Here is a 57,671-nt window from a genome sequence, read left to right on the forward strand (position 1 = left end):
GGGGCCGGCGGCGGGCCCCGCGCGCCCCCCCGCCCCCCGGCCGGTGTGTCAGGTGATGGTCAGGCTGTCGAGGTTCGCCCCGTTGGCGCCCGTGGTGCTCGCCCGGACCGCGACCTGGCTGCCGGCGGGCAGGGCGGCGGTGAACGAGGTGGTGCCCCAGGTGTCCCAGGACCCGGTCGGGTTGAACGCCAGCGCGCTGTTCACGGTGCCGCCGTTGACCGAGATGGCGAGGGGGCGGTTGGCGCCGCCGCCGTTGGCGTACCGGAATGTCAGCGTCCTGGTGCCCGCGGTGGGGACGTTGACGGTCCACTGGACGTAGGCGCCGCTGGCCGCGGTGTCGGCGAAGTCGACGAAGCCCGTTCCGGTGTAGTCGGGGTGGCGGGTGTCGATGACGGCGCCGCTGAGCACGGCCCGTTCCGCCTGGTACACGGTGCCGCCGGTGGCGGCCGGGAAGGGCGATCCGCTCGGCTCGACCGTGGCGGCCACGCCGCCGCCGACGACGGTGGGGATGGACGGGGTGACGACGGTCAGGATCTTCCTGGCGGCGTCCCACACGGTGCCGCCGCCGCTGGTGATGGCGGTCGCCTCGCTGGTGTAGGACGGCAGGGTGGCGCCGCCGTTGACCCGCATGCCGATGGCGGCGGCGAGCCCGTGGACCCGCACGACGTACCGGCGCGTGGCGGGTGCGCCGGTGTAGGTGCCCTGCGGGTGCCTGATCGTGGTCCGGGTCGCGGCGTCGGTCCAGGTCAGGGTCGTGACGCTCTTGGCGCCGGCGACGCGGTAAGACTCGGTGACGCCGTCGTCCTCCACCAGGTTGAAGCTGCCGTCGGCGCCGGCGTAGACCTCCAGCTCCAGCTGCTGCTTGTTCAGGAAGGCGGTGCTCTGCGCGTACTGGTACCGGGGCAGGATCGCGCCGGCCTTGACGAACAGGATGATCTCGCCGGTAGAGGTGACGTAGGGCAGGTCGACGGCGTCCGTGCCGACGTGCTTGATGTCGGCCCAGAAGTTGTACCAGGTGCTTCCCGCCGGCAACCAGACGTTCTGGGTGCCCCCGCCGTCCTGCGTCAACGGCGCGACCAGCAGCGACGGCCCCCACAGGTACTGCAGGTCGTGGGTGTATGCGGCGGCCCGGTTCTGGTAGTCGATGACCATGGCGCGGGCCATCGGCATGCCCGTGGCGGCGGCCTCGTGGGCGATGCTGTAGATGTACGGCAGGAGGGTGTACCGCAGCTCGCCGTACTTGCGGAAGTCGGCCTGGATGGTCGCGTTCTGGTCGAGTGGCCAGCGGGAGGCGATCGCGCCCTGGGAGGTGGTGCTGGCCCCGCTGTGCGGGCGCCAGATCGGTGACAGGCTCGACCAGGCGGCCGGCCAGTTGCGGTAGAACGGCTCGGAGATCAGGCCACCGGCGCCGCCGTGGAAACCGCCGCCGTCGATGTTGGCAAACGGGAAGCCGCCCAGCCCGCCGACCAGCATGCCCCTGATCTGCTGGCGCATCTCGTCGTAGGTGGAGGCGATGTCGCCGGTCCAGTAGTGGCCGTAGCGCTGCTGCCCGGCCGACGCGCCTCGGCTCCAGGTCCACGGGCGCTTGGCGACGCCGACGTGACCGGCGGTCTGCGGGTCCCAGCCCTCCTCGCCGACGCCCTTGTGCAGGTAGAAGAAGTACGCGTTGCGCAGCTCCGACCATTTCTTGCCGCCGGCGCTGTCGGCGTTGAACGGGATGGGGCCCAGCTCGTCCACCTCGTCGAGCCACAGGCCGTCGCCGGGGTAGTGCAGGGCCGGGTTGAGGGCCTTGGACCAGAAGACGCTCCACACCCAGACGCGGGTGGCGGGGTTGCTCCAGTCGGGCACCGAGCCGCTGTCGGCCACCCCGGTGAGGTCGGCGGCCTTGAAGCTGTAGCCGGGCGGTGGCCCGCCCACCCAGCCGGCCATGAGGTTGGAGTTGTTGCGGTTGTAGTCCAGGGTCATCGTCACGCCGTTGGCCGCGGCCCACGCCTGGTAGCCGGCCGGGTCGGGCCACCGCACGGAGCTGAACTCGAACCACGACCCGCCCCACGCGCCGGTGCCGGCCCGCCAGCGGTTGTCGTTGACGTGGTGGTCGAACGGGAACCCGGCGTTGCGATGCTGGGTGATCTTCGTCCGCCACCAGTTCTGGTCGCTGACATCGGGAAAGCCCTTGTCGGACATGTGCAGGCCGAAGATGGACAGCTGCGGCAGGCGTGGACGTCCGGTCAGCTGGGTGTACCGGTCGAGGAGCTTCGCGAACTCGGGGCCGTTGATGAGGAAGTAGTCCAGCTGCGGCCGGGCACCGGCGGTGCCGTGGTCATCGGCGGAGAACGCGTAGTCGCGGGCGGTGCCGTTGGCGAAGGCGAAGGTGGTGTCGAAGGTCGTGTTGACGAAGACGCCGTAGCCCTTGGTGGACAGGTAGAGCGGCACGATCGCGGGTGCCTGGTCGCCGCGGGCGGCACCGTAGTTGTGCGACACGACGTCACCGGTACGGTCGAGCTTGGGTGAGCGCCCGTACAGGCCGTGCCCCGCCTTGACGAAGTGCTCGTCGGCGGGTGGCGGGACGAAGGCCTCGGTGACGACGCTGTTGTTGGTGCCGCCCCAGGTGATGCTGCGGGTCGCGTCCTCCTTGGCGAGCAGCGCGCCGGTGCCGCGGTGGTAGAACTCCAGCCGCAGCGGGTTCTTCTGCAGCACGATCCGGATGCCGTCCGCCGCGCCGGTGACGGCGGTCAGGGTGGTGCCGTCGTCGGTGACGCTGAGGCTGCCGCCCATGCCCGCGTGGTTGGCGGGGACGACCATCTCGTACCGCGTGTCGGCGAAGAACGTCTCGCCACTGCGGATCGCGCGGACCCGGACGATCTGGTTGCCGTACGCGGTGATCCTCAACCGCTGGCCCGTGTTGCTGGTGACGGTGACGCTGCGGGCGTCCGTGACGTGGCCGGCGTAGTTGCCCAGTTGTTCCCCGACTGCCGCGTCGGCCCGGGACGGCGCGCCGGCGACGGCCCCGATCGACAGCCCGGCGGCCACGCCGAGCACGTTTCTTCTCTTCATCGCATCGACTCTCCTCGACAGGTGCGGGCGAATCCGTTGCGCTGGTGGCGGTGTCTGATGCGCAACAGAGCGCGCGGCGATTTGGGTCTCCAGGCGGGTTGGCGGTTGGAGCGCCTGGAAACGGTTCCCACAGTGGGCCGCCCGAATCAGTTTTGTCAATACCTTGCAATAGGCCGGTTTCGTATCGACGGATCTCGTGCTACGGTCGGCGAACTGACAAGATCTGGAACCGGTTCCAGCGGCCGTGACGCGATGAGGAGCCGCCGATGGCAGCGACGATCAAGGATGTCGCCCGGCTGGCCGGGGTCTCCCAGTCGTCGGTGTCCCGCGCGCTCGCCGCGCCGGACCAGGTGCGCGCCGAAACCCGCGCGCGGGTCGAGCGGGCCGTCGCGCAGCTCGGCTATGAGCCGAACCGGATCGCCCGGGGTCTGAGCACCGGCCGCACCGGCACCATCGGCTTCCTGGTGCCCGACATCGCCAACCCGCTCTTCGCCGGCATCGTCAAGACCGCCCAGCGCCGGGCCCGCGACTTCGGCCTCGCGGTGCTCCTGGCCGACTCCGACGAAGACCCCGCCACCGAGCTGGACCTCATCCGGACGCTGACGAAACAGGTCGACGGCTTCGTGCTGTGCGCGCCCCGCGCCGGCGACGACGACCTTCGCTCCGTGTGCGGCGACCTGCCGGTGGTCCTGCTCAACCGCCGGGTCGGCCAGCTGCCGTCGATCATCTTCGACAACGCCGACGGCATCCGCCAGGCCCTGGCCCACCTCGCCGCGCTCGGCCACCGCCGCGTCGCCTACGTCGCCGGCCCGCGCACCTCATGGGTCAACCGGGAGCGGCTCCGCGCCGTGCGGACCGTCGCGGCCGGCCTGGACCTCGAGGTGGTCGAGGCCGGCAACGTGTCGCCCGACTTCGAGGGCGGCGTCGCCGTCGCCGACCTGGTCCTGGCCACCGCCGTCACCTCCGTCATCGCCTACAACGACATGATCGGGCTGGGCCTCGTCAGCCAGTTCCGTGCCCGGGGCGTCACCGTGCCCGGCGACATCAGCATCGTCGGCTTCGACGACATCCCGGCCTCGGCCCTCGTCAGCCCCGCGCTGACGACCGTCAGCCAGCCGAAGGACCAGTGCGGCCGGGCGGGCATCGACCTGCTCGCCGACCTGCTCAACGAGCGGGAGCGCCCGGGCAGCGCCCGCACGTCCCTGCCGACCCGCCTGATCGTGCGCGCCTCCACCGGCCCCGCCCCGCGCCCATAAGGCGTAGCCACCGGGCGTTCAGCCGCCCGGCGGGGGTGGCCAGGCGAGAGCCCGCAGCGCCGCCGGGCCGCCGTTGACCACGTCCCGGTCGTGGCTGTGCCGGCGGTCGGGGTCGCCGGGCTGGTACTGCCAGAGCGCGAACGTGCTCCACCCGGCGGGCAGCGCCGGGCTCTTCGCGGTGTACCCGGCGATGTCGAGAGGGTAGCCGCCGAACGACGTGTCGTTGCCGGTGCACGGGTTCCACCAGTGGGTGTTCGTGTAGATCATCGGTTTGCGGCCGATGCCGGCCTCGATGCGGCCGATGAACGCGCGGATCCAGGCGCGCAGCTGGGCGGGGGTGAGGTCGTAGCAGTCGTCGGTGCGCACGCCGGCGTACGGCCACTCCAGGTCGACGAACGGCACCAGCGTTCGCGCGTCGCGGGTGAAGCGGGCGTGCCGCAGGAAGTGTTCGGCCTGGCCGACGGGGTCGCCACGGTCCGGGCGGGCGTACACGTAGGCGCCCACATACCGCCCGGCCCGGCGCGCCGCCGCGTAGTCCGTGGCGAAGTGCGGGTTGACATACGTGCCACCCTCGGTGGCCTTGATGTAGACGAACTCGCTGCCGGCGGCGACCTCGGTCGGCCAGTGGATGCCGAACCGCCGGTGGTCGTGACTGGACACGTCGATCCCGCCGACCGGGAACCCCGCTGGACGTCCCGCCTCGATCGAGGCGACGGCCTCGAGCACCGGTGGTTCGACGGGCGGCGCCATCGCCGGCAGTACCGCGGACGCCACCCCCCACACGGGTGTCGTCACCATCAGCAACCCGAACGCCACCGCACGTCGCTGCCCGGGCGTGAGGCCGATGGCGACCTGCCGCACCCGCCGTGCCACCGTCATCAGGCCTGCGGCGACGTCACGGGCCCGCCGCCACGCCGTCACCGCAGACCTCGCCACCGCTCCAGTGTGCCTGCCCGCTGCACACTCGGCACGCCTCGCGGCTGGTGACCGGTGTCCGTCCGTCGTGCTGCTACCGCGCTCCTACCGCTCCCGGACGGTGTAGGTCAGGTGCGTCACCTTCGGGGAGTGCTCCGCGCGGACCTGCTCCAGGGCTACCCGGCCGGCGTCCACGCCCTCGAACAGGCGGACCCCGGAGCCGAACAGCACGGGCGACAGCGCGATCGAGAACTCGTCGATCAGGCCGGCGTTCACGTACTGCAGGATCGTCGCGCCGCCACCCGCGACGCGGACGTCCCGGTCGCCGGCGGCCTCGCGGGCCTGGTCGAGCGCGGCCTCGATGCCGTCGTTGACGAAATGGAACGTCGTGCCGCCGGGCCGCTCCCACGGGTCACGCTTCTCGTGCGTCACGACGAACACCGGCGTGTGGAACGGCGCCTCCTGCGGCCACGCGTGCTCGCCGGCGTCGAACATGCGCTTGCCCATCACGCTCGCGCCGGTGCGCAGATACGTCTCCCGCAGGATGTCGTTGTCGCGCCCTTCCTCGCCGCCCTCGCCGAACTTCAGGTTCTCCCGGAAGAACCGCTGCGGGAAGACCCACTGCTGCAGCTCCATCCACTGCGGCCCCATCAGGTCGTCAAGGGATCCGGGCGCGACGAACCCGTCCAGCGACATCGACACGCTGAAGAACACCTTGGCGGCCATCAGCCCTCAGTTCCTTCCGAATTGACCTTCCGGACGTTCTCGGTGACGTAGGCAGCCAGGTTGCCCAGCGTCTGCTGGCCGCCCTCGACCGCGTGGTACTTCTCGACCGCCTCGTCGCGCAGTTCCCTGGTGGGGAACACCGTGCGCATCTCGATCCGGGTCGCCGCCCCGTCGGGCGCGAACGTCAGGACCGACTCGAAGGTGTTCGGGTCGCCGCTGGACTCGCCGTGCAGCAGCGCGATCCGCTCCGGCGGGGCGATCTCGGTCCAGGAGATCCACTCCTGGTAGTCCGTCCCGTCCGGCCCGTGCATCACGAAGTCCCAGGCTCCGCCGACGCGGAACTCGAAGGACCGTGTGGTAGTGGTGAACCCCTCCGGTCCCCACCACCGCGACAGGTGCCGCACCTCGGTGAACGCCTCGAACACCAGCTCCGGTGGGGCGTCGATGACCCGGGAGATGACGATCTCGCGGTCGGCCGTCGTGCTCATCAGCTACTTCTCCTGCCTTGCCTGCTTGAGGTCCTGCACATACGCGTCCAGCCGGTCGAAGCTCTCGTTCCAGAACTGCTCGAACCCGCCGGCCCACTCGTGGACCGGCCGCAGCCCGCGGGCGTCAAGGCCGTAAAGGCGCTGCTTGCCCGCCCTGCGGTCCCGCACCAGCCCGACCTCCCGGAGCACCCGCAGGTGCTTGGACGCCCCCGGCTGGCTCATCCCCAGCTCCTGAGCCAACTCGGTCACCGGCCGCTCACCCGCCCGCAGCAGCACCAGGATCTCCCGCCGCTGCGGCTCCGCGATCGCGTTGAAGACGTCCGACGTCGTCGCTGCTCGTGCCATGACCGCCATCATATTCCGATAACGGTATGCGTCAAGCCGGAGCGCGATCCCGCCCAGCTGGACGGTGTGCGTTTACAACTGGGGAACCACTCGCAGGACGGTGCCGGTCGCGGTGTCGATGATCACCAGGAGGCCGCCGCCCCGGGCGTACCTCGGGTCGCTCAGCAGGACCTCCGCCGCCGGCTCGCGGGTGAGCACCTCGGCGTCCGGCAAGGACTCGCGACCCAGCTCGGACGCGGCCGCCCGGGCAACGGCGATGAGCTGCGCATCCGTCACCAGATCAGCGTAGTGGCGAGCTCCGCTACGTGCGGGCCTTGAACGTGACCTCCGCGAGGCTCACCAGGCCGTCGCCCTGGTCGGCCGGCGGGTACACGTCGACGATCAGCAGCTGGACGAAGGTCGCGCCGCGGGCCTTCAGGTCGAACGTCTGCGGGCCGGCCGTGTCGGTCAGGTCGAGCTGCCGGCAGCTGCCGTCGGCGAGGCGCAGGTCGATGATCCGCGGGCGGGCCTGCGACGTCCGCCGGTCGTTGTCGGCGGGCAGCCCGGCCCGGATGACGACCTGGTCGAGGTCCGACGGCTTGCGGAAGGCGATCACCAGCGCCGGCGCGCCGCCCGGCCGCTGGCACGGTGGGCCGGCCGCCGGTGCCGGCTGCCACGGGGTGCCCCACGCCCGGCTGGTGTTGCCGTCCGTGGCGAACCGGACCTCGAACCCCGGCGGGTCGGCCGTCTTCGGTTCGGTGCCGACGGACTCGACGGCGACCTCGCCGTACCGGTGCGGGAGCACGCGGTCGGCCTGCTGCTTCGCCTTGGTCCGCAGGTCGGGGCTCCAGGGGCCGAACTGCGACACCCCGATGCCGACCGCGGCGAGCACGAAGGTCAGGCGGACGAACTGCGCCCGGGCCGAGACCGCCGCGTCGTAGACCCACCGCGCGCCGCCGTTCGCCTGCAGCATCGCCTGCTTGAAGCTGCGGTCGGTGCCGAATGCGTCGCGGATTCTGCGGTACCAGGGGCGGCGCTCCGCCTGCTCGTCCTGCGCCGGCGGGGCCGGCGGAACCAGCGACGCGCCGCAGCGGCAGAACCTGCGGCCGTCGGGCACCCCGTGACCGCAGCGCGGGCACACGGTCCCGCCGGAGCCGGACGGCGCGAAGTCGCTCGGCGCGGCCCAGGTCGACGGGGCGGCCGGGCCGGTCTCCTGCGGCAGCACCGCACCGACGTCGGCGCCCGACGGCGCCGGCTGCCGCCCCCACGGTGAGGTCCGGGTCGGCTGGGACACCCGCCGGACGGTGAACGGCTCGGCCGAGCGGCGGACCGTGCCGAACCCGCCGGTCCGCGGCGGCGGCGCCCACGGGTTGGGCTCGGGCGCCGGCGCGGACCGGTCAGCGGCGGCCCCCGCCACCGATGGTTCCGACCGGCCGGTGGCCTCCGCCGGCGAGACCGGCGACACCGGCGAGACCGGCGATACCGTTGGCGTGGGCGGTGGGGTGGCCGGCTCGCGCCGGGACCGGGCCCAGCCCAGGTAGGCGCGGCAGGTCGCGCAGTGCAGCGCGTCGTCGGCGTTCTCCCGGTGGCACCGCGGGCACTCGATCATCCGGTCACCTCCCACGGCGGCCGGACCTGCGGGTCACGGGCGATCTCCTCGTCCAGCGCGTCGGGGTCGGCGACCCCGCCCAGCTCGTCCGGGTCGGCGAACCCGGCGAGGAACGCCTCGGCGTCGACCGGCCGGCCGGCGGCGTCCACGATGGACAGATCGACGGCCGGCCCGGTGACGGCGCCGATCATCGAACCGGCGGCGACCGGACCCTCCCGGACCACGGGCCGCACGCCATGGAAGCCGTACTCGAGACCCGCCGCCGTCCGCAGCCGCAGCACCGCGTCGCCGGGCGGCGAGGAGATCGTCCCGGCCTCGACGGCGTGCACAGCTGCGCCCGGCGCCGTGTCGAACCGGACCAGACCGTCCGCGGCGGGCAACGCGACCGGTACCCCGGCGAACGGGTGGAAGTGGGTCCCGGCGAGCGGCCGGGGCGCGGCCGGCACAGCCGCCGGGTGGGACGGCACCACCGGTCGCGGACGTGGCCGGACGGCCGCCGGTGCGCCGGGCGCGAGGAGGGCGGCCAGGTCGTCCGCGTCGTCGGTCGGATCAGTCGTCACCGCTCCGCGTCGCCTCGCTCCTCGATCGTCAGACGGAAATGCACCTGGAGTGGCGTTGCGGCCGTACCGTGGACACCGCACGCCGGATAGAAGGATATCGTTCGCAAGGTCGCGTTGGGGAGCGCGGCTGGACCGTGGGGGAACCGGGACTTGATCGATCCGCTGAGCACGGCCGCGCAGGCGCCCCGGCTCGTCCGGGCCAGGGTGCGGGCGCCGCAGCCGCAGGGTCTGCGCCGGCGCCGGCTCGTCCAGCCGCTCGTCGGCCCGGCCGCGCCGCAGCTGACCCTGATCGTCGCGCCCGCCGGCGCCGGCAAGTCCACGCTGCTCGGGCACGTCGCCGAGGCGGCCGGTGGTCCGGTCGCCTGGCTCACCCTCCGGCCCGACGACGGCGGTCCCGGCCCGGTCCTCGCCCAGCTGCGGGCCGCGTTCGCCGGCGCCGTCCCCGGCCTCGCCGAGCAGTGGCCGACCGCCGACGCGGCCCTCGCCGACCTGGACGCGCTGCTCACGGTGCCGGTGCTGCTCGTCATCGACGACCTGCACAGCGCCCGCGAGCCGGTGCTGCGGGTCGCGGTGGAGCCGTTCATCGAGTATCAGCCGGACCTGCTGCGCATCGCCCTCGGCTCGCGCTGCACGCCCGACCTCGACGTGACCCGGCGCCGGCTGGCCGGTTCGATGGTCGAGCTGGACGCCGACGCGCTGCGGTTCCGCACCTGGGAGGTCGACGAGCTGTTCCGCGGCTGCCACGCGGTCGTGCTCCGGCCGCGCGAGGTGACCGAGCTGACCCGGCGGACCGCGGGCTGGGCCGCCGGATTGCAGCTGTTCCACCTGGCGACCCGCCGCCAGCCGGCCTCGACCCGCGCCGAGCTGCTCGCCGGGCAGCGGGCCGGTTCCCGGCTGACGCAGGAGTACCTGACCCGGCACGTCCTCGACCGGGTCGGCGACGACGTGCGGGACTTCCTCGTCGCCACGAGTGTGCTCGACGAGCTGACCGCCCGCCGCTGCGACCAGTTGCTCGGCCGCGACGACTCGGCGGCCCGCCTGGTCGAGCTGGAGCGCAACGGGCTGTTCACGTTCGCCGAGATCGACGGGCAGGTGTTCCGCTACCACGACGTGCTCCGCGCGCACCTGCTCGACGAGCTCGCCGTCCGGCACGGCCGCCGGCACGCCCGCGACCTGCACCGCCGCGCCGGTCAGCTGCTGGAGGCGGAGGGAGCGTTGACCGCGGCCGTCCGCGCGTACTGCCGGGCCGAGTCGTGGCAGGACGTCCGCCGGCTGCTCGCGACCGGTGGCCCGACCCTCGCCAGCGCCCCCGGCCCGTGGGTCGACCTGCTGCCCGAGTCGATCCGCGACCAGGACCCGTGGGTGCTGCTCGCCCTCGGCCGGCGGCTGCTCGCCGAGGGTGCCCTGGAGCGGGCGGCCGAGATGTACCAGCGGGCCGTCGACGGTCTCGGGCCGGTCAGCGGCGCCCGGGCCGAGACGGAGCTGCGCCGGCTGCGGGCCTGGATGCGCCCGGCGCCCGGGGTGGTCAGCGACTGGGCGTCCGTCGCCCGTGGCCTGCTCAGCGACCCGCGCCGGCACCTGCCCGCGGTGCCGGCGGACGGCACGGCGACGGCCGGGCTGCTGCAGGCCGCTGGGCAGCTGCTGGCGGGTGAGTTGACCGCCGCCCGCGCGACGCTCGCCGCCCTGGACGAGCACGGCCCGCTCACCCCCGCCGTGCAGGTCGGTGCGCTGCTCGGGGAGGCGATCGCGGCGGTGCTGTCCGGCGCGTCCGACGCCGAGTCCCTCGTGTACGAGCAGCTCACCGCCGCGACGAAACGCCTCGACATGCCCCTGGCGACGAGGCTCGCGCACGGGCTGCAGGCGATCGCCGCCGCGGACCTCGACACGGTGCGCTACATCGAGGGCGAGTGCCGGCAGGCCGAGGATCCGTGGGGCGGCGCGGTGCTGCGGCTGCTCGCCGAGGTCGCCGCGCTCGGGCTGGTCGGTGCCGGCGACGCCCGGGTGGCCGCCCTCGCCGAGCTTGCCGGACGCTTCGACGCCCTCGCCGCGCCGGCCCTCGCCGCCTGGGCAGCAGCGGCCGGTGCGGCGGCCGGGGCCATCGCCGGGCAGCCGCCGGACCGGGACCGCCTCGCCGCCATCGAGGTCGCCGCCAGGGCGCTGGGTCCGTTGCCGTACGCGCTGACCCTGCTCGCCACCGACCCGACCGGCGGCGCCGGCGAACCGGCGGGCGGGGCGGCGCGCGCCAGGGAACTGGCCGTGCGGATCGCGGAGCAGTGCGGCGCCGGCGCCCTCGTGGCGGCGATCGCCGACCGGCTGTCGGGACCCGCTGACGTCGGCGCCCGCGGCGGCGGTCTGCAAGGTGGGTTGCGGGTGCGGTGCTTCGGCGCGTTCCGGGTCGAGGCAGACGGCGCCGAGCTGGACCTCGCCGCGCTGCGCCCGCGCCACCAGGAGCTCTTGCGGCTGCTCGCGTTGAACGCGAACCGGACCGTGCACCGGGAGCAGATCGTCGAGTGGCTGTGGCCGGGCCGGGCCGCCGAACGGGGTCTGCACAGCCTGCAGGTGGCCGTGAGTGACCTGCGCAAGCTCCTCGAACCGGACACCCAGCGCGGGGACTGGGCCCGGCTGCGCCGCGAGCACGCCGGGTACCGCCTCGTGCTCGACGCCGACGAGGACTGCGACGTCCGCGGCATCGACGACCAGCTCCGGCAGGCCCGGCGCGCCGCGCAGCAGGGCGACCCGGGCGCCGCCGTCGCCGCCCTGGACGTGGCCCTGGCGCTGCACACCGGCGAGCTGCTGCCCGACGACGGGGCGGCTGACTGGGTGGTGCCGGAGCGGGACCGGCTGCACGGCGACCTCGCCGACGCCTGCGACGTTGTGGCCGGGGCTCTGGCCGGTGCGGGCGGGCACGCCGAGGCTGCCCGGCTGGCGCGTCTCGGCCTGGTGCACGACCGGTACCGCGACGGCCTGTGGCGCCGCCTGATCGCCTCGTTGCAGGAGTCCGGCAACCCGGCGGAGGCGACGACGGCGGAGGCGGCGTACCGCACGATGCTGGCGGAACTCGCCGTCTGAGGCGTGGGTCAGGCGTACGTGATGACGTGCGGCACCTGGGCCGGTTTGGCGGCGGCGACGATCCGGTCGAGCACGTCCCGGTCGATCGCGGGGTCGGCGCGGACCCGCACGGTGAGCGCGGTCGCCGGCGCGCCCGGCAGCGGGCCGTTCGGGCGGGTGGAGAACGCCACCCCGCCGGTGTCGGTGACCTCCGGCTCTTCCCCGGTGTACGCGCAGACGGCGGCGGCCACCCCGCGCAGCGTGCCCCGCCACAGCACCGCCTCGACCGCCTTCGTCAGGTGCGCCCGCAGCCGGTCGGCGGGCCAGCGCTCGTCGACCGGGACCCCGAGCCAGCCGCTCAGCCAGCGCAGGAAGTCCTCCGGTGCGTACCGCGGGTCGAGGTAGGCGTCGAGGTGGTCGAGGGTGGCGAAGACCGGGGCGAGGACGTCGTCGAACGCGGCGACGAACTCGCTCGTGAACCGGCTGCCGAAGAACGCCGGCGGCAGGCCCGTCGCCAGCGGATGCGGCGAGTCAAGCCCCGGCACCCCGGCCCTCATGCGGCCACCTCCGACGGGGTGGCGACGATGTCGTGCTCGACGCTGAACACCAGGTGCGTCGCCTCCAGGTCGATCCGGTCGCCAGCGGGGGAGAGCTCCTTCGTCAGCGGGTTGGCCCGGAACAGCACCGCCTCCTCGACGAAGTCGACGCCGGGCACCCGGCCGAGCACCGCGTACACCTCGCCGACCTGCACCGGCCGGCCGAACGGCCAGCCGTCGCCGCGCGGGCCGCCGGTCAGCGGGTTGAAGTAGCCGTACAGCGCGGTCGCCGCGGCCTGCTCGACCCGCTCGGGGGCGGCGTCGGGCCGGGTGCGCAGCCGCACGTCGAAGCGGATGCCGACGTAGCTGGGCGGTTCGACGCTGACCCGCACGCCGACCATCCGCCGCTCCTCCAGGGCCGCGACGACCCTGTCCCGCACCGACTCCGGCAGGCGCAGCCGGCCCAGCGCGATCCGGCCGTCGGGGCTCGGCGCGTCCGGCACGACGAGCACCCGCAGACCGTCCGCCGCCGCGCCGCCCGCCGGCACACACCGCACCCTGGCCAACGACGGTGCCGCCTGCCGGGTCAGGTACTCGTAGTCCTCCGCCGTCACCGCCCGGTTGCGGGAGCGCAGCTCGATCGGCCCGCGCAGCTTCGCCTCCTCGACCGTCTCGCCGTCCACCCCGCCGGTCGCCGCGAGCCGGTTGTACACCGTCGCCACGTACGGGATCGACGAGCGCAACACACCCACCATCCGGGGCGCCACGTTGCCGCGGGCGCCGCCGCCCGTCCAGTACCGGCGGACCCGCAGCACGGCGCCCTTCGGCGGGACGGCACCGTAGCGGCGCAGCGTCCCGTCGGCGCTGCGCACCACCGGCCCGAAGGTCAGCTCGCCGGTCGTCGGCTCGACCGCGAAGTGCCGGTCCTCGGCCGTGCTCTCGGCGAACGTGTCGACCCGCGCCCACTCCTGCCACTCGGCCGGGTCGACCGAAGCGCCATCGAGGACCTCCAGCACGACCTGGTCGTCCGGCATCCGCAGCACCGGCGGGTGCAGCACGGCGAAGGTCTGCCCCGAGGTCCCGTCGGACACCCCGACCACCTCGGCCGCTACCGGGTCCGCGTTCACCGCAGCGACGTCCCCGCCGATGGTGGCCGCGGTGCACGAGACGATCAGCGGCGAGGAGCGGTACGGGCGCCGCCCCGTCGCCTCGACGACCGTGCAGCGCAGCCAGGCGGCGGTCGCGGTGCCGACGCTGGTGATCGTGTGCCCGGCCGGCACGTGCACCTCGACCCCGCCGGAGACGTTGAGCCCCTTCGTGTCGTCGCGTTCGAGGGTGCACTCGCTCCATTCGGTGCCAGTCCACGCCTCCCAGCGCAGCGGCGGCGCGCTCGGGTCGATGCCGTGCCCGCCGATGCGGCAGACGAACTGCAGCAGCACGATGGCGCCGGGCGCCGGCCGGTCGAGCCCGACGTACAGCGCGTCGCCGACCTGCGGGCGCTCGGCGAAAGCGGGGAACGGCGCCCCGACGCCCATCGCCGCGGTCCGGTCGGCGAACCCGCCGTCGGCCGGCAACGTCGCCACGATCCGCGACACCGCCGGCACGATGACGAGCTCGTCGGTGGTGGCGAAGGAGATCGCCGGCTGGCCCGGGGTGCGCAGCGTCGACACGACACTGCCGGCCGGCACGCGCACCGGCACCGGCTGGTGCGACGACAGCCGGAACGACATCTCCACCCGCGCCGCCGCCGGCTCGAACAGCGTCACCCCGAGCAGTTCGAGGAACTTGACGTAGTTGCGGTCCGGGACGCGGTTCAGCCGGTACAGCAGCTGATCGGTCATCCACGCGAACGTCTCGACCAGCGTCACGCCGGGGTCGGACACGTTGTGGTTCGTCCACGTCGGACAGCGCCGCTGGATGTGGTGCTTGGCCTCGTCGACGAGCTGCTGGAAGGTGCGGTCGTCGAGGTTCGGCGCGGGCAGGTTCACGGACGGCCCCCTGGGTGCGCGGGGTGCTCGGGGTGCTCGGGAATCACGTAGAACGGGAACACCAGGTTGCGCCGGTCGTTGGTGGAACGCACCGTGTACCGCACGTCGATCCACAGCGTCGACGGCTCCTGCGGGTCGGCGGTGACGGCGACGTCGTCGACGACGACCCGCGGCTCCCAGCGCACCAGCGAGGTGACCACCTCGGCGGCGATCAGCGCGGCCGTGGAGGCGTTCGCCGGCGCGAACACGAACTCCTGCAGCCGGCAGCCGAACTCGGGGCGCATCGGCCGCTCGCCCGGCGCCGTGGCGAGCACCAGGTACATCGCCTGCTCCAGCTCGTCCGGCCCGGAGACGACGGCGATCGCACCGGTCGGGTCCGTGCCCACCGGCCAGCTCCAGCCGGTGCCGACGAAACTGTTGTCCCGCATCTTCACAGTCCTATCTGGACGGTCGCGGCCGAACCGGTGACCTGCGCCGGGACGTTGCCGCAGCCGGTGACGAGGCAGCCGGAATAGGCCGCCGGCCTGCCTTCGAACCGCACTGTCGCGCTGCCGGTCACGACCTTGCCCTGCTGGGCGTTCGGCAGCAGGAACGGGTCGCTGGCGTGCAGGCCCGGGTGCGGCGGCTGGTTGAGCCCGCCGCTGTCCTGCACCGCGGCCGCCCGCCCGTTGATCTGGACACTGGTGGCCAGCCCGGTCGTCAGCGGCGCGGTGAACGGCAGCGGCGCCGGTGCCGGCATCGGCGCCCCGGACGGGCTGGGCACCTGGTGCAGCACGCACTGCCCGACGATCTGGTCGTTCGCCACCACGGCGGCCGCGCCCATGGATGCTCCTCAGTTCAGTTTGATGGTGGTGCCGGTGACGACCACGTCGCCGGAGCCGCCGTCGAGGGTGAGTCCCCGGCCGGCGCTGACCGTGCCCTTGCCGTCGCCGTGCAGGGTGAAGTCCTTGTCGGCGGTGACCTTCGCGTTGCCCTTGGCGTGGATCTCAACGTCGCCCTCGGCCTCGATCCGCAGCGCCTTGTTCGCCGCGTCAAGCACCAGGGTGACCTTTTTGCCCGCCGCGTTGATCGCGATCGACTCCGTCCCGTCGGTGTCGGTGAACAGCACCTCGTGGCCCTTGCGGCTGCGGAACGCGCGGACGTTCACCACGCCCGCGCCGGTGTCGACCGCCTCGACCGGTGGCGGGTCGACCCCGTTGTAGAGGCCGCCGAGCACGTACGGGCGGCGGGTGTCGCCCTGTTCGAAGCCGACGAGCACCTCGTCGTCGACCTCCGGCAGCAGGACGAGCCCACGGTCGGCGCCGGCGCCGAGCTGCAGCACCCGCACCCAGTCCGACTCGTAGTCGTCGGACAGCCACGGCAGCCGCAGCTTCACCCGGCCCCGCGCGTCCGGGTCGGCGACGTTGGTGACGATCCCGACGACCAGACCCGCCACCGGCTGCCCGCCGGGCCGCCGGTCCTCGCCGGTGACCAGGCCGAGCAGGGACCGGTCGTGCCGGCCGCTGACGGTGAAGCTGGTGCGGTACCCCCGGTGGTCCCACATGTGCCGGGCCCGGGAGACGGTCACCTTGCCGTCGAACCGGCCGCCGGTGCGCCCCAGGCTCACCGCGGCGCCGGCGACGATCCGCGGGTCACCGCGGGCCACGCCCTCGGCGTGCACGAACGTGCTGGCGAGCCGTTCGGCCTGGGCGGCGGCAACCGCGTCGCACTCGGCCTGGTCGGTCAGCGGCAGGTCCACGGTGACGTGCCGGGAGGTGCCGAACCGTCCGGCGGTCGTGTCCGGCTCGTCGGCGAGCTTCGCCGAGCGGGTGCGGGCCGGCGCGGTCGCGACGAGGGCCCGCTTGTGCTCCGGGTCCCAGCCGCGCACCTCCACCTCGGCGACCTGCTGCGCGGCGCTCACCCGGGCGCTGAGCTGCTCCAGGTTGCCGCCGGGCACCAGCGCCAGCCGGTCCGTGCCCTGGTAGTCGCCGGGTTCCGGGGCGCCGTCCGCCTCCGCCGACTGCATGAAGTCCAGGGCGCCGCCGACGACGCGGACCGTGAAGTCGATCTCCCGGGCCCGGCGGGTCAGCAACTGCCAGTGGGTCTCGTTGACCTGGGCGAGGTGGTCGTGCACGACCGACGTCGGGGTGATCGTGCCGACCTTCAGGCCGGCGGCGCGGGCCAGCTGGGTCGCCAGGTCCGAGTCGGCGACGTTCTGATACGTCGTGGTGTGCACCCCGTTGTACAGCCCGTACGAGCCGTCGTAGGCGACCAGGGTGGTGAACGCGCCACGGTCGTCGTACTCGAAGCCCAGGTGGTACACGAGACCCTCGAACACCGCCTCGCCGACCTGCTCGCCGGTCCGGCCGGCCGACACCTCGACGGTGGCGTGCAGGTCGATGCCGCTGCGGCGCAGCAGGTCCCGGGCCGGGTCGTCGAACACCACGCGGCAGGAGTCGGGGCCGCCCTCGTCGCTGTCGACGGTCACCTGCCGCACGCACGCCTGCACCGCGGCCTCCAGCTGCCGCCCGTCGACGCTGATGATGGGCCGGGCCCCGAACGTCCGGCCGTTGCCCGGCATCATCGCAGCTCCGTCGGGTCGGGCAGGAGCAGCTCGCGGCCGGCCGGCACCCGCAGCGGGTTGTCGATGCCGTTGGCGCGGGCGATGTCCCGCCAGCGGGCCGCGTCGCCGTACACCGCGAACGCCACCGACTGCAGCGCCTCCCCGCTGCGCAGCAGGTGGCTGCGGCGGGACCGGTCGCTGCCGGACGTCGGGTTCGTCCGGGCCGGCGGGGTCGCCGTCGACTCCAGGGTCAGGCTGACCGACGCGCGGATCGGCCGGCCGTCCCGGGCGAACAGCTCGTAGGTGACGTCGACCTGTTTCAGGTGCCCGCGGAACGTGTGGGCGCCGTTGATGGTCAGCTGCCCCCAGGTGAACTGCAGCTCCGGCGGGCTGGGCGCGTGCTCGCCCGGGTCGTCGTCCGGCCCGGTCCAGCGCAGCAGTCGCTCCACTTCGGACAGTACGCTGCCGGCCGGCTGTTTCTCGACCGCGTCGAGCAGGATCTGCAGCCGCAGCTGGGTGGCCTGGGTGCCGCGGAACTGGGCGGGCGGGTCACCGCCGCCGCCCTGCGTCGGCTCCCGCCGGAACTCCGCCTGCCGGCTGAAGCTGATCGTGGTCGGGTTGAAGTGGAAGTCCACCCGGGACAGCGGGTTGCGGACCTCCTGCAGGAAGGACTTCGCCTTGGGCAGCTCCATGACGTCAGCCCAGCTGCCCGTTGTGCGCGAACTCGAACGCCTCGATGGCGACCTTCGCGGTCTCCGTGGAGAAGCTCGGCCCGGTGTACTTCACCGGCCACACCCCGACGAACGTCCACTCCGCGACCGGCTCGCCGTTGTCGTTGAACGCGACGACGGTGGCCGTGTGCCGGCGGGTGCCGATGCCCTTGGCGAGGAGGTGGAACCAGGCGCCGAGGGCCTTGGACTGCAGGTCGACGGGGCGGCTGAGCTTGATGTTGCCGAACTTCAGCCGGCCCGGAAGCTGGTGGACGAAGCCGTTCTCGCCGCCCTCCTGGTAGGTCTTCACCTCGTATTCGGCGGTGAGCCCGTCCAGCGCGGTGAACGAGCCGAGGTCCTGCCCGTCGATGGTGACGTTGAACCGCAGGGTGTTGGCCGGGTTGCCCATGTCGTCGTGCCTCCTATCGGTCGGCCAGGATGCCGCGGCGTTCGCGTTCCAGGAGCAGGTTGCTGCGGAGCCGGCGCTCGATCCGGTCGTACAGCTCGTCGGCCATGGCCGCGAGGTCGACCGGCCGGTCCACTGTGGACGACTGTGCGGCCGGGGTGGCGTCGTCGGGTGGCGGGTCGAAGACCACGCTGCCGTCGGGGTCCCGACGGGCGATCCCGCCGGCGACCGCGACTTCGCCCGGGTCCTGCTGCTCCGGTACCGCTGCCGCCCGCGCGACGTGCACGTCCACTGTGGACGCCGAAGGGGGCGCCGGTGACCGGTGCACGGGTAGTCCGAGGCCGGCGGGCGCGGCCGGCCCGGCGGTGCGACCGGTCGGACCACCGGCGGTCGGATCGGCGGTCCGGGCGAGGACCCTGCCGGTCGTGTCGGTGCCTCCGACGTCCGGGATGTGGGCCGGGGCGATCGTCGCCGCGGGGGCCGGCTCGGACGGACTGGTGGTGGTCGCGGTCGCGGTCGCGGTCGCGGTCGCGGTCCGGGCGAGGGTGACCGGGATCGTCGGGCCTGTCGCGACGGGGCGGGTGCCTGTCGGCGTGGCAACTGGCGGGTCGTCGTCTGCCGGGTGTTCCGCGGCCGGCCGGCCGGAGTCCGGGGCGGCCGCGGGCCGGTGTGCGGTGCCGGCGGGGGAGCGGGACACCGGCACGTCCGACCGGGTGAGCGGGGCGGCGCCGGGACGGGCGGGAGCCGGCGCTGGGGTGTCCTCGCCGGCCGGCGGCGCGACGGCCAGCCGGCGGACCGGCACCGACGGCGGCACGGATCCGGAGGACCGCGAGGGCGGCGCGTCGAGGTCATCGGCCTTCGAGGAAGCGTCGGGCGTCTCTGGTGCGTCGGGTGCGGGCGGCGCAATGGCCCGCGACAGGGCCGCAGGCCCGGACATCGGAGCGGGTCCAGATGGCGCAGCACGTCCCGACCGCGCAGGAGGTCCAGACAGCGCATCAGGTCCGCCCAGCACATCAGATCCCGACGGCGCGGCAGGTTCCTGCGTCGCATCAGGTCGGGGCGGCGCCAGAAACGTCGGCAGGTGCCCTGGACCGGGGGCAGCGGACCGGGAAACGGGGTGGCCGGGTCCGGACACCGGCCGGCCGAGGCCGAGCCGTGGGGGCTGGATGCCGGCCACCGGCTGCGGACCGGTCGGCATGAAGGTCCCGCCGGTCGGCTCAACGTCCGGCTGAGTGCCACGGGCGGGCGCAGGCCACGCGGTGGCATCCACGGACGCCTGCCGGTGCACCGCCGCCGTGTCGGAACCGCCGGACGATCGGCTCGCCGCCGCCTCGGCACCGGCAGCTGCAGACCCCGCAGTGTGCCCACGGGATCCTTCCGTGTGCCCACCCGACTCGCTGAGCGGCAGCCCGGCAGGCACATCCGCCGCCGGCGTCGGCAGGTCGGTCGTCGGAATCGGTTGTGCGGACCGGTGCACCATTGCCGGCAACGACCGCGGCGCGGGCAGCGCCGGCAGGCCCACCGGAGGCTCGGCAGCGGGCGGTCCGGCCACCACGTCCCCCGAGGAACCAGGCGCTCGCAAGGAACCTTGAGCCGCTGTGTCCGGTGCGGGTCTGTCCGGTGCGGCGGTCCGTTCGATCCCGAACGCCGAGCGCAGCCGTCCGCCGATACCGGCCGGACGCCCCGCCGGCGCGCCAGGATCCGCGGGCGCTTCGGCGGCACGGGCGGAGGTGAGCGGGCTCGGGCCGGCCGGGGCCTTGGTGTGCCGGACCGAGACCGTCGCCAGGCCCGACACGACCCCGCCGACGTCGGCGGACACCTGGTGGCCGAGCGGCTGCAGCGCGGTCGGCGCCGCGGACCGGCTCACCAGCCCGCGGGCGAACCCGCCGGGGTCGGTGCCGGTCGGCGCGGCGCGCACGGTCGTGGCGAGCGGCGGCAGGGTCGCCCAGGCCGGCTGTCCAGGCCGCTGCGGTGCCGCGGCCGGCGTGGCTGCCGGTACCGACGCCGACGGGCCGGCCGGCGACCGGCCGAACCGCTCCCGCAGCCTGGCGAACATCGACTCACTCCTCGTTCAGCAGCCGCCGTGCGGCGGCCAGGAAATGCTGGCGGTCCCGGTGCTCCAGGTCGAGGATGTCGTCCATCGACCAGTGCAGGGCGGCGGCGACGTACGCGACCTCGTCGAGCAGCTGGGCGGTCGCGTACGTCACGATTCCCCCGCCGCACCACCTGCCACGTCGACCGAGAAGTCGTGCCGGCAGGCGGGGCAGACGACCGCGGCCCGGGTGTGCCCCTCCTGGTTGATCCGGCGGTACAGGTCCTGCAGGAACGCCAGGTCCGGGGTGAACAGCCCCTCGATGACGGCCGGGGTCACCGACGGCACGGTGCCGAGCTGGGTCGTGGTCCGCGACAGCAGGAGCACGGTGAGGTACGCCTCGTTGTCCCGGACCCGCGGGTCGCGCAGCGGCGCGATCTCGTCCCTGGCGCGGGCCATCCGCATCGTGCCGTGCTTGTGCACCTGGCCGTCGTCGTCGACGTACCCGACCGGCAGCTCGAACGCGAACTCGGTGCGCAACCCGGTCTCAGCAACGGTGGACATGGCCTACGCGACCTCGAGACCCTCGTGGACCAGCGTGATCTCCTCGAGGATGATCTCGCTGCCGCCCGCCTGGAGGCTGCCGATGCTCACCTTCGACGGCCACGCGTTGATGATGTTGAACCGGGCCTTCTCGCCCCGCTCGTAGTCGTAGAGGACCACCGAGGCGTTGCGGCGGGCGCTGTCGATCTTCCCGTCCTGCACCTCCTTGATCCAGGCCCAGAACGCGGGGTTGTCGGTCTTGCCGCGCTTGAGCGTGATGTCGCCCCACTTGCGGGCTCCGGGCAGCTTCTTGATCACCGGGATGCCCTTCGCCTTGTTCTCCCGGTGCTCGATCACCTGGATCTCGGCGCTGAGCCCGGTGACCTCTTTGAACTGGGCGATCGTGACCCGGTCGATCTCGATCTGAAAGGCGTAGTTGCCGATTGCGTCTTCACCGATGGCCATAGCAGCCGTCCTCCTACTCGTCGACTCCGCCACCGCTGGGCAGCTGAGCGATCCGGAACACCACGAACTCGGCCGGCTTGACCGGCGCTATGCCCACCTCGATGACCACGTAGCCGGCTTCGATCGACTCCGGGGTGTTGGTCTCCTCGTCGCACTTCACGTAGTACGCCTGCGCCGGCGTCGCACCGAACAGCGCGCCGTCGCGCCACAGCCCGAGCAGGAACGCCGACACGGTGCGCTTGATGCGCTGCCAGAGGTCGTAGTCGTTGGGCTCGAAGACCACCCATTGGGTACCGGCGAGGATCGACGACTCGACGTAGTTGAACAGCCGGCGCACGTTGACGTAGCGCCAGGCGCTGTCGGCGGACAGGGTGCGGGCGCCCCAGACCAGGATGCCGCGGCCCGGGAACGCCCGGATGACGTTGATGCCGGCCGGGTTCAGGTCGTCGTGCTCGCGCCGGTTGATGTGCACCTCGAGGTCGGTGGCGCCGGCGACGACCTCGTTGGCGGGTGCCTTGTGCACGCCGCGGGTGTCGTCGTTGCGGCCCCAGATGCCGGCGATCGCGCCGCTGGGCGGCATCAGCCGGCTCTCCCGCAGCGACGGGTCGTAGAACGTGCACCAGGGCCAGTAGACCGTCGCGTATGCCGAGTTGAACCGGGCCTCGTCGCGGACCCACTCGACGACGTCCTGCGCGCTCATGCCCTTCGGCGCGTCCAGGATCGCCATCCGGTTCTTCATCGTCTCGCAGTGGGTGACGAGCGCGTTCTGGACCGCCTTCACGCCGTCGAGGCCGATGTGCCCGCTCTCGTAGGCGGCCATCAGGTCCGGCACGACGACCATCGTCGCGTCCTCGACCGCGGTCAGCGCCTCGAACCCGGAGCGGGCGATCTCGTTGCCGAGGTAGTCGGCGGGGGTCAGGCGTACCGGCAGCACGTCGCCGCCGCGCAGCACGACCTCGCCGGTGCTGGGTGTGCGTTCGGCGACCGGGACGGCGGTGATCTCGGTCGCCCGGACCAGCTCGGAGCGCTGCAGCTCGGTGACGAGGTCGCGGCGGCCCTTGCGGGGGCTCACCTCATACCGCTCGACCTTCGCGCCCTGGCGGACCTCGACGGTGTAGTTGCCGTCGGCCGGCTCGGCGTCGCCGTCCTTGGCGGGTTCGGCGGGTGCCTGTGCGCCGCCGGAGCGTTCGACCCGCACGCTGATGCCGGCACCGGCGGCGCCGGGCTCGACCGCCTCCAGCTGGTACACGGCCTGGCCGGCGCGCACGGCGCTGGTCAGTTCGGCGCTGGCGCGCTGCGGTTCGGCGGCGGCGTCCTCGCCGACCCGCACGACGTAGCAGGCGCCGCCCTGGTTGTTGAAGTACTGGTACACCGCGTGCGGCAGGTACGCGCCGTCGACCCACTCGCCGAAGGTCTTGACGAACTGGCCCCAGTTCACGATTTTGACCGGCTTGTTGTACGGGCCGTCCTTCGTGATGCCGACGAACGCGGCGACGGCGGTGCCGACGCCCTCGATCGGGCGTGAACCGGCCTGCACCTCTTCGATGTACACGCCGGGGGAACGGTAGTTGGGCATGTCACTCCTCCATCAGGCCGTCGGTTCACAGGGTCCCGGCCGTGGGGGCGCTCGCGAAACGGCGGACGCCTGGCCGAACGCGCACCAACGCTGCCCTTTCGCGCAACCGGGGGTCAGTCGCCGCCGGCGAGCGAGCGCAGGAGGTCGCCGAGCTTGCGCATCGCCTGGGTCTTCATCGTGTGCATGCGCTCCGGGACCGGGGCGTAGTTGCTCGGGTTGTCGGCGCCGCCGTGGCGCAGTTCGACGATGTGGTCGACCCGCCACACACCCCAGATGGGGTCGGCCGGCCACAGCACCAGGCCGGCCCGGTGCTCCTGTGAGGTGGCACCGGTCGCCGGGTCCAGCCACACCGCGTCGCCGGCCGCCACCGCGCCGGCCTCACTGCCCGCGCGCTTGGTGACCTCTCTGAGGTGGTCCGCGACCAGCTGCGCCGCCTTCTCGGGCACCCCGCTGGGCATGGCGTCCAGGAACTCGGCGCGCATCAGGTCCGTGCCGGCGACGGCGCCCGGGTCCTCGCTGCGCGGCGAGGCGCCGATCTCGAGGGTGTCCTGCGCGAGGTACTTCTCGCCTACCAGCTCCATGAACGTGTCCCACGGGGGATAGCCGGCGAGGGCGCCGTCGTGCAGGGCCTCCAGCAGCGCCGCCTGCGCTTCCGGCCGCTCGGACAGCACGACGCCGACGGTCTCGTCGCGGACCGGGGACCGCCCGCTCTCCAGGGACTCCAGCATGCTGTCCACGGTGTCCTGGATCAGCACCGGGTCGCCGGTGGCGACGACCTCGTCGAGCGCGGCGGTGAGCTTGCGGGCGGTGTCGCCCTGACCCGGCCGGCGTCTCAGGGCGGCCAGCTCCTCCCGCACGCCGGCGACGGCCTCGTCGAGGTTGCCCGCCGGTACCGCCTCCGGCTCGTCGTGCACGCTCAGGCCGTGCTCGGCCAGGTCGGCCTCGTCGACCGCCGCGTGCCGGCCGGGTTCGTCGGTGGCGGCCCGCCGGCCCGGCGACTCGACCGACGGCTCGAACGGTGCGGGCGCGACCTCAGGGGCACCCGCCGTCCCCGGTGCGGCCGGTGCCGGGCGGCCTCTGCGTGCGCCGGGGAACCCGTCCGGGATCGGCCCGAGGTCGACACCGAACCGGTCCCGGTAGAAGTCGTGGTAGTCCTCGATGGTGGCGAAGCGGTGCGTCTCCCGCCCGCCGGCGTTGCCCGGCAGGTCGATGAGGTACGGCTCGGCGACCCCGGGCTCGTAACCGAAGTGCGTCACGTCGGGCCCGGTGGGGGTTTCCACCCGGATGTCCGAGGTGAACGGCTTGCCCTGCCGCTGCGCCTCGTACGCGATGATGCCGAAGTCCGCGCCCGCGCCCGACGGGAAGTAGGCGCCCTCGACGGTGTGCCCGAGCGTCGGGTCCACCGGGTGGCTGTGCGCGTCGAGGACCCAGTTGCCCTGGCCCTGCAGCTCGGGCGGGACGAGCGAGTTCGGGTCGGCGAGGTTCAGCGGCACGTGGTCCTCCGCGCCCTGCACCACGACGTGCTGGCCGGTCGCGTCGTTGCGCAGCAGCGCCGCCTCGCGGGTCGGCGAGTCGCGCAGGAACCCCTCGAAGAAGTCCCGGTTGGCGGCCGGGTCGAAGGCCTCGGCGCCGTCGAGCATGCCGCTGGACGCCTCCGGCAGGTCGATGAGCGGGATGTCGGCGTCCGCCCTCGCCTCCATCCGGGCCATCGCCGCCGCGGTCTCGGCCTCGGTGATGTTGAACGCGAGCCCGCGGTCGACGGCCGCGCCCCGGGCGCCCTCGGCGAGGCTGCCGATGACCCGTTCGGCGAACTTGCTCGACATCGCCGCGTTGATGCCGATGTTCAGCAGCAGGCCGCGGTCCCAGCTGCCCCAGCTCCACGTGCCCGGGTCCCACAGGCTCACGCCGGGCCCTTGCAGGATGTTCTGCACCACCCCGAGGCTGGTGCCGACGACGACCTGCGCGACCCGGTTGACGACGACCTGGGTGGCGGTCGCCCGGACCGCGCCGCTGAGCACCTGGCGGCCCAGGACACCCGCGGTCGTGCCCGCGCCGACCGCGCCGCCGATTGCGCCGAACGCCGCGCCGATGAGCATCTCCTGGCCCAGCCGCCCCCAGTCGACGGGCCCCTGGCGCTTGCCGGTCAGGTGTTCGGTCGCCGTCGTCGCGGCCACCGATGCGGCGCCTGCCAGGGCCCCGGCGAGGATGAGCGCGCCGATGCCGGTACCGCAGATCGCCACCACCGCGATCGTCACCAGCAGCCCGACGACCAGCCCCGCGAGGAACCCCGGGTCGGTCAGCGCCGCGCCGACCTGTCGCAGCTGGTCGACCAGCCAGCCGTCCTCGGCCCGCTGCCGGGCCCGGTTCATGGCGGTGTCGATGCGGCCGCCCAGGTCGCCGAGCGGCCGCCCGGCGTTTGCGGTCGTCTCACCCATCCGCCGGTCGAGCTCGGCGCCGAGCTTGCCCAGCGAGTCCGCGAGGGCCGTGTCCGCGTCCAGCAGCGCCTGCGACAGCATGTCGCCGTGCGTGCCGAGCCGTTCCTCGCCGCGTTCGACGGCGCCGTCGAGCAGCTCCTGCAGCTGTGCGAGCAGGGTCTGCTGGGTACCGCTGATCCCGGTCGTGGCCGCGGTGACGGTCTGTGCGCTCTGCCGGTCGGCCTCGTCGCCGACGTCCACAAGGGACTGCAGCAGCGCGGCCGCGGTCGAGCGGAACGTGGCCGCGATCTGCTCGCCGGCCTGCGCCGCCTGCTGCGCGGAGACGCCGAAGCTCTGTCGCAGGGTCGCGGCCGCCTCCTCCGCCATCGCCCGCGACAGCTCCCGCCGGCCCTTGCGGCCCAGCAGCTCGCCGAGGACCGCGGCGGCGTTGCCCTGGCCGGTGGTGCGCATCGCGGTCGCGTACCCCTGGATCGAGCCGATGCTGCGGTCCGCCGCGGACCGCTGCGCCGCCTGTGCCGTCGCCTTGTGCCGGCGGATCGACTGTTTGCTCTCGGTCCGGATCCGGTCGAGCGCGGCGGCCATCGCCGTGCCGGTGCCGGTCAGCGCCGTGACGCCCTGGGCGAGGACCTGGTCGAGCGAGCCGGCGGTCTGTCCCATGTCGTCGCGCAGCGCGGTCTGCAACGGGCCGAGGGTGTCGCTGAGCTTGACCGCCAGGTTCTCGCCGTTGGCCAGGATGTCGCCTTGTACCTCGGGTCCGACGTTGCGCAGGTCGTCGGCGCCTGCGCCGAGCGCGTCGCGGATCTGCTGGGAGGTCTGCCCGGCGACCTCCCGGGCCGCCTGCCGCATCGCGGCCACGACCTCCTGGTCGGCGGCCCGGGCGGACGCCGCCTTCTGCGCGCCCACCTGTTCCGCCTGCCGGGCCTGGTCGGCGACCTGGCCGCGCTGGGTGTCGGCCTTCTGCCCGGCGAGGGTGACGGCCTCCTCGCCGCGGGCGGCGGCGTTGCTGTTCGCCTGGTCGACGGCCGCCGTGACGGCCGCCTCGGCGGTGGCGGACTGCTCGGTCTCGGCTGCCTGCAGCGCGGCCTTGTGGGCGGCGCCCTTCGCCTGCAGCGTGCCGATCGCGGCGGCGACGCTGCCCTGGACCCGCTGCCGCGCCTGGCGTTCGATGCCGGCGACCCGGGTCTCCTGCGCCTCGGCGGTGCTGTCGAGGGCCTGGCTCTGCTCCTGGAACGCCTGGTTGACGGCGGCGATCGCACCGGACTCGACCTGGTCGAGCTGGGCGAGGCCGGCGGCGGTCGCGGCGGCGATCGGCTCGGCACCCTCGACCGTCGGGATGCCAGGCGCACTGCCGCCGCCCGGCTCCGCGACGTCGGCCTGGGCAGCCGCGGGCGTCGCGTCCAACCCGTCCAACCCGTCGGACTCGGCGGGCGGTTCGGCGTCGAGGTCGATGACCGTCCCGTCGGCGCCGCCGCCGCCCGGCGCCGGTCCGGCGTCGAGATCCAGGACGGTCTGCTCTCCGGCGTCGGTCGTCGCCGCCGGCTCCGCGTCGAGGTCGATGACGTCGCTGTCGGCTGTTGCCGGTGTTGCGTCGAGGTCGATGACGTCGCTGTCGGCTGTTGCCGGTGCTGCGTCGAGGTCGATGACGTCGCTGTCGGCTGTTGCCGGTTCCGCGTCCAGGTCGATGACGTCCTGCTCGCCGGTGGCGGTCTGCTCGTCGGTCGCCGTCGGCCGCTCCTCGGTGGCCGTTGCGGTGCCGGCCCCACCGCGAGGCGGCGCGACCAGGCGCTGGACCGCGCGGTTGCCGACGGAGCGTTGCAGGCCCAGCAGCGACGTCGCCCGCCCGGCCGCGGTGCCGCCACCCACGATGCTGCGGGCGGTGTCACGCGCCTCCACCTCGGCCGCGTCGTCGGGATGGCTGATGCCGCCCTCGCCACCGCCGCCGGTCAGGTTCCGCACCACGTGGGTCAGTTCGTGCGCGAGCAGCTCCCGTTCGGCGCCGCTGGTCGGGTCCGGGTGGCCACCGCCGAAGAAGATGTCGGTGCCGGTGGTGAACGCCTCCGCCTGCACGGCCCGGTTCAGCCGCTCGGGCGCCGGACCGGTGTGCAGCCGGACGTCCGCGAGCCCGACCCCGAACTGTGCCTCGAAGTCGGTGCGTACCCCGTCCGGCAGCGCGGCGCCGCGGCCCCGCTCGACGTCGATGGCGGACGCGACGTCCTGCGGCACCGGGCCGGCGCCGCGGGCCCGCTCGTCGGTGCCGTGCTCGTGCTGCCGTTCGTCGCCCATGAGCACTCCGTCGGGTACGTCGACCTACGTGTTGGCCAGCAGCGGGAAGTACCGGCCGAACTCGGCCTCCACGCACAGCCGGCCGAGCTTGCGGTATTCCAGGCGGACCGCCCGCATGAGCCGCCGCATGTCGAGGATCCCGTGCTCGGCCGCGGCGAGGTACGCGGCGGTCACGGCGATGTTGCGGATGTCGCCGCCGGCCACGTCGAACGCGGACGCACAGAAGTCGAGGTCGACGTCATCGGCCAGGGGTACCGCGGCGAGCGACTTCGTCCACAGCAGCCGCCGCTGCACGGGATCCGGGCGGGGGAACTCGACGATGGTGGAGATCCGCCGGGCGAACGCGTCGTCGAGGTTGGCCCGCAGGTTCGTGGCGAGCACCGCCAGCCCGTCGAAGGACTCCATCCGCTGCAGCAGGTAGGCGACCTCGAGGTTCGCGTACCGGTCGCGGGCGTCGCTCACCTCGGACCGCTTGCCGAACAGCGCGTCGGCCTCGTCGAAGAACAGCACCCCGTTGACCCCGTCCGCGCCGGTGAAGATCCGTTCGAGGTTCTTCTCGGTCTCGCCGATGTACTTGTCGACCACGGTCGACAGGTCAATGACGTACAGGTCGAGCCCCAGCGCCGAGGCGACGACCTCGGCGGCCATGGTCTTGCCGGTGCCGGGCTCGCCGACGAACAGTGCGCTGATCCCCTCGCCGCGGTTGCCGCCGCGGCGCAGCCGCCACTCGCCGAGCACCCGGTCCCGCCAGCGCATCCGGTCGGTGAGGTGGCGCAGTCCGGCGACGGCCGGACCGGCGAGCACCAGGTCGTCCCAGTCGGCGCCGGGCCGGACCCGGCGGGCGAGCCGGCCGAGCCCGGTCGCGTTCTGCATCCGGGCGCCGGCGCGCAGGTGCCGGCCGGTCAGCGGGCTGTCCTCCGCCGCCGCCTGGGCGGTCGCCGCGGTGACCGCGCGGGCCAGCTGCTCCGGGCCGAGCCGGAAGCCGGCGAGGGCGGCGCCGCCGCTCGCCCCGCCGAGCACCGGCCGGTCCGGTGGCCGGCGGGTCAGGTCGTGCAGGTCGAGGCCGAGGACGCCGTCGTCGCTCCACGACGGGTCCCACGGCGCGGAGCCGTGCAGCACGACGGTGGTGCCGGCCGCGGTCAGGCGGCGCAGCGTCGCGTGGTCGGCGAGCTCGACCGGTCCGACGACGAGCACCCGGTCCAGCAGGCGCGCCTCCCGGACCGCCAGGGCGAGCAGCTGCGGCACCCCCGCGGCCGGCTGGCCGGTGAGGTCCACGGCGAGCGAGCGGCGCCCGGCCAGCCCGGCGGCGTACCGCACCAGGGCGGCGCACCACTGGCCCGGTGGCTGCTGGCAGTACACCAGAGGGAAGCCCGCCTGCCAGGCGCGGACGAGTTGCTGGGCCTCGGGTGCGGGCAGCGGCGGCGGCTCACGCAGGGCCGGGCGCAGCACCGGGCCGGCGGTCCCACCACCGAGCAGGTGCGCGGTGAGCCGGTCGGGCACCCGCAGCGAGCGGCTCAGGAACGGCCGGTCCGGCTCGTCGACCACGAGCAGCCCGCCGGCGACCAGCGGGGCGTCCGGGTCGAACCGGTGCCGGGCCGCCTGGTCGAACGGGGTCGCGCCGACGAGCCGCAGGCCGAGCCCGATGGACGCCCGCCGCCGGGTGAGGTCGTCGTGCAGGTAGCCGTACAGCTGCTCGAACCGCGGGTCGAGGTCGGGCGCGAGGGCGACGAGCAGGATGTCGAGATCGAGGCGGTCCAGGCCGAACCGGTCGGCGAGCGTGCCGAGCGCCGGGTCGGGCTCGCCTTCCGGCGCCGGATCCGGCACCGCCGGCGGGTCGGACAGCAGCCGGTCCACGTGGGTGTCGCTCAGGTACAGGCCGCGGAACGCGTCGTCGGGGTCGGGGTCGCCGCGGCGGCGCTGCTCGACGAGCCGCCGGACGCGCTGCTCGACGGCGGCGAGGGCGGCCCTCATCGGGTGACCTCGTCCGGCTCCTTGCGCAGCACGGTGACCTCGGGCCGGTGCAGGACCGGCGCGCCGACCTCGTACGTGCGGGACGGCTCCACCGGTACCGTCAACACCAGGTCGAGGGAGGGCTTCATCTCGCCGCCGAGTGCGCTCCACAGGTCCGACAGCGAACGGTCCGGCGCCGCCGGCAACGCGACCGTGAACGGCACCGCCTTGCCCGCGAGGCGGCCCTGCAGGTGCCGGCCGGGGATCTGGTCGTGCTCGATCAGCGCCTCCAGCAGCCTGCCGAGGAGCCGGTGCTCGTCGACGGGCCGCGAGGTCCACGCGGTCAGCAGATACGACATCCGGAAGAACCGCACACCCCGCTGCCGCCCGGTGATCCGCCCGTTGTGATCCTTCGCCGGCCGCACCTGCGCCTCGCGGCGGGTCACGTCCTCGCGCAGGTCGTAGAGGAACACGTCGATCGCCGGGCCGGTGCGCTTGGCCGCCCAGCCGGTCGTCGGCGCGTCGAAGACGACCTCGACCTGCGCATCGGCGAGCGCCTCCTGCTCGATGAGTTCGCGCAGGGACGCGTCCACGTCATGGATCATCGTGCCGCTCCGCCCTCGTGCAGGGGTCTGCATTTCACCGTGGCATGCGGCGCCGCACCCGACAAGGCATCGACGGCAGGCCCTGCCCAAAGAGGCAACCCCGACGACCCACGTCTGGACCTGCCAGGTGCCGGGGAAGGGTGGCAGGTGAAAGGGAGGGTGACAGGCGCTGGTGGACGGGCCGTGGCGCGGCGATGGGGTCGAGACGCGGCGGAAGGGCGTGCTGATGCGGTAGCGTAGCCCGCGTGTCGTTCTGATCAGCTTCGGTCAGGATTGATCCATTTGTCGCGAAGACTCTTGTCGGATCCACTCGCAGTCGCCGCCGTGTCGGTTGCCGCTGTCGTCGGCCTGGCGAGTTCGGGGCTGCTGAGCCCCTGGTGGTCGCTGCTCGTCGACGACGCCGCGCAGTTCGTCGCCGCGCTCGTCGCGGCCCTTGCCTGCTGGATCACCGCCGCCCGGCATTCCGGCGCGCAGCGGTGGTGGCGGGTGTGGATGGGTGCTGCGTCGTTCGGCTGGATGGTCGGGCAGTTCATCTGGTCGTGGTATCAGCTGTTCCGCGACGTGGGGTTGCCGACGCCGTCGCTTGCGGACGCCGGATACCTGACGCTGCCGGTGTTCGCGCTCATGGCGATCATCACGCTGGCCGCCGACCGGCCCGCGCACGGCGCGCAGCGGCGCCGTCCGGGGCAGCTGGTGATGATCCTTGACGGGCTCATCGTCGTGGGTGCGTTGTTCGTGCTCACCTGGGCCACCGCGCTCGGGTCGGTGGTGTGGGCCGGTGCGGCCAGCCCGTTTGCCTACTCCATCGCGATCGCCTACCCGGTCACTGACCTGCTGCTGACAGTGATCGTCATCCTGCTCATCGCCGCGACCGCGTCGGCGGCGAACCGGTTGCAGCTGATCATCCTCGGCGGCGGGCTGTTGTGCCTGTCGTTGTCGGACAGCGTCTTCGCGTACCTGGTGTCGGCGGGCGCGCAGGGCATGCCGCCGCTGGCCAATGCCGGGTTCGTCGCCGGGCACGCGCTCGTCGCGGTCGCCGCGCTGACCCCGACCCGGGAGACGCCGCGCTGGGCGGTGCGCCAGCACGCCCGCTGGGGCCCCCTGTTGCTGCCGTACGTGCCGGTCGCCGGCACGGGAGTGCTGTTGATCGTGCAGCTCGTCCGGGGCATCCCGATGGACAGCGTCGAGATCATCGCCGAGACCGTGCTCATCTCGCTGCTGATCATCCGCCAGGCGGTCACGCTCATCCAGAGCGCCGGCCTCGTCGCGTCGAGGGCGCGGCTCGTGCTCGCCACCGATCAGACCCGCCGGCAGCTCGAGCGCGACCTGCACGATGGCGTCCAGCAGCGCCTCATCTCGCTGGGGCTGGACATCCGCCTGGCCGAGGCCAACGTGCCGCCGGAGCTGACGCAGCTCCGGAAGCAGCTGTCCGCCGTCGTGGACGGGTTGAGCGGCACGGTCGACGACCTGCGGGAGCTCTCCCGCGGCGTACACCCGGCGATCCTCACCGAGGGCGGCCTGCGACCCGCGCTGCGCACGCTGGCCCGCCGCTCCCCGGTCGCAGTGGAGCTCGACGTGCAGGTGGACGGCCGGCAGCCGGAACCGATCGAGGTCGCGACCTACTACGTGGTGGCGGAGGCGCTGACGAACGCCGCCAAGTACGCCGACGCCACCTTCGTCGCCGTCAGCGTGCAGGTCCGGGCCAGCTACCTGAGCCTGACGGTGCGTGACGACGGCATCGGTGGCGCGGATCCGAGGCGCGGCACCGGCATCATCGGACTGACCGACCGCGTCGAAGCACTGGGCGGCACGCTGACCCTCGAGAGCCCGCCCGGCCGGGGCACCAGCCTGCAGGCCGACTTCCCGCTCGAGGAGTCGTGACCAAGGTCCAGCGGCGGTGCCGCCCGATCGCGCGCGTGCCGAGCCGCCATCCCGTCTGACCGAGCTTCCGATCGAGGGCCAACCTCGGACACCGCAGGTCTCGTGTACCCGGGTGAGACAACGTCGTGAGGGGTGCTGGTGGACGATGAGGCAAGCTTCCGGGAGTTCGTGTCGGCGCGGCTGGGGCGCCTGTCGCGGATCGCATTCCTGCTGACGGGCGATCATCACGCGGCCGAGGACCTGGTGCAGGTCACGCTCGTCAAGGTGGCCCGGCACTGGCGCCGGGTGACCCAGGCCGGCGGGCCGGACGCCTACGTGCGGCGGGCGCTGTACAACGAGCACGTCTCGTCGTGGCGGGGCAGGCGCGTGCTGGAGCTGACCACCGCGGATCCGCCCGAACGGGCCACCGGGCGGGACGAGCCGGCGGAGGCGGTGCGCCGGATCGTGCTGCGCAACGCGCTGGCGAGGCTGGCGCCGGGACAGCGGGCGGTGATCGTCCTGCGGTACTTCGAGGACCTGTCAGAGGCCGAGACCGCCGACGCGCTCGGCTGCTCGGTGGGCTCGGTCAAGAGCCAGACCCATCATGCGCTGGCCCGGTTGCGTGCCGTCGCACCCGAACTGGCTGAACTCATCAAGGATTCGGAGGTGCTGGCATGACCGGGCTCAGGGACCTGCTGATCGAGGCGGCGGAGGACGCGCGCGACTACGACGTGACCGACCGCGCGGTGCGGGTGGTCAGGCGTCAGCGGATGACGGCGCGGCTGGTACCGGTCGCGGCGGCGCTGCTCGTCGTCGCCGGCCTGCTGGCGGTCGGTGTGCCGTTCGGTGGCGGAGGCGATCAGGACCCCCTGCCGGCCGCCGCGGGCCTGCCAGCGCGGCTGATCCCGCAGGCGTCTCCGCCGACACTGCCCGAGGATCGCGGTGTCGGCCGCGCCGCGCTGGCCTACCTGCGCGGCGACAGCGACGGCGACGAGAACAGCTGGGTCCTGGTGACCGCGGACGGCAGCCAGTATCGGGTGAACGGGCTGCGCGTGGACGGGATGTCGCCGGACGGGCGGTGGTTGCTGGTGCTGCGGTCCGACGGGACGAAGGTCCTGCGCGATCTGGCCGGCACCGCACGGCACGAGTTCGCCGGTGGAGACCCGAGCTCCGGCGCGAGGTGGTCGCCGGACAGCCGGCGGCTGGTGGTGCAGATCGAGCACCGGACCGCTGCCCCGAGTTCCGTCGTCACGTACCTGGTCGACCTCGCCACCGGAGCACGTGCCACGGTGCCGCTGGACCCGACGAGTCCCGACCGGGTGTGCGCGGTGCGCAACTCGGGCGTGCTGGTGCTGTGTCCGTCGCCCGAGTCGTCGTTCTCCGGCCTGCGCCTGGCCGACGGCACGACCGGACAGGTCATCCGCGACATCCCCAGCGCGAACCTGGGGCTGCGCCCCACCGAAGCCGAGTTCGGCACGCCGGTGCTGGGCCCGGACGACCACACGCTGTTCATCTCCACCGGCGCCATGATCACGCCGGGCTCGACCGCGGCCGCGGCGGCAGGGGGGCAGCAACGCTTCCTCGTGGGGTTCGACATCGACACCGGACGGCTGACCGAGCGGTACCCGCTGCCCGACCAGATCCCCGGCGCCCAGCGCTCCGCCACGAACGGCGGGGTCGAGTACGGGCAGCCGGACGCGCGCTACCTCCTCGGCATCCACGCGGACGGGCCGCTGCTGCTCCACATCGCGCCGAGCCGGAGCGACCCGTTCACGGCCGGAGCCGTATCGATCGAGCTGGTCGCCCGGGACACCGGCGCGCTGCGCACCGTCACGCTCGCGTCGAGGCCGATCACGCTGATCTGCTACCCCGGCTGACCGCGGCCACGCCGGTCGGGACCGGTCATCGTCCCGACCGGCAAGCACTGCCGGCAAGCACTGCCGGCAAGCCGGTCAGCGGCCGCGGGGCCAGGGGCCGTCCCGAACGGTGACGTGGTGGCGGCGGACCGTTTGCCAGGTCTCGAGCGCCGCCGTGGCCGTCGTCGCCGCGGCGCCGCCGAGGATCAGCACGAGGCTCACCCCGCCGGGCACGTGATCGGCGGCGCCGCCGGCCAGCAGTGCGCTTCCTGCCGTCAGCCAGGCCATGCCGGTGGCCACGGTCGGCGGCAGCAACGGATGGCCGTCAACGGTGTTGAACCAGTGCTGACCGACCAGGTAGGCGCTGCGCAGACAGAAGACGACCAGCCAGAGCCCGAAGACACCGCCGTAGATGAACCCGTCCAAGGGGATATGGAGATCCGGGGCGTAGTGCCGGAGCCTGCCGCTGACGTAGTTGGCGCCCTCGCCGAAGAGGAACAGCAGGACCACGACGCCGGCGAAGGCGAGGACCGACAGCGCCGGCCAGCGCAGCTGGCGAAGGGCGGCCCGGCGCAGCGGGGCCCGGGTCAGCGCGACGAACACCGCCATGGCGATCAGGGCCGTGGGGATGGCCAGCAGGCCGGTCGTGATCCAGTTCTGGAACAGGGCCGGCGCGGCGAGCTGCTCATAGCTGCGGTACCACAGGGCGACCCCGACCACGATGGCGGCGCCGAGCACCACCCGGACCCGGCTCAACACGTCGATGATGCGGTCGGGCGGGACCAGGCGGTCGCGGGGTGAGAACAGGAAGGCGGCCGGCTTCCAGGGCAGGACGATCATCCGCGCCACCGCGGAAACGCGGCTGATGGCGAGCAGGATGGTGTCATGGAGTCCGCTGGCCGGCGCCGCCGGACCGGTCGTGAGCCAGGAACGGCCGCACCGCCGGCACGACCAGGCGGCCCGGTGCGGCGCGGACACGTCGTCGCCGTCCGGCATCAGCAGCCGGTCCAGCACCGCCAGTGCGAGCAGGACGGCCAGCACCACATCGACGATCAGCGTCCAGATCGACGTCGCGCCGGGCGTGAACGGTATCTGCAACAGCCCGACGACCAGGAGGACGGCGGCGGCGCCGCCGACGATCCGGGGCGTCCACCGCCGCCGGAGGTCTTCGGTGAGGGCCGCCACGCCCCACGCGAATTCGGCCCTGGGCGGCGGGTCGGGAAGCTGGTGGACGTCGCTGTCGCCACAGGCCGGGCAGGACATCATGGCGGGCAACGATACCGACCTATCGCCGGGTCCACCGACCCATCGACATCGCCGTCTTGGAGGACTCAGCGGAGCTGGGCGGCCCGCGACTCCAGGTACCGCTGCTCGGGCCGGCTGAGCGTGCGCCGCGCCGCCAGCCGGTACTGCTCCCGCGCCCCGGCCCGGTCGCCGGCCAGCTCCAGCAGGTGGGCCCGCACCGCCGCGGTCCGGTGGTGCCGGGCCAGCACCGGATCGTCGGCGACCCGGTCCAGCGCGGCGAGCCCGGCCCGCGGCCCGTCGACCATGGCACGCGCCACGATCCGGTTCAGCGTGACCATCGGGCTCGGGGCGAGCGCGTGCAGCATCCCGTACAGGGCGAGGATCTGCGGCCAGTCGGTGTCCTCGGCGCGCGCCGCCTCGTCGTGCACCGCCGCGATCGCGGCCTGCAGCTGGAACGGGCCGATCGGGGCCCGCGCCAGCGTGCGGGTGATGATCGCGACGCCTTCGGCGATCGCGGCCGCGTCCCAGCGGCGCCGGTCCTGCTCGGCGAGCGGGACCAGGGTGCCGTCCGGCCCGGTGCGCGACGGCCGGCGCGCGTCGGTGAGCAGCATCAACGCGAGCAGCCCGGCCACCTCGCCGTCGTCCGGCAGGCGCCGGTGCAGCTGCCGGGTCAGCCGGATCGCCTCCCGGGTCAGCTCCACCCGGTTCACGGCGTCGCCGGAGCTGGCCGTGTAGCCCTCGTTGAAGATGAGGTACAGCACGTGGCGGACCGCGATGAGCCGGTCGCCGAGCTCACCCGGCGCGGGCAGCTCGAAGCGGGTGCCGGTGTCGCGGATGCGCTGCTTGGCCCGGCTGATCCGCTGGCCGACGGTGGCCTCCGGCAGCAGCAGCGCCCGGGCGATCTCCGCGGTGCTGAGCCCGCCGACCGCCCGCAGGGTGAGCGTGACCTGCGCCGGCACGCTCAGCGCGGCATGGCAGCACAGCAGCAGCAACGCCAGCTCGTCGTCGCCGCGGACCTGCGGCGCGGGCTCGTGCTGGACCGCCTCCTCGCGGCGCCGGCGGGCGGTCTCGTTGCGCAGCAGCTCCACCCGCCGCCGGCTCGCCACGGTGATCAGCCAGTTGCGCGGCTGCTCCGGGACGCCGGTGTCCGGCCACTGCCGGGCCGCCGCGATCAGCGCCTCCTGCACCGCGTCCTCGCACGCCTCGAAGTCGCCGTAGCGGCGCACCACGGCGGCCAGGACCTGCGGCGCGCATTCGCGCAGCAGGTCCGGCAGTGCGGTCACAGCTCCCATGTGCTCATGTCGAGGACCGGGCGCACCTCGACCCGGGTGTACGCGGCGTCCGGCGCCTTCGCGGCCCAGGCGACCGCCTCGTCGAGATCCGCGACGTCGATCAGGTAGAAGCCGGCCAGGTGCTCCTTGACCTCGGCGTACGGGCCGTCGGAGGTGATCGTCCTGCCGTCGCGCACCGAGACCTGGGTGGCCAGGGCCGGATCGCCGAGGCCTTCGCTGACCACCAGCACGCCGGCCTCGCGCATCTCCTCGCTCAGCCGCAGGTGACCGACGCCGAGGTCGGTCCGCTGCTGGTCGGTCAGGGTCTCCCAGACGGCGAGGGACTGCGGGTTCGACTGGATCAGGATCAGGTACTTCATGGCTTCTCCCCTTCTCTTTGCCCAGGATGTCGAAACTGGCCGGCCCGGCTTCGACATCCCGGGAAAGAGAGAAATGGAGGACCTGCCATGGACGAGATCCGGGAAGTCATCGAGGGCAAGGCCGCGCTGCTGCAGAAGGGTGACGCCGAGGCCATCCTGTCGCACTATGCGCCCAGCTTCGTCGAGTTCACCCTCGCCCCGCCGCTGCGCCAGCCCGGCGACGGCCGGAACCCGGCCGCGCTGGAGGCCTGGATCGCCACGTTCGAGGCGCCGCCACGCCGCGAGGTCACCCAGTTGGAAATCACGACGGACGGCGACGTGGCGTTCGCGACCAGCCTCGACTGCCTGAGCGCGGTGCCTCGCGGCTCGACCGAGCGCTTCACCCTGTGGTTCCGGGTGACGCTGGGGCTGCGCCGCATCGACGGGCGCTGGCTGGTGACGCACGAGCACGAGTCGGTGCCGTTCGAGATGGACGGCTCGTTCCGCGCCTCGACCGGGCTGACCCCCACCGACTGAGGCGGTCAGGGGCACTGAGTCCCGCCGCCTCGGTGGCGGGACTCGGCCGGAGGAAGGGCTCAGACGGCGGTGGGCTTCGCCGCAGCGAGCAACTCGCGGACGGCCTGCGCGCTCGCCGGTGTCCCGGGAACCACGCCGTACGCGCCGTAGGGGCGCACGTAGACCGGGGTGTCCCGCTGGGTGCGCCAGTTCTCGGCGAGCGGGCCGGCGTCCACGGCGTCGAAGCCGAGGCTGTCGAAGAGCTCGGTGACCGCCTGCTTGGCGGCCGCGTCGTCACCGGCGATCGGCAGCGCCGAGCGGTCCGCGCTGCCCGCCGGGCGGGCCAGGGTCCGCAGGTGCTCGAACCAGATGTTGTTGAAGCCCTTCACCACGCGGGCCTCCGGGAGATGCCGCTGCAGCAGCTCACCGGTGGTGCTGGCGCCGTTCTCCAGCTCGTCGAAGACGCCGTCGCGGTCCGGGTAGTAGTTGTTGGTGTCGATGACCACCTTGCCCGCGAGGGGCGCCGCCGGGACGTCCCGGTACGCCCGCAGCGGCACGGTCACCACCACGATGTCGCCGGCCGCGGCCGCCTCCGCGGCGGTCCCGGCGCGCGCCTTCGGCCCCAGCTCGGACACCAGGTCCTGCAGGGTCTGCGGGCCACGCGAGTTGCTCAGCACCACGTCGTGACCGGCGGCGACCGCCAGCCGCGCCACTGTGCTGCCGATGTTCCCGCTGCCGATGAGTCCGATCGTCGTCATGCCAGCGCGAACCTCGGTGATACGTCACCGATTCCCGGCCCGCTGCACACCGTGACGGGCGCCACACCGGCCGGAGGAGGTGAGGGCCCCTGGTCGCGCTGGCGGCGGCCGCCTACTGTCGGTGCATGGCCATCTATACGGCCCGGGACATCTACCGGTATGCGCGCCTCGCCGGGTTCGACCCGGACCAGGCGACGACGATGACCGCGATCGCCCTCGCCGAGTCCGACGGGGACGCCGACGCGCACGCGACCCGCGGGGAGGACTCCCGCGGCCTGTGGCAGATCAACGTCGCGGCGCACGGCGACTGGGCGGCCCGCACGGACCTGTACGACCCCCTGGAGAACGCCAAGGCGGCCTTCAAGGTCTCCGGCGGCGGGCAGGACGTGTCCCCGTGGACGACCACGCACGGCAGCAACGCGCGGTACCTCGCGTACCGGGCCGAGGCGCAGGAGGCGGCCAGGGCCTGCGGTGACACCGGCGACCTCGGCGTGTGGACCGCGACCACGGGCTACGGCCATCCGCTGTCCGCCGGTCACGGCGCGACGGGTGGCGGCGGCGCCGACCTGTTCGCCGACGCGTCGCCCGCCGACGCGGTGGTGCCGCAGCGCACCGCCACCCAGGCGTTCCTGGAGGCGGCCCTCGCGCAGAGCGGGGACCGGTACATCTTCGGCACCGAGACCAAGCTCGACGACACCGACCCGGAGGCGTTCGACTGCTCCGAGCTGGTGCAGTGGTCGGCGCACCAGGCCGGCGTCGACATCCCCGACGGCTCCTGGTACCAGTACCTCTACCTGCACAAGCAGGGCGCGACGATGAGCGTCGAGGAAGCCGCGCGGACCCCCGGCGCGCTGCTGTTCTCATTCAACGAGGAGCCGATCAACGGCCACCCGCGGCCGGACCGGGCGCACGTCGCGATCAGCCTCGGCGACGGCCGCACCATCGAGGCCCGCAACCCGACCAAGGGTGTCGGCAGCTGGGAGGTCGGCAAGCGGTTCAACTACGCCGCCTACATCCCCGGCCTGGCGGGTGCGGTACCGCCCGGCACGACGTTCGGCACGGGGCCGGTGCTGGTACCGATGACGGGCGGGGTGCGCATGCCCGGCATCGACGCCGACGGCGACGGGGTGACCGACGCCCGGGAGACGAGCCTCGGCACCGCGGCCGGCGACGCCGACAGCGACCACGACAACCTCTCCGACGGCTTCGAGGTGATGGTGGCGCACACCGACCCGACGAAGGCCGACAGCGACGGCGACGGGGTGGCCGACAGCATGGAACTGGCCACCGGCACCGACCCGGGGCGGCCGGACACCGACCGCGACGGCGTGCTCGACGGCTCCCGGGTCACCCTCGACACCGACGTGGACGGGCTGACCGACGCCCTGGAGAAGCTGCTCGGCACCGACGCGACCCGGGCCGACTCCGACGGCGACGGCTTCCTCGACGGCGTGGAGTACCAGTCGAAGTTCGACCCGACGATCTCCACGAGCAACCCCCTGGCCGCCGGCGCCGCGCACCTGACCTGGGACCCGACCGACCTCTCCTGACGGCTGATACTGGCTGCAGTCGTCGAACTGGTGCGCGTTGTCCGGCCAGGAGCCCGTAGTTGGTGCCGACGTTGAGCCAGACGTCGCGAGTGCTCTGGACACGTCGCTCCCGGGTCAGACGAAAAGGGGTTTCAGATCAGGCCTTCCCGCAGGGCGAACGCCACCGCGTGCGACCGGTTGCGCAGCCCGAAACGGCGGGTCACGTCCTGGATGACGTTCTTAACCGTCCGCTCCGAGTACGACAGCATCCGGGCCACCTCACGGGTGTCGCAGCCCTCGCTCAGCAGCCGCAGCACCTGGACCTCACGCTCCGTCGGGCGGCCGAAAGCGGCGGCCGGCGGCTCGGCCGGGCGGCGCCGCAGCAGGCCGTCGAGCAGGTCGGACGGGACGACGCCCTCGCCCGAGGCGACCGAGCCGATCGCGGACACCAGGCCGTCGGCGGTGACGGTCGCCCGGCGGACGATGCCGGCGGCACCGGCCTGCAGCGCCTCGGCGGCGCCGGCCGGGTCGATCTCCGACACGACGAGCACGATCCGCGGGCGCCCGCCCGGGATCCGGTCCCGCTGCACCGCGCCGAGCACCCGCACGGTCGCGGCGTCGACGGTGTCGACCACGACCAGGGCGACGTCGGCCAGGTCGACCTCGGTGCCGTCGACGAGGCGCAGCCCGCCGCGGCCCCGCAGCAGCGCGGTGATGCCGGCCTGGCTGAGCGGGTCCGCCGCGTACACGAACACCCGCAAACTTTGATCAACATCCATGTCGACCTCCGACGATATAGTGGGGCGGCCATGTCAACGTGGACTCACGCCCCACTCAACACGCAGCTCAACCCGCAGGTTGTCGCGCTGCTCGACCGGACGGTCGACGAGGTCCGCCGGCGCGACCGGGCGGACCTGGAGCCGCGCCTGGCCCGGGCACGTGACGCGGTGCTCGCCCCGGTGTGCCGGGTGGTCGTCGTCGGCGAGTTCGACAAGGGCAAGAGCACCCTCGTCAACGCGCTGCTCAACGCCCGGGTCTGCGCCGCCGACGCGGACCGGGCCACGACGGTCCCGATCGTCGTGCGGCACGGCGAGCGGCACGAGGCGCGCCCGGTCGACGCCTCCGGTGCCGCCGGCGCACCGTTGACCGCGGCGGAGCTGGAGCGGCCCGGCGACGGCGTGCGCTCCGTCGAGGTGACCCTGCCGCGGCGGCTGCTGCAGGACGGCGTGGTGCTCATCGACACCCCCGGCGTCGGCGGCGGCCTGACCGCGGCGCACGCGGCGATCACCCTGCGCGCGCTGACCAGCGCCGACCTGGTGCTGTTCGTGACCGACGCCGGCCAGGAGTTCACCGCGCCCGAGTTCGCGTTCCTGCAGCGGGCCGCGCAGCTGTGCACGCGCCTCGTGTGCGCGGTGACCAAGACCGACTTCTACCCGTCCTGGCGCAGGATCGTCGAACGGGACCGGGAACGCCTCGCGGAGGCCGGGCTGGGCGTGCCGGTCGTCGCGCTGTCGGCGCCGCTGCGCCGGCACGGGCTGCACCGCGGGGACCGGCAGGCCGTCGTCGAGTCGGGGTACCCGTGGCTGGCGGACCTCCTGCGGACCGCCGCCGCCGGGTGCGCCCGCGGCGCGCTGGCCGGTGCGGTCGCCGCCGCGGGCAGCGCGCTGAACCAGCTGCTCGACCCGCTGACCGCCGAGCACGAGGCGCTGCTCGACCCCGCCGGGCAGCAGCGGCAGCGGGCCAAGTGGACCGTCGCCGTGCAGCGCGCCGAGCAGCTCAAGAGCGGCGGCGCCCGGTGGCAGCAGGTGCTCGGCGACCGGCTGCGCGCCTTCACCACCGACGTCGACCACGACCTGACGGTCCGGCTGCGGGCGGTGCAGCTGGAGGTGCACCAGCGCATCGCCGACGAGCAGCCGCACGAGGCGTGGACGACCCTGCAGCCGTGGCTGCACCGGCGGACCAACGAGGCGCTGCTGGATCACGTGCAGTTCGTCACCCGGGCCGCGGACGGGGTCGTCGACGAGGTCGCCGCGGTGTTCGGCGCGGCCGCCGCCGAGCTGCGGGTCGCCGTCGACGTCGGCGGTTCCCGGGCCGGCGCCGACGTCACCCTCGGCGCGCTGCCCGTCGACCGCTCCGGCCGGTTCCAGGTCGCCCTCGTGATGGCCCGCAACGTCTCGGCCGGCACCCTCGTCACCCACACCGCCGGGGTGGTGCTCGGGCTGTCGCTGCCGGTGACGCTGCCCGCCGCCGGGATCGTCGCGCTGCTGCTGGCCCGCAAGAGCTGGCGCAGCGCGCAGGCGTCGCAGCTGCGGATGGTCCGCGCCGACGCGGAACGGGCCGTCGCAGAGTACTTCAAGGAGGTCGAGCTCAGCGCCCGCAAGGACTCCCGCGACCGGGTCGAGCTCGCCCGCCAGCAGCTGCGGGACACCCTCACCGAGCGGGCCAAGGAGCTCGCGACGGCCACCGCGAAGACCCTCACCGCGCTGGACGCCGACCTCAAGCGCGACGAGCAGGCCCGCGCCGCCCGGCTCGCCGAGGTCGCCGCGGACCTGCCCGCCCTGCGCGAGCAGCACCGCGCGGCCCAGGCCCTCCTGGAACGGTTGCGGTCATGAAGGATCGGGTGCGGTCACTGTTGGACTCGGCGGTCGAGGTGTACCGGGGACGCCCGGCCGAGGAGCGGCTGCGCGACGTCGCCGCCCGGCTGGACGAGCCGCTGCGGGTCGCGGTCGCGGGGCGGGTCAAGGCCGGCAAGTCGACGCTGCTCAACGCGCTGGTCGGGGAGCGGCTCGCGGCCACCGACGCGACCGAGTGCACGCGGGTGCTCACCTGGTACAGCGACGGCGTCGCGACCCGGGTCTGGGCGTACCCGACCGGCGGGGAGCCACGGCAGCTGCGTTTCCACCGCGACGGCGACGCGACCGTCATCGACCTGGGCGACCTGCGGGCCGAGGACCTGTCCCGGCTCACCATCGAGGTGCCCAACGCCAGGCTGCGCCGGCTCACCCTCATCGACACCCCCGGCATCGCCTCCATGTCGCGGCAGCTGTCGGCGCGGACCACCGCGTTCCTGACCGACGACGACGGCGCCGCCGACGCCGTGCTGTACCTCATCCGGCACCTGCACCTGACCGACATGGACCTCCTCGAGGCGTTCCACGACCAGCGGTTCGCCGGCAGCACCCCGGTCAACGCGATCGGGGTGCTCGCCCGCGCCGACGAGATCGGCGCCGGGCGCGGCGACGCGCTGCAGCTCGCCGAGCGCATCGCCGACGGCTTCCGGGCCGACGCCCGGGTCCGCGGCCTCGTGCAGGCCGTCATCCCCGTCGCCGGGCTGCTCGGGCAGGCCGGCTCGGTGCTGGGGGAGCGGCACTTCGCGCAGCTGCGGGACATCCCGGCCGAGGCGCTGCGCTCCGCCGACCGGTTCGCCGCCGACGACGACCGCCGGGAGCTGCTGGACCTGCTCGGGCTGTTCGGGGTGCGGCTCGCCGTCGCCCTGCTCCGCCAGGGCGTGGTACGCGACGCCGGCGAGCTCGCCCGGGACCTGCGCCGCCGCAGCGGCCTCGACGAGCTGCGCCGGGCCCTCGCCGAGCAGTTCACCGAACGCGCCGGCACACTCAAGGCACACGCCGCGCTGCGCACCCTGGAGGTGCAGCTCAGCGCCGACCCGGTGCCAGCGGCCGGGCGGCTGCACCGGGCCCTGGACGGCCTGCTCGCCGGCGCGCACGAGCTCGCCGAGCTGCGCCTGCTCAACGACCTGCGCACCGGCGCCGTCGAGCTCGCCGACACCGGCCTGCGCGACGAGGCGGAGACGCTGCTCGGCGCGGCCGGCACCGCGGTGCCGGCCCGGCTCGGCCTGCCGGCGGACGCGCCGCCGGAGGAGGTCCGGGCCGGTCTGCTGACGGCGCTCGGGCGGTGGCAGCGGGCGGGGGAGAGCCCCGTCGCCGGCGCGGCGGAACGGCGGGTCGCCGCCGTCCTGCGCCGGACCTGCGAAGGCCTCCTCGGCTAGCCGCGGCGGCCGCGGGCAGCACGGCGACGGCCGCTGGGCTCAGTCGCGAGCCAGGGTGATCAGCCGGTCGAGGACCCGGCCGCCATCCGTGCGCAGGCCGTTGTGGAGGTACTCGTCGGTGAGCCACCGGCGCATGCCGGGCAGCAGGTCGGCCGTCTCCTCCGAGAACCGCCGGATCACGTACGGGTCGTCGGCGTAGATCACGGCGGCGCAGGGCACGTCGACCTGGGCCAGCACGTCGGCGTTGTAGAGGCGCGGCCACACGTGCTCGGCGAGGGCGGCGGCGACGTCGCGGTACGGGCGCAGGCCCGGCGTGTCCTGGAGGTGCCAGGGGAAGAGGTGTTCGCCGGTGAGCAGCAGGGAATCGCCGGTGAAGTCGTCGGGCTGGACGCGTTCGGACGACCATCGGGTGGCCCCGCCGTCGGCGTAGCTCGACTCGTGCAGCACCGAGTACAGCGGGTTGCGGGCGTCGAACGGCAATAGCGCGGTGACATCGTGCCGGAACGCCGGGGAGCCGGGGTCCAGTTCGAGGACGTGGTGGATGTTCTCCGCTCCGCCGTGCCCGCCGAGCTGGTGGCCGATGGTCCGCATCAGCCGCCGGGAGATCGGCGCACCGGCGGGAGTCCGGACGTCACCCGCGTCGCAGCGGTCCAGCAGCTCCTGGAGCCGGGCCGCGTCCTGCGGATACCTGCGGTGGTACCGCCGGTTCAGCACGCGCATCGCGTCGAAGGTGGCGGAGTAGACGTCGTCGACCGGTCGGCCGACTGGTGGCAGCCCGCCGGTGAACAGCACCTCGCGAAGACTGTCCGGCGCGACGGACAGGTAGTGCAGGGCGGTGAAACCGCCGAACGACTGGCCGAGCACGCTCCATCGGCGGGCGCCCAGGTGCTCTCGCAGGCACTCAGCGTCCCGCACGATGGCGTCCGCGCGGAAATGGATCAGCCGTTGTGCGTCCGCTGCGGCGTCCGGGCCTGGATCACCATAGGGGGTGGAACGTCCGGTGCCCCGCTGGTCGAGCATGATGACCCGGAAATCCCGCAGCGCCCGTTCGAGCCAGCCGGGCGACAGCGGCAAGGCCGACGGCCGCGGCGCCTCGAAGCCCGGGCCGCCCTGCAGGTAGACCAGATACGGCAGATCGCGTCCGTCCGCGGCGGCGATCTCCCGCGCGTACACCTCGATGGTCCGTCCGTCCGGGTGATCATGGTCAAGCGGAACGGTGATCAGGTGATCGGTCAGCAGCACCCCAGCATCGTATTGCCCGCAGGGCTCAGGTGCAGTTGCCGCGGTTGTCGCCGCCGGACGCCGTCTCCTTGTACTTGTCCGACACCGTGCCGGTCCAGGTGGTGAACGAGCCGACCTGCGCCGCTGTGAGCACCGCCTCGAAGAAGACCGGCGCGCCGCCGTGGCTGAACTTCGTCATGGACCCGCTGTACGACCCGACCCTGATCGTGGCGGTCGTCGTCGACGGGTCCGCGTCGGCGTACTTCAGCACGAACCGGTAGCGGCCGTCCGCCTGCTTGTCGCAGGCGTAGGTGTCCTCGATCGTCGGCGGGTTGTTCGCCAGCACGTCGTAGGCGACCGACTGTCCGTTCGGCAATGCGATTGTCACGACGTCGTTGTTCAGCCCGTCCGCCGGCGCGCGGGTGGACGCCGTCGGCTTCGACATGGCGAAGGAGTACCGGCCGGTGCCGGAGTCGGCGCCGTCCCAGGACATCGTCGGTGCAAACGTCTTCAGCCACGACGGCACGGTCACGGTCGGCTCGATGGTGTGCACGAAGCAGCCGGTCAGGTTGACGATGGGCTGTTCGACGCCGTTCACGCCGATGTTGCGGCGCACGTCGGCAGGGTTCGGGCTGACGGACCCGATTTGGCAGTGGTCGGACACGTTGAGGTTCACGGTGTCCTCGACGGTGCGGCCGTCGTAGGCGACGGCGAGCTTCACCGCGTACGCACCGCCGGCGGTGAACCGTTCGCTGCGGGCGGTGCCCGGCGTGCCCTGCTCGGGCGCGCCGCTCTGGCCGGGCCCGGTGACGGTCCACGTCCACGTCGCGCCGGAGCCGGCGTTGCCGACCGTGCCGCTGCAGGACACCGGCTGGTTGAGCGACGGTGCGGTCACCGAGCAGCGCAGGTCGACGGTGAGCTGACCGACGGCGACGGTGCTGAACGGGCGGGTCGCGACGGCCTGCCCGGCCGAGGTGCGCACGGTCAGCTTCACCTGCAGGTTGTCGGGGGTGCCGGCCGGCAGCGTGTGCGTCATCGTGCCCGCGCTGGACGCCTGGTGCAGCACCGTGCCGCCCTGGTCGAGGATCTCCCACGCCCAGGTGGCGCCGGCCGCGTTGTCGACGGCGGCGGTCCACGTCGCCGTCCTGGTCCGGACCACCTGCGCAGGCTCCCAGGTGATGTCCCGGATCACCGGCTGCGGCGCCGGACCGGCCGTCGTCTTCGTCGGGCCGGGGGTCTTCTTCGGCGGGGTCGTCGTCGGCGGCTTCGGCTGCTGCGTGCCGGTCGAGGTTGTGGTCGGCGTGGTGCCGGGCGTGGTGGTGCCGCCCGGGTTCGGGTTGCTGGTCTGCCCGGCGTCGCCGTCGCCGGTGAGCAGCTGCGGGTCGCCGGCGCCGAACTTCTTCAGCGCCTTGCCGAGCCGCCACTGCTCGCCGTCGAGGCGGATCACGCCGGCCCGGTCGCCGTCGAGGTCGTTGTAGAAGACGAACCCGTCCTTGGCCAGCAGCTCGAGGCGGCGGCCGGGGTCGACGACCTTGAGGTCGGCGGCCACCCGGGCGGCGGCGACGTCGACGACGACGGTGTGCCCGCTGGTCCGGTTCGGCACGAACACGAACCCGCCGGACTCGACGAGCGGGCCGAAGGTGTCACCGGGTGCGCCGACGTCGACCGAGCGGCCGCAGTCGTCGTGGCCGACGGCGCTGATCAGCAGGGTGCCGGAGGCGGAGACGGCGGCGAAGACATGGTTGCCGGTCGAGGAGCCGAGCAGCTGGGCCCGGTCGCCGGAGCGGACGTCCAGGCAGTTCCAGTGCTCGACGCCGCCGTCGTCGTCGAGTGCGCCGATGCGGGAGTGCGCGGCGTCGACCAGCACCGGGCGGCCCTGCACGAGCACGAGCCGGCTGGCCGCGTCGGCGCCGCCGGGCTTGACCTGCTTGCCGTCGTCGAACCAGGTCAGCGAGCCGGTCGCGGGGTCGATGAGCCACAACCGGCCGGCCTTGTCCACCACCGACTGCTCCGCGCCGGGCTGCGCGGCGAGCGACAGCCGCTGCCGGACCTTCAGCGACACCGGGTCCGTCACGGACGCGACCCTGCGCTGCCCGTCGACGACGTATGCGCTGTCCCCGCCGACGAACACCGACAGCGCCCGGCCGTCCTGCTCGCCGAACTTCACCGCGTCGGACACCTCGTAGGTGCCGCTGTCGACGCGGGCGACCGTGCCCTGCGCGGCGTTGAGCACCAGCGCGGCGGAGCCTGCCTGCACCACGGTGAGGTCGTCGCCGGCCTTCGCCGCGGGTGCCCGGACCGAGCCGATGACCTGTTCGGACGCGCCGTCGATGAGGGTCACCAGGCCCTGCTGCGGGGAGGCGAGCCAGGCGGCGCCGCCGGACAGCGTGACGTGCGCGCCCGGGAAGCCGGAGCCCATCAGCGCGCCGGTGACCGGCACGGCAAGAAGGGCGACGGCGAGGGCGCTCGCACGTACGCGGGCGGACCTGAGGAAACGCACGGCTCCATGCTCCTCTACTCGTAGATCAGCATCAATCGGGCCCGGGTGTCGCCGACCGGACCAACGCGGTCGGCGGCGACGGGACGACCGGCTTGTCGCCGCCCGGTGTCCTGGCGGGAGCTGGGGCGGGTGCGGGCCGGCGCGGGCGCAGGGAGCGCAGCGCGGCGGCCCACCGGGGTGGCAGCAGCGGCAGCGGGCTGAGCAGCGCGGCGACCCAGCGGTGCAGCGGCACGGCCCGGCCGAGGGTCCGGCTGGCCGTTCCGGCGAGGTGCCAGGCCCGCCCGACCGCCTCCGTGGGTGGTGGCGACGGTGCGCACACCGCGCCGGTGACGATCAGCGCGAGCTCCGTGAGGGCGGGTCCCGTCGGGGCGAGCCGGGCCGTCGGCAGCGTCGCCGCCGCTTCGACCGGGGTCATCCACGGCGGCACCGGCCGGCCGCATTCGCCGAGCCGGTCGGCGGTGTCCCGCCACGCGGCCACGATCCGGTCCGCGGTCGAGCCGTGGCTGCGCCGGTACCGGCGGCGGGCGAGTTTCGCCAGCACGATCAGCGCCAGCGCCGCGATCACGGCGGCGAGGAGGATCAGCGCCGACCAACCGGCGGTGCGCAGTGCCTTGCCGGCACCGCCACCCGCCCCGGGCGTGTTCGCCGCACCGCCCTCGTTCGTGGCGCCCTCGGCCGGCACCGGTGTGTCGTCCTCGGGCAGGATCGGGGCGCTGCTCTCCCGCGGGGTCGCCGGGGTCGCCGGGTTCTTCGTGTTCGTCGGCTCGAACGGCACCCAGCCGAAACCGGCGAGGTGCACCTCCGGCCAGGCGTGCACGTCGCCGGTGTCGACCCGGAACAGGTCGCCGTCGCGCTTCTCGGGGCGCAGCAGGTACCCGACCGCGACCCGGGCCGGGTAGCCCTTCGCGCGGGCCATGAGGGCGAACGCCGACGCGTACTGTTCCGCGAAGCCGGCGCGTTCCTCCGGCGGGCCCAGCAGGGTCCGGTACACGGCGCCGTAGGAGTGCCCCGGCCGGACGTTCACCGCGTACCCCTGCGCCCGCAGGTACTTCTCGATGCCCAGCAGCTGCGTCATCGGCGTCGGGTACTGGGCCGTCACCTCATTCGTCAGGCTCTGCAGCCAGCCGGGGGCGTTCGGCAGTTGCGTGTACGGCAGGTCCGCCGTCGTCTGGCTGGGTTGCGCGGTGCCGAGCGACGCGTCGGGCTTGCGCGCCTCGGCGGTCAGCCGGTACCGGTACCCGGCGACCGCCGTGCGGGTGCTGACGAGCGTGCCGTTGGCCGGGTCGAAGGCGGTGTCCGCCCCGACGACGCGGACCGGCCGGCCGGCGACGGGCAGGAACGGGTCGGGCAGCCGGGACACTTCGACGTCGAGGTCGACGGTGACGACGGAGCCCTGCAACGCCGGCCCGGCGGGCAGCCGGCTGCCGGTGATGACGAAGTCCCGGGACTGGGTCCACAGTGCACCGTCGAAGGCGTCCAGCGCGGCGACGCGGACCCGGTCGAGGGGGTACGCCGGGTCCGACGCCGTCGCCCGGACGGTGAACAGCGCGGTGGCGGGCGCGGTCTCCAGCTGCGGCTTCACCCGGACCAGGGGGCTGAGCGCGGGCGCGGTGCGAAACGGTCGCTCGTAGTGCGCCCGCGGGTCGAACCGGCCGGTGCCGTCGACGAGCGGCTGCAGGTTCGTGGCGAGCAGCGCCAGGGCGGCGACGGCGGCGACGGCGGGCAGCCCGAAGGCGATCCGGCCGACCGCGGACCGGCGCCGCTGCCCCGCGAGGTCGATGCCGACCGCGCCGGCGTCCGGTTCGCTCATACCGCCCCAGGTCCCGCCGGCCGACCGGTTGCCGCGCAGCAGCACGACGAGCAGCAGCGCCACCAGCAGCAGCCCGGCGTGCAGCAGCCGGGGGGCGGCGTCGGGGGCGGTGACGAGCAAGGCCGCGACGTACAACAGGACCGGCGGCACCAGCAGCCCGCTGATCCGCTCGGAGCGGCCGGCGAGCAGGACGGTGGCCAGCGCGGCGAGGTACGCCAGGACCGTCTGGGTCACGAGCAGGTCGCCGACGGGGTCGACGGGCGGCGCCGCCGTCAGGGTCCGGGCCCAGCCGGACGTCAGGCCGGTGCCGAGCGCGCGCAGGGTGGCCAGGCCCGGCAGGCCGTTGCTGGTGGTGTGCCAGTAGCAGCCGTAGACGACGAGGACGAGCGGGGCGAGCACCGCGACCGGCAGGGTGAGCGGACCCAGCCGGCGCCGGGCGACGCCGAGCGCGGTGCCGAGCAGGACCGCCGCGCCGATCACCGGCAGCCAGCGCAGGTCGTCGTAGAGCGGGCCGAACGCGGCCGCGGCGACGAGCGTGGTCAGGCCCAGCAGGACCGGTTCGAGGGCGGCCGCCAGGCGGCGCAGGAGGCCGCTGTTCATCGCCGGACCAGCCGGTTCCAGGCGGCGGCGAAGTCTTCGCTGCCCGCGACGTTGAGCACGAGCACCCCGGCGAGGGGCGTGCCGGGGCGGTTGTGCCGCTCGCCCACCTGTACCAGCGAGATCATCTGGAAGCGGGCCCTGACCAGACTGACGTTGGCCCGCTGGGCCGGGTCCGGCTGGCCGGTGACGACGCCCAGCGAATAGCCCTCGTGGTTCGGTGTCAGGCCGCCGAGCGCGGTCAGCCCCTCGTCGACCGGCTCGCCCGGCTGCACCCTTGCCAGCAGGTCGAGGAGCCGGTCCAGCTCGTGCCGGCGTTCCGCGGTCGCGGCCAGCCCGCCGGTGGTGCGCAGGTCGACCGGGAACCCGCGGGCGGCGCAGCTGGCGCACAGCGACGCCGCGACCCGGACCGCGTCCTCGAAGTCGTCGGGCCGCTCGTACGCCGCGGATCCGGTGTCGAGGACCACCATCAGGCGCGGCTCGTTCGGCACCACGTTGTGCCGGACCATGAGCGTGCCGAACCGGGCGCTGGCCTTGGCGTGGATAAGGCGATGGTCGTCGCCGGGCATGTACTCGCGGAGGCTGTGGAACGCGACCCCACCGAGCGGCGCGCTGCCGGACGTCGGGCCTTCCATGTCCCGGGACCGGCCGGTCGGCAGCGGCTCGACGTCGTGGATCAGCGGGTGCACGGTCAGCTCGGCCGACGACTCGTACGCGCGGGTCAGCGCGATCAGCCGCAACGGGTCGGTCTGCCCGACGCTGAGCGGCCCGACCTGGAACACGCCCCGCCGGTCGGTCGGCAGCGGGTAGCCGGTGACGTGTTTGTGCCCGGCACCGAGGCTCGGCAGCGGGATGGTCACCTCGCGCGTGCCGACGTGTTCGACCGCCATCAGCGGCGGGCTGCGCCGGGTGGCGAGGTTCGTGACGGTCAGCGTGCCGCGGGCCGTCTCGCCCTGCGCCACCCGCGACGGCGACAGGCTGCGCAGCACCGTCACGTTCGGCCGCAGCGCGGTCCACAGCACCGCGAGCAGCAGCGCCATGACGCAGCCGACGCCCAGCAGCAGCAGCTCCGGGTAGTCGGCGAGCCAGCCGGCGGCGAGCAGGACCGGGCCGGCGACGGCGACCCGCCAGCCGGTGCCGGTCAGCCGGGTCGCCATCCTCAGCCCGTCCGCTGGGTCGGCACGTACACCGACTGCAGCACCTCGGCGATCACCTTCTCCGGGGTCAACCGGCGCAACGTCGCCTCCGGGCGCAGGATGGTGCGGTGGCTCAGCACGTACGGCGCCATGATCTTGACGTCGTCGGGGGTGATGAACCCGCGCCCCCGGGAGATCGCGTGCGCCTGCGAGGCCTGCGCGAGCGCGAGGCTGCCACGCGGGCTGACGCCGAGCAGGACGTCGTCCATCCGCCGGGTCGCGTCGGAGATGGTCACGATGTAGCTCGCGATCGCCGGCGCGATGTGCACGCCGGTGACCATCCGGGTCATCCGGGCCAGTTCCTCGGTGTCCATCACCGGCCCGACCTCGTCGCTGGTCCGGCCGCGCGCCCCGTTGACGATCACCTCGACCTCGGCGTCATGGTCCGGGTAACCGATCTTCGTGCGCATCATGAACCGGTCGAGCTGCGCCTCCGGAAGGTCGTACGTGCCGCCGTGCTCGACGGGGTTCTGGGTGGCGATGACGATGAACGGCCGGGGCACCGCATAGGGCTGCGAGTCGACCGTGACCTGACGTTCCGCCATCACCTCCAACAACGCCGACTGGGTTTTCGGCGAGGCCCGGTTGATTTCGTCGCCGAGCACGATGTTGGCGAAGACGGCACCTTCGTGGAATACGAACTCGCGGCGGCCGGCATCGAATAGCAGCACACCGGTCACATCGGACGGAAGCAGGTCCGGAGTGAACTGGATTCGCCGCATGGATCCCTTGATCGACTGCGCGATCGCCTTCGCCAGCGAGGTTTTGCCTACTCCAGGCACATCGTCGATGAGGAGATGCCCCTCCGCCATCATGCACACCAGCGCCATCCGGACCACGTCCGACTTGCCCCTGATGAACGATTCCACATTCGCTGCGAGCCGCTCGAAACGCTCGGCGAACCAGGCGGTGTCGGCCCGCCCGTCAATGTCGCTAATCATCGGTTCCCCTCGTCGACGGACGCGAATTCTACGGTAGAGTTGCCACGCAACATAGAGATGATCAAATGCGTTAATGGGAGCGTCCGCTTGGATCCGGTGCTCGCGCTGACCGAGCCGAGGCCCACCGTGCAGCCCGGTGGCGAGGCCCGGGTCACATTGACCGTGCGTAATGCCGGTGCCGAGGTCGAGCAGTACCGCTTCGAGGTGCTCGGCGAGTGCAGCCGGTGGACCGACGTCGTGCCCCGGCAGGTCTCAGTTCTGCCCGAAGAGGCACGCGAGGAGACCGTCACGGTCGTGTTCCGCCCGCCGCCGGCACCCGCCTCCGTGGCCGGCGAGGTCCCGTTCGGGGTCCGCTGCGTCTCCCTCGAGTCGCCGCAGCGGTGCGCCGTCGTGGAGGGCGACGTCACCGTCGGCGCCGTCGTCGGCCTGCGCGACCGGCTCGACCCGGTCACCCCGCGCGCCCGCTGGACCGGCCGCTACCGCGCGGTCTTCGACAACACCGGCAGCGTGCCGGTCACCCTGAAACTTTCCGCGTCCGACACCAAGCGCGCCCTGCGCTTCGCCGTCGCACCCGAGGAGCTCGCCGTCGCGCCCGGCCGCACCGCCACCGGATACCTGCTGGTCAAGCCGCGGCAGCCGGCGATGCTCGGCACGGTGAAGCAGCACCCGTTCACGGTGGAGTACGAGGCGTCCGACGGGGTCCGCCGCGGTCAGCTCGCCGGCGTGTTCGAGCAGCGGCCCATCCTCAGCAAGGGGCTCGTCGCGCTCGCGGTCGTGCTCGTCGCGCTGCTCGGCGCCGGCGCGGTCCTCCTCGCGCGGCGGGCGGGTGGGCCGGGCGGGCCCGAGCCGATCGCCGGGCCGCCGCCACCCGTCGCGCTCGCCTCCGTCACCCGGGTCACCGACGCCAGCGTGCAGTTGGTGTGGCAGCGCAGCCCGTACGCCACCGGCTACGTCGCCCAGGAGGTGCTCGCCGACGGCAGTGTCGGCAGCAGCAAGCAGGTCGACGAGCGGGACCAGTCGGCGCTGACCTGGACCGAGCTCGCGCCCGGCAAGCACTGCTTCCGGGTCCTCGCGGTCGGCGCCGCCGGGCGCAGCACGCCGAGCGAGCCGAAGTGCGTCGAGCTGAAGGCGGCCCCGCCGTCCTCTCCCGCCGGCCCGTCCGGCGCGGCGGGCGCTGATGCCGGCGCCGAACCGGTCAAGGGCGCCTACGTCATCTACACCCCGCCGACCGCGATCGACGACCGCACGGCGCAAGGGGTCGCGGAGAAGCTTGTGGCGAAGCTGCAGGCGCTCGGCGTGCCGGCCCGGCTCGTCGACAGCCGTGAGTCGAAACGGATCGCCGACGGCACCGGTGGCCTGTGGGTGGTGCTGCAGGACGGGTTCCCGGACTTCCAGGCCGCCCTCGCCGAGTGCAACAAGCGGCGCTCGGTCGCCCCCGACTGCTTCGCCGTGGCACCGTGACCGGGTACGCGCTCGGGATCGACGTCGGGACCACGTTCACCGCGGCCGCCACGTATCGCGACGGCCGGGCGAGCACGGTCCCCCTCGCCGAGAGCGGGCACGGCGGCCACACCGTGCCGTCCGCGCTGTTCCTGCGCGAGGACGGCGTGCTGCTCATCGGCGACCAGGCCGTCCGCCGCGGCATCACCGAACCGAGCCGGGTCGCCCGGGAGTTCAAGCGCCGCTTCGGCGACGCCGAACCGCTGCGCCTCGGCGACGTCCCGGTCTCCACCGCGCAGCTGACCGGCCACCTCATCGGCTACGTCGTGCGCCGCGCGACCGAACAGGCCGGCGCGCCACCCGCCCACGTCACCCTCACCCACCCCGCCGCCTGGGGACCGTTCGTTCGCGAACGGATGGCGGAGGCCGCGGCCGCCGCCGAACTGTCCGACATCGGGCTGCTCGTGGAGCCGGTCGCCGCCGCCGTGCACTACGCGGCCGGCGCGGCACTGGCACCGGGCGCCCTCGTCGCGGTGTACGACTTCGGCGGCGGCACCTTCGACGCCACGGTGGTCCGCAAGGTGCCCGGCGGGTTCGAGGTCGTGCACACCGAAGGCCTCGACGACGTCGGCGGCACCGACCTCGACGACATCGTGATGCGGCACGTGGCGACCAGCCTCGACCTGCGCTGGTCGGACTACCCGGTCGACGACGGGCCGGTCCGCGCCGCGCTCGCCCAGGTCCGGGCCAACGCGGTCGCGGCGAAGGAGGCGCTGTCCGGCGACGTCGAGGCGAGCATCCCGGTGCTGCTGCCCGATCTGCGCCGGGACGTGCGGATCACCCGCGGCGAGTTCGAGACCGCGATCCGGATCCCGGTGCTGCGCACGATCGGCGCCCTCGAGCAGTGCGTCGCCGGCGCCGGGATCGAGCTGACCGACCTGCACAGCGTGCTGCTGGTGGGTGGTTCGTCGCGGGTACCCCTCGTGTCGCGCCTCATCGCGTCCGAGCTCGGTGTGCCGGTGGCGGTCGACGCGCACCCGAAGTACGCGGTGTGCCAGGGCGCGGCGATCTCGGCGGGGTCGCGGCTGCCGGCGGGCCGGCCGGTGTGGCCGGAGGAGTGGGCACCCACGCCGCCCGCGCCTTCCACACCTCCTTCGTCGGCCGCGCCCACGGCGCCTTCCACGCCGTCCTTGCCGACCGCGCCCACCGCGCCGCCCTTGTCGACTGCGCCCGCCGTGCCTTCCGCGCCTGCCTTGTCGGCAGCGGCGACCGTGCCGATGCTGTCGCCCGCGCCGGACGACGACGGGGCCGAGCTGATCGTGCCGGTGGCCACCCGGGTCGACCCGGTCCGCGCGGACGTCGGCGGGATCCTCGACGACGTCGTGCGCGCCGCGCCGCCGGCCGACCGTCCGAAGTGGCCGGTACTCGCCGACGACGTGCCGCTCGCGGTGACCCACACCGGCGTGCCGGGCCAGACCCGCCGGGTCGTCCTGATGGCCGCCGCGATCGTCGTCGTGCTGCTCGCCGCCGCCGGTGCCACGCTGATGTTCGGTGACACGAGCAACCCACCGTCGGTACCGCCGACCGCCGGGCCGACGACGCTGACCGGGTCGACCGGTCCGGCCGCACCGGTGGCGCCGCTCGCGGTGCTGACCGAGCAGCAGGTCCCGGGCCGCCCGGGGGAGCTGATGGCCGCGGTGACGGCCGCCGGCACGGTGCTGCACGCGGTGGGCGGGTCGAGCGCCGACGGGACACCCCGGGCGTGGCGGTACGCGAACGGCACCTGGACCGCCGGTGCCGCACCGACCCTGCCCGCCGGCACCGACGGGGCCTTCACGGGCATCGCCGCCGGTCCGGGCGGGCGGCTCGTCGCGGTCGGCTGGACCGCGCCGCACGTCACGCAACCCGCGTCCGCCGACCCCGCGGCGTTCCCGCCGGGCCCGCCGCCGGCCGAACGGCGCGCCGCGATCTGGACGTCGACCGACGGACGTGACTGGCGGGCCGCCGGTGGCCTCCCCGGCAACCTCGGCGAGCTGACCGACGTCGTCGCGCGCCCCGGCGGCTTCCTCGCCGTCGGCACCGACTGGACTGCCGACCGCGCGTCCGGCGACGGCGCGGTGCTCACCTCGGCCGACGGCACCACCTGGCAACGCGTCACCGCCCGCGGCCTGGACGGCCCGGGACCGTGCACCCTGCGCCGGCTGGTGCCCGGCGGCGCCGGCGACCTCGTCGCGATCGGCAGCCGCCTCGAAGGCGGGGTGAGCCGCCCGGTGGTGTGGACCTCACCGGACGGCACCGGCTGGACCGTCGCCGCGACCCTCGACTCGCCGGGCGCCGCCGTCGCCGCCGGCTGGGCCCTGACCCGGACCGCCGGCGGCCTCGTCGCGGGCGGCTACGCGTCCACAGTGGACGGCAGCCGCACCCCGGTCCTGTGGGCGGGCCCGCAACCGGCGTCGCTGCGGCCGTTCCGGGTCGACGGGCAGGGCGCGGTGTACGGGCTGGCCGGCGCGGTCGCGGTCGGCGCGAGGCCGGGCCCGGGCGGCTGGACCCCGGCCGCCTGGACCCTGCAACTGCCGACCACCTGACGCGCGAACATCTGCGGTCCGGACGACCAGGCCCATCACCGACGTGGCCGTAACGGGGCAGCAGGGATCGGGGCATTTGCCTAGACTCCGGCCGGTGATTTCACGCCGAGCGCTGCTGCGTACCTCCGTCGTCGCCGTGGCCGGGGCGGCCGCTCCGGTCCTGGCCGGCGGGTCTCCCGCCCGCGCGACCCTTCCCGGTCCGGTGCGCGGGACCACCTACTGGCGCAACGGGCTGCTGCACCTGCACATCCTGGACCAGAGCCTGTACACCGTCGAGTCCGAGGCGTTCGCCGCGACCTGGTCGCCCGACGGCAGCCGCTACGTGCACGCCGCCGGCGACAAGCTGTGGTCGAAGCGGACCGACTTCCGGTCGCCGGTCGAGGTGGGCAGCGACACGCGCCGGTTCCTGCAGCCGGCGTTCACCGAGGACGGCCGGTTCGTCATCTACCAGTCCGAGGGGCAGCTGCGCATCATCGCCGCCGAGGGCGGCTCGATCCTCGGCACCGTGTTCCTCACCGAGCCGCACGCCGGCACCGACGAGTACCCGGCGGTGTCGGTCACCGGGCAGGTCGTGTTCGACCGCGGCGTCCCCGGCGGACAGCGCGACCTGCGCCAGTGGGTCAGCGAGCGGGAGTCGAGGCTGCTGATCGCCGACGCCCGGCAGGCCAGCTTCTCACCCGATGGCACCCAGCTGCTGTTCGTGCGGGGCAAGGCCGACCTGACCGAGCTGCAGATCTGGCGGGCCCGGGCCGACGGCACCGGCCAGGCGCAGCTGACCAACAGCACCGACCACGGCCCGATCAACATGGAGCCGGCGTGGGCGCCCGACGGGGCGACGCTGATGTACCGGTCCAACACCTCGCCGAACGACCCGGGCGTGGTCAACCAGCTCCGGATCTCCGGTGGTGCGGCCTCCATGATGACCGCCGGTTCCGCGCCGAGCTGGCAGCCGGGCCGCCGCAACACCGTCCGGCGGGTGTGGGGCGCCGACCACATCGCGACCGCGGTCGCCGCGTCGCGGTACTCCTTCGCCGACGGCACCGCCGGCGCGGTCGTGCTCTCGCGCAGCGACCAGTACTACGACGCGCTCGGCGGCTCGGCGCTGGCCATCCGCCGCAACGCCCCGCTGCTGATCACCGAGCCCGCCGGGCTCAACCCGGCCGTCCTGGCCGAGATCAGGCGGGTGCTGCCGACCAGCCCCTCCGCGCGCGGCCGGGTGTATGTCCTCGGCGGCCCGCTCGCCCTGCCGCAGCACATCGTCACCGCGCTCGTGGCCGCCGGATACGAGGCGGTCCGCCTCGAGGGCGCCAACGAGTACGCCACCGCCGTGCGGATCGCCGACGAGACGGCACCCGACCCGATCCTGGTGACCGTCGCGACCGCCCACATGTATTACGACGCGCTCGCCGCGGGCGCCGGGGTCGGCAACCTCGACGACTCGACGATCGTGTTCTGCGACGGTGACCGGCTGCCCGCCGAGACCGTGGAGTACCTGCGGCGGGTCGACCCGGAGCGGCAGATCCTCGTGCTCGTCGGCGGCTGGGCGTACCGGGCGGTGGAGGCGGCGGTCCGCGGCGGGCAGCTGCCGGGCTGGCCGGCGTGGGAGCACCTGCTGGGCATCAGCCTGGTCGGTGTAGACGCCGAGCACACTGCCGCGCTCGTCGCGAAGTCGTTCTTCACCTCCCCGACGGTCGCGGCGGTCGCCACGAACGCCAACTGGTACGACGCCCTCACCGGCGGCGCGATGGTCGGCCGGGCCGGCGGCCCGCTGCTGATCACCTCGCCGAACGCGCTGCACCCGCGGCCGTCGCAGTACCTGGCGGAAGTCTCGGCGAGCCTCGAGGAGGGCATCGTCCTGGGCGGTCCGCTGGCGCTGCCCGCGGCTCTGACTGGCCTCGTCGGCGACAGCGTGACCAGCGCCGGCAACTGG

45 protein-coding genes (1 of these 45 cut by a window edge) are annotated in these 57,671 nt (G+C 73.8%); 12 read left to right on the forward strand and 33 right to left on the reverse strand.

Annotated features, from left to right (window positions below; all coding sequences use genetic code 11):
- Positions 1 to 48: 48 nt before the first annotated feature.
- On the reverse strand, positions 49 to 3,054 hold the full coding sequence (locus AB0K00_RS09085; protein ID WP_363517774.1) for a TIM-barrel domain-containing protein: 3,006 nt from the start codon (positions 3,052 to 3,054) through the stop codon (positions 49 to 51).
- Between the two features lie 266 nt (positions 3,055 to 3,320).
- On the opposite strand from AB0K00_RS09085, the gene AB0K00_RS09090 reads away from it, so the two are divergent.
- Positions 3,321 to 4,310 (forward strand): LacI family DNA-binding transcriptional regulator, encoded by a 990-nt coding sequence (locus AB0K00_RS09090; RefSeq protein WP_363517777.1) that lies wholly within the window; start codon positions 3,321 to 3,323, stop codon positions 4,308 to 4,310.
- An 18-nt stretch (positions 4,311 to 4,328) separates the two neighbouring features.
- Here AB0K00_RS09090 and AB0K00_RS09095 read toward each other — a convergent pair whose 3' ends face one another.
- From AB0K00_RS09095 to AB0K00_RS09125, 7 genes are all read right to left on the reverse strand, one after another.
- Positions 4,329 to 5,246: a GH25 family lysozyme gene (locus tag AB0K00_RS09095; RefSeq protein WP_363517780.1), complete on the reverse strand. Its 918-nt coding sequence runs from the start codon at positions 5,244 to 5,246 to the stop codon at positions 4,329 to 4,331.
- Positions 5,247 to 5,330: 84 nt separating this feature from the next.
- Positions 5,331 to 5,951, reverse strand: a complete 621-nt coding sequence (locus AB0K00_RS09100; RefSeq protein ID WP_363517783.1) for a dihydrofolate reductase family protein — start codon at positions 5,949 to 5,951, stop codon at positions 5,331 to 5,333.
- Positions 5,951 to 6,439, reverse strand: coding sequence for an SRPBCC family protein (locus AB0K00_RS09105; protein WP_363517786.1), 489 nt, complete (start codon positions 6,437 to 6,439; stop codon positions 5,951 to 5,953). The genes AB0K00_RS09100 and AB0K00_RS09105 overlap by 1 nt, the downstream gene beginning before the upstream one ends.
- A 3-nt stretch (positions 6,440 to 6,442) precedes the next feature.
- A complete protein-coding gene (locus AB0K00_RS09110; protein ID WP_363517789.1) occupies positions 6,443 to 6,784 on the reverse strand; it encodes a metalloregulator ArsR/SmtB family transcription factor in 342 nt (113 codons plus the stop codon).
- Between the two features lie 72 nt (positions 6,785 to 6,856).
- The gene (locus AB0K00_RS09115; protein WP_363517792.1) at positions 6,857 to 7,060 is read right to left on the reverse strand and encodes a hypothetical protein; all 204 of its coding nucleotides are present in this window, start codon (positions 7,058 to 7,060) and stop codon (positions 6,857 to 6,859) included.
- A gap of 25 nt (positions 7,061 to 7,085) precedes the next feature.
- Positions 7,086 to 8,372, reverse strand: coding sequence for a zinc ribbon domain-containing protein (locus tag AB0K00_RS09120; RefSeq protein ID WP_363517795.1), 1,287 nt, complete (start codon positions 8,370 to 8,372; stop codon positions 7,086 to 7,088).
- Positions 8,369 to 8,932 carry a hypothetical protein gene (locus tag AB0K00_RS09125; protein WP_363517798.1) on the reverse strand — a complete coding sequence of 188 codons (564 nt, stop codon included), beginning with the start codon at positions 8,930 to 8,932 and terminating at the stop codon, positions 8,369 to 8,371. The genes AB0K00_RS09120 and AB0K00_RS09125 overlap by 4 nt, the downstream gene beginning before the upstream one ends.
- Before the next feature lie 150 nt (positions 8,933 to 9,082).
- Between AB0K00_RS09125 and AB0K00_RS09130 the strand changes: the two genes are divergently transcribed.
- Positions 9,083 to 12,001 (forward strand): BTAD domain-containing putative transcriptional regulator, encoded by a 2,919-nt coding sequence (locus tag AB0K00_RS09130; protein ID WP_363517801.1) that lies wholly within the window; start codon positions 9,083 to 9,085, stop codon positions 11,999 to 12,001.
- 8 nt (positions 12,002 to 12,009) lie between these two features.
- Here the strand turns inward: AB0K00_RS09130 and AB0K00_RS09135 are convergent, their stop codons facing one another.
- The 15 genes from AB0K00_RS09135 to AB0K00_RS09205 all read right to left on the reverse strand — a co-directional run bounded on the left by AB0K00_RS09135 (position 12,010) and on the right by AB0K00_RS09205 (position 30,051).
- Positions 12,010 to 12,537: a phage tail protein gene (locus AB0K00_RS09135; protein ID WP_363517804.1), complete on the reverse strand. Its 528-nt coding sequence runs from the start codon at positions 12,535 to 12,537 to the stop codon at positions 12,010 to 12,012.
- Positions 12,534 to 14,504, reverse strand: coding sequence for a putative baseplate assembly protein (locus AB0K00_RS09140; protein ID WP_363517807.1), 1,971 nt, complete (start codon positions 14,502 to 14,504; stop codon positions 12,534 to 12,536). Before AB0K00_RS09140 ends, AB0K00_RS09135 begins: the two co-directional genes overlap by 4 nt.
- Positions 14,501 to 14,932 carry a GPW/gp25 family protein gene (locus AB0K00_RS09145; RefSeq protein ID WP_363517810.1) on the reverse strand — a complete coding sequence of 144 codons (432 nt, stop codon included), beginning with the start codon at positions 14,930 to 14,932 and terminating at the stop codon, positions 14,501 to 14,503. Before AB0K00_RS09145 ends, AB0K00_RS09140 begins: the two co-directional genes overlap by 4 nt.
- A 2-nt stretch (positions 14,933 to 14,934) precedes the next feature.
- Positions 14,935 to 15,327, reverse strand: a complete 393-nt coding sequence (locus tag AB0K00_RS09150) for a PAAR domain-containing protein (RefSeq protein WP_363517813.1) — start codon at positions 15,325 to 15,327, stop codon at positions 14,935 to 14,937.
- Positions 15,328 to 15,336: 9 nt separating this feature from the next.
- A complete protein-coding gene (locus AB0K00_RS09155; RefSeq protein WP_363517816.1) occupies positions 15,337 to 17,067 on the reverse strand; it encodes a VgrG-related protein in 1,731 nt (576 codons plus the stop codon).
- Entirely contained in the window at positions 17,064 to 17,738 is a 675-nt protein-coding gene (locus tag AB0K00_RS09160) for a hypothetical protein (protein ID WP_363517819.1), read from the reverse strand. Before AB0K00_RS09160 ends, AB0K00_RS09155 begins: the two co-directional genes overlap by 4 nt.
- 4 nt (positions 17,739 to 17,742) lie before the next feature.
- Entirely contained in the window at positions 17,743 to 18,165 is a 423-nt protein-coding gene (locus AB0K00_RS09165; protein ID WP_363517822.1) for a phage tail protein, read from the reverse strand.
- A gap of 13 nt (positions 18,166 to 18,178) precedes the next feature.
- The gene (locus AB0K00_RS09170; protein WP_363517825.1) at positions 18,179 to 19,099 is read right to left on the reverse strand and encodes a hypothetical protein; all 921 of its coding nucleotides are present in this window, start codon (positions 19,097 to 19,099) and stop codon (positions 18,179 to 18,181) included.
- Positions 19,100 to 20,222: 1,123 nt separating this feature from the next.
- A complete protein-coding gene (locus AB0K00_RS09175) occupies positions 20,223 to 20,369 on the reverse strand; it encodes a hypothetical protein (protein WP_363517828.1) in 147 nt (48 codons plus the stop codon).
- Positions 20,366 to 20,758: a hypothetical protein gene (locus tag AB0K00_RS09180; protein ID WP_363517830.1), complete on the reverse strand. Its 393-nt coding sequence runs from the start codon at positions 20,756 to 20,758 to the stop codon at positions 20,366 to 20,368. The genes AB0K00_RS09175 and AB0K00_RS09180 overlap by 4 nt, the downstream gene beginning before the upstream one ends.
- A 3-nt stretch (positions 20,759 to 20,761) precedes the next feature.
- Positions 20,762 to 21,202, reverse strand: coding sequence for a phage tail protein (locus AB0K00_RS09185; protein WP_363517833.1), 441 nt, complete (start codon positions 21,200 to 21,202; stop codon positions 20,762 to 20,764).
- A gap of 13 nt (positions 21,203 to 21,215) precedes the next feature.
- On the reverse strand, positions 21,216 to 22,778 hold the full coding sequence (locus tag AB0K00_RS09190; RefSeq protein WP_363517835.1) for a phage tail sheath subtilisin-like domain-containing protein: 1,563 nt from the start codon (positions 22,776 to 22,778) through the stop codon (positions 21,216 to 21,218).
- A gap of 113 nt (positions 22,779 to 22,891) precedes the next feature.
- Positions 22,892 to 27,496 (reverse strand): DUF4157 domain-containing protein, encoded by a 4,605-nt coding sequence (locus tag AB0K00_RS09195; protein ID WP_363517838.1) that lies wholly within the window; start codon positions 27,494 to 27,496, stop codon positions 22,892 to 22,894.
- 24 nt (positions 27,497 to 27,520) lie between these two features.
- Entirely contained in the window at positions 27,521 to 29,467 is a 1,947-nt protein-coding gene (locus AB0K00_RS09200; RefSeq protein ID WP_363517841.1) for an ATP-binding protein, read from the reverse strand.
- Positions 29,464 to 30,051, reverse strand: a complete 588-nt coding sequence (locus tag AB0K00_RS09205; protein WP_363517844.1) for a DUF4255 domain-containing protein — start codon at positions 30,049 to 30,051, stop codon at positions 29,464 to 29,466. The genes AB0K00_RS09200 and AB0K00_RS09205 overlap by 4 nt, the downstream gene beginning before the upstream one ends.
- 324 nt (positions 30,052 to 30,375) lie before the next feature.
- On the opposite strand from AB0K00_RS09205, the gene AB0K00_RS09210 reads away from it, so the two are divergent.
- The 3 genes from AB0K00_RS09210 (at position 30,376) to AB0K00_RS09220 (ending at position 33,788) form a co-directional block, all read left to right on the forward strand.
- Entirely contained in the window at positions 30,376 to 31,932 is a 1,557-nt protein-coding gene (locus AB0K00_RS09210; RefSeq protein ID WP_363517847.1) for a histidine kinase, read from the forward strand.
- Between the two features lie 135 nt (positions 31,933 to 32,067).
- Positions 32,068 to 32,589 (forward strand): SigE family RNA polymerase sigma factor, encoded by a 522-nt coding sequence (locus tag AB0K00_RS09215; RefSeq protein ID WP_363518326.1) that lies wholly within the window; start codon positions 32,068 to 32,070, stop codon positions 32,587 to 32,589.
- The gene (locus AB0K00_RS09220; protein WP_363517850.1) at positions 32,586 to 33,788 is read left to right on the forward strand and encodes a hypothetical protein; all 1,203 of its coding nucleotides are present in this window, start codon (positions 32,586 to 32,588) and stop codon (positions 33,786 to 33,788) included. Before AB0K00_RS09215 ends, AB0K00_RS09220 begins: the two co-directional genes overlap by 4 nt.
- 75 nt (positions 33,789 to 33,863) lie before the next feature.
- On the opposite strand, the gene AB0K00_RS09225 is transcribed toward AB0K00_RS09220, so the two are convergent.
- The 3 genes from AB0K00_RS09225 to AB0K00_RS09235 form a co-directional block, all read right to left on the reverse strand.
- Positions 33,864 to 35,033, reverse strand: a complete 1,170-nt coding sequence (locus AB0K00_RS09225) for a hypothetical protein (RefSeq protein ID WP_363517853.1) — start codon at positions 35,031 to 35,033, stop codon at positions 33,864 to 33,866.
- Positions 35,034 to 35,098: 65 nt separating this feature from the next.
- Positions 35,099 to 36,304 (reverse strand): sigma-70 family RNA polymerase sigma factor, encoded by a 1,206-nt coding sequence (locus AB0K00_RS09230; protein WP_363517856.1) that lies wholly within the window; start codon positions 36,302 to 36,304, stop codon positions 35,099 to 35,101.
- Entirely contained in the window at positions 36,292 to 36,663 is a 372-nt protein-coding gene (locus tag AB0K00_RS09235) for a YciI family protein (RefSeq protein ID WP_363517859.1), read from the reverse strand. Before AB0K00_RS09235 ends, AB0K00_RS09230 begins: the two co-directional genes overlap by 13 nt.
- An 87-nt stretch (positions 36,664 to 36,750) precedes the next feature.
- On the opposite strand from AB0K00_RS09235, the gene AB0K00_RS09240 reads away from it, so the two are divergent.
- Positions 36,751 to 37,179: a nuclear transport factor 2 family protein gene (locus AB0K00_RS09240; RefSeq protein WP_363517862.1), complete on the forward strand. Its 429-nt coding sequence runs from the start codon at positions 36,751 to 36,753 to the stop codon at positions 37,177 to 37,179.
- A 59-nt stretch (positions 37,180 to 37,238) separates the two neighbouring features.
- Here AB0K00_RS09240 and AB0K00_RS09245 read toward each other — a convergent pair whose 3' ends face one another.
- Positions 37,239 to 37,916 carry an NADPH-dependent F420 reductase gene (locus AB0K00_RS09245; RefSeq protein WP_363517865.1) on the reverse strand — a complete coding sequence of 226 codons (678 nt, stop codon included), beginning with the start codon at positions 37,914 to 37,916 and terminating at the stop codon, positions 37,239 to 37,241.
- A 125-nt stretch (positions 37,917 to 38,041) separates the two neighbouring features.
- On the opposite strand from AB0K00_RS09245, the gene AB0K00_RS09250 reads away from it, so the two are divergent.
- On the forward strand, positions 38,042 to 39,466 hold the full coding sequence (locus AB0K00_RS09250; RefSeq protein WP_363517868.1) for an NlpC/P60 family protein: 1,425 nt from the start codon (positions 38,042 to 38,044) through the stop codon (positions 39,464 to 39,466).
- A 131-nt stretch (positions 39,467 to 39,597) separates the two neighbouring features.
- Here AB0K00_RS09250 and AB0K00_RS09255 read toward each other — a convergent pair whose 3' ends face one another.
- On the reverse strand, positions 39,598 to 40,224 hold the full coding sequence (locus AB0K00_RS09255; RefSeq protein WP_363517871.1) for a LuxR C-terminal-related transcriptional regulator: 627 nt from the start codon (positions 40,222 to 40,224) through the stop codon (positions 39,598 to 39,600).
- Positions 40,225 to 40,254: 30 nt separating this feature from the next.
- Between AB0K00_RS09255 and AB0K00_RS09260 the strand changes: the two genes are divergently transcribed.
- Together AB0K00_RS09260 and AB0K00_RS09265 are read left to right on the forward strand one after the other, a co-directional pair.
- Entirely contained in the window at positions 40,255 to 42,057 is a 1,803-nt protein-coding gene (locus AB0K00_RS09260; protein WP_363517874.1) for a dynamin family protein, read from the forward strand.
- Positions 42,054 to 43,451, forward strand: a complete 1,398-nt coding sequence (locus tag AB0K00_RS09265) for a dynamin family protein (protein WP_363517877.1) — start codon at positions 42,054 to 42,056, stop codon at positions 43,449 to 43,451. The genes AB0K00_RS09260 and AB0K00_RS09265 overlap by 4 nt, the downstream gene beginning before the upstream one ends.
- Before the next feature lie 39 nt (positions 43,452 to 43,490).
- Here the strand turns inward: AB0K00_RS09265 and AB0K00_RS09270 are convergent, their stop codons facing one another.
- The 5 genes from AB0K00_RS09270 to AB0K00_RS09290 are packed head-to-tail and all read right to left on the reverse strand — an operon-like array spanning position 43,491 to position 51,716.
- Positions 43,491 to 44,693 carry an alpha/beta fold hydrolase gene (locus AB0K00_RS09270; RefSeq protein ID WP_363517880.1) on the reverse strand — a complete coding sequence of 401 codons (1,203 nt, stop codon included), beginning with the start codon at positions 44,691 to 44,693 and terminating at the stop codon, positions 43,491 to 43,493.
- Between the two features lie 25 nt (positions 44,694 to 44,718).
- On the reverse strand, positions 44,719 to 47,172 hold the full coding sequence (locus AB0K00_RS09275) for a hypothetical protein (protein WP_363517883.1): 2,454 nt from the start codon (positions 47,170 to 47,172) through the stop codon (positions 44,719 to 44,721).
- A 31-nt stretch (positions 47,173 to 47,203) separates the two neighbouring features.
- Positions 47,204 to 49,582 carry a transglutaminaseTgpA domain-containing protein gene (locus AB0K00_RS09280; RefSeq protein ID WP_363517886.1) on the reverse strand — a complete coding sequence of 793 codons (2,379 nt, stop codon included), beginning with the start codon at positions 49,580 to 49,582 and terminating at the stop codon, positions 47,204 to 47,206.
- A complete protein-coding gene (locus AB0K00_RS09285) occupies positions 49,579 to 50,736 on the reverse strand; it encodes a DUF58 domain-containing protein (protein ID WP_363517889.1) in 1,158 nt (385 codons plus the stop codon). Before AB0K00_RS09285 ends, AB0K00_RS09280 begins: the two co-directional genes overlap by 4 nt.
- Positions 50,737 to 50,738: 2 nt before the next feature.
- Positions 50,739 to 51,716, reverse strand: coding sequence for a MoxR family ATPase (locus AB0K00_RS09290; protein WP_363517892.1), 978 nt, complete (start codon positions 51,714 to 51,716; stop codon positions 50,739 to 50,741).
- Between the two features lie 87 nt (positions 51,717 to 51,803).
- Between AB0K00_RS09290 and AB0K00_RS09295 the strand changes: the two genes are divergently transcribed.
- The 3 genes from AB0K00_RS09295 to AB0K00_RS09305 form a co-directional block, all read left to right on the forward strand.
- Entirely contained in the window at positions 51,804 to 53,177 is a 1,374-nt protein-coding gene (locus AB0K00_RS09295) for a fibronectin type III domain-containing protein (RefSeq protein WP_363517895.1), read from the forward strand.
- Positions 53,174 to 55,741, forward strand: a complete 2,568-nt coding sequence (locus tag AB0K00_RS09300) for an Hsp70 family protein (protein ID WP_363517898.1) — start codon at positions 53,174 to 53,176, stop codon at positions 55,739 to 55,741. The genes AB0K00_RS09295 and AB0K00_RS09300 overlap by 4 nt, the downstream gene beginning before the upstream one ends.
- Before the next feature lie 94 nt (positions 55,742 to 55,835).
- Positions 55,836 to 57,671: the 5' portion of a cell wall-binding repeat-containing protein gene (locus tag AB0K00_RS09305; RefSeq protein ID WP_363517901.1), read on the forward strand. It continues 126 nt past the right edge of the window; 1,836 of the gene's 1,962 nt are visible here — the first part of the coding sequence; it begins with the start codon at positions 55,836 to 55,838; its stop codon lies off the right edge, out of view.

It is taken from the genome of Dactylosporangium sp. NPDC049525, from assembly GCF_040676755.1.
Lineage (GTDB): Bacteria > Actinomycetota > Actinomycetes > Mycobacteriales > Micromonosporaceae > Dactylosporangium.

Excerpts from the sequence above, each read along its gene's own strand:
- AB0K00_RS09085 (WP_363517774.1), bottom strand. The coding sequence starts at position 3,054 with ATGAAGAGAAGAAACGTGCTCGGCGTGGCCGCCGGGCTGTCGATCGGG.
- AB0K00_RS09090 (WP_363517777.1), top strand. The coding sequence starts at position 3,321 with ATGGCAGCGACGATCAAGGATGTCGCCCGGCTGGCCGGGGTCTCCCAG.
- AB0K00_RS09100 (WP_363517783.1), bottom strand. The coding sequence starts at position 5,951 with ATGGCCGCCAAGGTGTTCTTCAGCGTGTCGATGTCGCTGGACGGGTTC.
- AB0K00_RS09105 (WP_363517786.1), bottom strand. The coding sequence starts at position 6,439 with ATGAGCACGACGGCCGACCGCGAGATCGTCATCTCCCGGGTCATCGAC.
- AB0K00_RS09110 (WP_363517789.1), bottom strand. The coding sequence starts at position 6,784 with ATGGCACGAGCAGCGACGACGTCGGACGTCTTCAACGCGATCGCGGAG.
- AB0K00_RS09120 (WP_363517795.1), bottom strand. The coding sequence starts at position 8,372 with ATGATCGAGTGCCCGCGGTGCCACCGGGAGAACGCCGACGACGCGCTG.
- AB0K00_RS09135 (WP_363517804.1), bottom strand. The coding sequence starts at position 12,537 with ATGAGGGCCGGGGTGCCGGGGCTTGACTCGCCGCATCCGCTGGCGACG.
- AB0K00_RS09145 (WP_363517810.1), bottom strand. The coding sequence starts at position 14,932 with ATGCGGGACAACAGTTTCGTCGGCACCGGCTGGAGCTGGCCGGTGGGC.
- AB0K00_RS09150 (WP_363517813.1), bottom strand. The coding sequence starts at position 15,327 with ATGGGCGCGGCCGCCGTGGTGGCGAACGACCAGATCGTCGGGCAGTGC.
- AB0K00_RS09155 (WP_363517816.1), bottom strand. The coding sequence starts at position 17,067 with ATGATGCCGGGCAACGGCCGGACGTTCGGGGCCCGGCCCATCATCAGC.
- AB0K00_RS09160 (WP_363517819.1), bottom strand. The coding sequence starts at position 17,738 with ATGGAGCTGCCCAAGGCGAAGTCCTTCCTGCAGGAGGTCCGCAACCCG.
- AB0K00_RS09165 (WP_363517822.1), bottom strand. The coding sequence starts at position 18,165 with ATGGGCAACCCGGCCAACACCCTGCGGTTCAACGTCACCATCGACGGG.
- AB0K00_RS09170 (WP_363517825.1), bottom strand. The coding sequence starts at position 19,099 with ATGTCCGGGCCTGCGGCCCTGTCGCGGGCCATTGCGCCGCCCGCACCC.
- AB0K00_RS09180 (WP_363517830.1), bottom strand. The coding sequence starts at position 20,758 with ATGTCCACCGTTGCTGAGACCGGGTTGCGCACCGAGTTCGCGTTCGAG.
- AB0K00_RS09185 (WP_363517833.1), bottom strand. The coding sequence starts at position 21,202 with ATGGCCATCGGTGAAGACGCAATCGGCAACTACGCCTTTCAGATCGAG.
- AB0K00_RS09190 (WP_363517835.1), bottom strand. The coding sequence starts at position 22,778 with ATGCCCAACTACCGTTCCCCCGGCGTGTACATCGAAGAGGTGCAGGCC.
- AB0K00_RS09195 (WP_363517838.1), bottom strand. The coding sequence starts at position 27,496 with ATGGGCGACGAACGGCAGCACGAGCACGGCACCGACGAGCGGGCCCGC.
- AB0K00_RS09200 (WP_363517841.1), bottom strand. The coding sequence starts at position 29,467 with ATGAGGGCCGCCCTCGCCGCCGTCGAGCAGCGCGTCCGGCGGCTCGTC.
- AB0K00_RS09205 (WP_363517844.1), bottom strand. The coding sequence starts at position 30,051 with ATGATCCATGACGTGGACGCGTCCCTGCGCGAACTCATCGAGCAGGAG.
- AB0K00_RS09220 (WP_363517850.1), top strand. The coding sequence starts at position 32,586 with ATGACCGGGCTCAGGGACCTGCTGATCGAGGCGGCGGAGGACGCGCGC.
- AB0K00_RS09225 (WP_363517853.1), bottom strand. The coding sequence starts at position 35,033 with ATGATGTCCTGCCCGGCCTGTGGCGACAGCGACGTCCACCAGCTTCCC.
- AB0K00_RS09230 (WP_363517856.1), bottom strand. The coding sequence starts at position 36,304 with ATGGGAGCTGTGACCGCACTGCCGGACCTGCTGCGCGAATGCGCGCCG.
- AB0K00_RS09235 (WP_363517859.1), bottom strand. The coding sequence starts at position 36,663 with ATGAAGTACCTGATCCTGATCCAGTCGAACCCGCAGTCCCTCGCCGTC.
- AB0K00_RS09240 (WP_363517862.1), top strand. The coding sequence starts at position 36,751 with ATGGACGAGATCCGGGAAGTCATCGAGGGCAAGGCCGCGCTGCTGCAG.
- AB0K00_RS09245 (WP_363517865.1), bottom strand. The coding sequence starts at position 37,916 with ATGACGACGATCGGACTCATCGGCAGCGGGAACATCGGCAGCACAGTG.
- AB0K00_RS09250 (WP_363517868.1), top strand. The coding sequence starts at position 38,042 with ATGGCCATCTATACGGCCCGGGACATCTACCGGTATGCGCGCCTCGCC.
- AB0K00_RS09255 (WP_363517871.1), bottom strand. The coding sequence starts at position 40,224 with ATGGATGTTGATCAAAGTTTGCGGGTGTTCGTGTACGCGGCGGACCCG.
- AB0K00_RS09260 (WP_363517874.1), top strand. The coding sequence starts at position 40,255 with ATGTCAACGTGGACTCACGCCCCACTCAACACGCAGCTCAACCCGCAG.
- AB0K00_RS09265 (WP_363517877.1), top strand. The coding sequence starts at position 42,054 with ATGAAGGATCGGGTGCGGTCACTGTTGGACTCGGCGGTCGAGGTGTAC.
- AB0K00_RS09280 (WP_363517886.1), bottom strand. The coding sequence starts at position 49,582 with ATGAACAGCGGCCTCCTGCGCCGCCTGGCGGCCGCCCTCGAACCGGTC.
- AB0K00_RS09285 (WP_363517889.1), bottom strand. The coding sequence starts at position 50,736 with ATGGCGACCCGGCTGACCGGCACCGGCTGGCGGGTCGCCGTCGCCGGC.
- AB0K00_RS09290 (WP_363517892.1), bottom strand. The coding sequence starts at position 51,716 with ATGATTAGCGACATTGACGGGCGGGCCGACACCGCCTGGTTCGCCGAG.